Genomic DNA, 55321 nt, shown 5'->3' with positions numbered 1-55321 from the left:
CACAAAAGTCGTGATCGGCACATCCCTGTTTCAGATCATATTTGTGGCTGGGTTCACGACGATGATACATGCCTCGACAAACTACAGCGTCGATGTGCTTCTTGCGGTTCTTCTTTTGATCGGGGGGGTTGTGGGCGCACAATTGGGCACCCAAATCGGCGCACGTTTGAAGGCCGAGCAATTACGCATTCTGTTGGCTCTTTTGGTCATTGCAGTTGCTGCAAAAATCGGGTTTGACCTGCTCCTGACGCCGCCTGACTATTTTTCTCTCTCAGAACCCGGAGGAGTTTAGCCGTGTTGCAAGCTCTGCCCGCAAGCCACCCCGACCGCAAGAGAACGGGCCGGTCCAAGCCCGGTAACGCCAGTAATAACGTGACGGTATCATGCATATTTACCTGCCCATAGCCGAAGTCTCCGTAAACGCCTTCCTGTTGTTGGGTCTGGGCGGAATGGTCGGCATTTTGTCGGGGATGTTCGGCGTTGGGGGCGGTTTCCTGATGACCCCATTGCTGTTCTTTATCGGCATTCCACCCGCCGTGGCCGTTGCAACCGAAGCCAACCAAATTGTTGCCTCTTCATTCTCAGGGGTTCTGGCACATTTCAGACGCCGAACCGTTGATCTGAGAATGGGGACAGTCCTATTGGTTGGGGGGTTGGCAGGTGCTGCATTGGGCGTCGTCGTCTTTAACTATCTCAAAAGTCTTGGTCAGGTCGATCTGCTGGTCAAACTTTGCTACGTCGTCTTTCTGGGCATCATCGGCAGCCTGATGTTCGTCGAAAGCCTGAATGCAATACGCAAAACCCGAAAAGGCGGTACGCCTCCTCCGAAGCGGCGCCAGCGTGGATGGGTTCACGCCATGCCGTTCAAGATGCGATTCCGGACATCTGGCCTCTATATCTCGGTCATTCCACCAGTGATCGTTGGCCTGTTCGTCGGTGTCTTGTCAGCCATTATGGGGGTTGGCGGCGGGTTTATTATGGTGCCTGCGATGATCTACCTTTTGGGCATGCCAACCAAGGTGGTTGTAGGGACTTCCCTGTTTCAGATCATCTTCGTAACCGCCTTCACCACCATGCTGCATGCCACGACCAACTATACGGTTGACGTCGTGCTGGCCGTTCTGCTGCTGGTCGGTGGCGTGGTCGGAGCCCAGGTGGGAACTGTTATCGGGGCCCGGATGCCAGCCGAGCAGCTGCGAGTTCTGCTTGCCGCGCTTGTGCTTGTCGTCTGCGGCAAGCTGGCACTTGATTTGTTGCTACAACCTTCCGAGCTGTACTCGCTCGGCACGGATGGAGGACACTAAGATGTTGCGTTTGATTGTCCTTCTATCTCTGATTTGTCTGCCCGCTTTTGCCGCCGAAGAACAAGTTGTTCTGGGATTAAGCCAGGATCGCGTATCAATCACGGCAAATTTCGACGGCTCCGAGATTCTGGTATTCGGAGCTGTAAAACGCGAAGCCCCCATACCGGAAGGCCCCCCGCTTGAGGTTGTTGTCGCTGTCGCTGGTCCATCCGAACCCGTAACCGTTCGGCGCAAGGAAAAGCGATTTGGCATCTGGGTAAACACCGATAGCCTGGTTGTTGATCTGGCCCCTAGTTTTTATGCCGTAGCCACGAGCGCCCCGTTCGGTGAAGTACTGACTCAAACCGAAGATCTGCGGTACAAGGTTTCAATCGAACGCGCCATCCGCTCGGTGGGTGCCGATATGAATATTCAGGGCGCTCAGGACTTTTCCGAAGCCGTCATTCGCATCCGAGAGGATGAAGGTTTGTATTCCATCCGTGAAGACACTGTGGCGGTTGACGAACAAACTCTGTTCCGAACTTCGATCGAAATGCCGTCAGACCTTACAGAAGGTAGCTATGCCGCCCGTATTTTCCTGACGCGGGGTGGTATGGTTGTCTCAACTTTCGAAACATCTATTGATGTACGCAAGGTTGGGCTGGAAAGGTTCCTCTACAGCATGTCCCGCGAACAGCCGATCTGGTACGGGCTTATGTCGCTGGCGATAGCGATTGCAGCAGGGTGGGGTGCATCGACCGCTTTCCGACTGTTGCGCGAAAACTAGGCTCAGCCGCGGCCGATATAGGGCATCTTTGTCGCCATCACGGTCATGAACTGCACATTTGCTTCTAGCGGTAGCTGGGCCATATGCAGCACAGACCGGGCGGCATCGCCAACAGCCATCGTTGGATCGGGCTGACGACCATCAGCGATGGCGTTCTCGACCAGCTCTTGCACCATGGGCGTGCGGGCGTTGCCGATATCAATCTGCCCACAGGCAATTCCAAAATCCCGCCCATCCAGCGACAAGCTCCGTGTCAGGCCCGTGATCGCATGTTTTGTTGCCGAGTAGTGTACCGAATTCGGGCGCGGTACATGGGCCGCGATTGATCCATTGTTGATGATCCGCCCGCCCTGTGGCTTCTGCGATCGCATCGTGGCAAACGCGGCGCGCGCGCAATGGAACATCCCGTTCAGATTCACATTGACCGAGTTGTACCAATCCTCAAGCGCGATCTCATCAATCGTGCCACCCGGCGCAAAAATGCCAGCGTTGTTGAACAGCGCATCCAGACGGCCGGTTTGTTTTACAAAGTTGGTGAAAGCTTGAGTGACCGCTTCTGCATCGGTCACATCGGCAACCAAAGGGATCGCCTTGTCGCTGCCCTGCGCCATTGCTTCAAGTGTGTCGGCGCTGCGGGCCAATAGACCAACTGTCCAACCTTCTACCAGAAACAACTCGGCGGTCGCGCGACCAATGCCCGAACTTGCGCCAGTTACGATGATTGTCTTCATGTCACTTCCGACTCCAATGTCAGCGACGGCGCCGCGACGGCCCGCAGGTCATCTACCCTTAAGGGATGTGTTGGCTTTGACAATCTGTTCCGCACCACCCAGATCAATCGCTCCTGCGCACGGGTAATAGCCACATAGGCAAGACGCTTCCAAAGCGGCTGCCCCGCCTCGGTCCGTCCCATACGCGCGGCGGCATAAATATCCGGTGCAAACACCTGCACGGTGTCCCATTGAGAGCCCTGCGCCTTGTGAATTGTCACCGCAGCACCGTGCAGAAACGTCGCCCCCATCCGCGCGGCAAAGGGAATGAACGGCTCTTCCTCATCAGGCTTTTCAATTTGCACAATTGATGCAGCCGAGACCTGCGGGTCCTCAGCTCCCATAACATGTAAGCGCGAAAACCCGGGTTTGCGACCAGGGCCAAGGTAGATAACCTGTGCCCCTTTGATTAGCCCGCGCGCTTCAAGATCCAGCCGTTTCTTGCGGTGCTTCAATGGCAATTCAATGCCGTCACAGATCAGTGGTTCACCTTCCAGCAGCTCAGTTTCCGGCGCACCATGCACGCTGCGGAACGCCTGTATCAAACGGATGCGGGTCGCGTTGCGCCAAACCAGAACAGGGCTGCGCGCCATCAGATCGACTTCGACCCGTTGACCCCAGACAACGCGATCATCCTCGCGGGCGGTGTCCTCAATCAGACGCTCAAAATCCTCAAAGCCCATGGCGGGATCGGATAGAGCGTGGGCTAGATCAAGTATTGGGTTATCAGCCGTCTGCCTATGTACACGATGCAAGATCTGCTTACGCGGCTCTGGCAACCCGTCAAAAACCATCGAACCCGATTGATTGACTGGTGCCAACTGCGCCGGATCACCAAACAGCAACAGCGTCGGGAAGATTTCTTTCAGATCTTCAAATTGCCGGTCATCCAGCATCGAGGCTTCGTCCACAAAGCCAATATCGAGGGGTTCATCGCGGCGTTTCCAGCCAGTGATAAAGTCAGATCCACGCAGACCAGCAGCGGCCAGAGCGCCGGGAATGGATTTGTTATTGGCATAAAACGCCGCCGCCCGGTCCAGCGCTTCGTCGGTCAACCCTTCAATCTCGGGTCGTTCGTCATTGCCCGCCAGCCATTCGGCAATCCTCTCATATTCCGGGTCATAAACGGGTGTATAAAGGATACGGTGGATTGTCGTTGCAGGCACTCCACGCAATCTTAAAACACTGGCTGCCTTGTTCGTCGGAGCAAGGATCGCAAGGCTGCGTTTGTCGCGGGACTTGCGGCTTTCAAAATCGCCCGAGATCAGGTTGACTCCAGTTTCGGCCAGAGCCTTGTAAAGTTCCGCCAGCAAAAGGGTTTTACCAGATCCCGCCTTGCCAACCACGGCCATGACACCCGATTTCCCGTTTCCGGGAAGTTTCAACAAAGCGTCATCCTCAAGATCAACTCCGGCCGAGCGCAACATCTCGGCAATGTTGTCGAAAGCGGTGGCTTGATCATCGGAAAAGGTGACTTGAGGCAGAGACATGGCGCGACCCTACAAGGACGCGCCGTGCGCCACCAGAGGCGGAATACGATTTCCGCGCTGTCAGGCAGAGAGAGCGAACCGATGCTGCTTCCCCTTCCCAAATGCGGTATTGAACCACAAGCGCGATAACTCTCTCGGGATGCCAGCACGGGCAGCGACTCGGTTGCAATCCTCTGCGGAATAAGGCCATAGGCCTACCGAAATCTGATCACGACCTTTGCCTTCTGATCCCAGAACCACGGGTGATGACCCAATCATTCGGTAAATCCGGATCATACGGGCATCAAACACGCCAGCGATATGGGTCAGTCCAAATCCCTCCATAACCTCGCCCCCACTTAGCATGATAGCCCTTGCGGTATGGGCGCTGGCAGTTCGAGAAAGGCAAAAGCGCGTGACCTCCCAAATAAGCGGGCTTCGGATCGGGCTGCCCCCGGTGAGATGGCCAAAAACGTCGTTCACCATAACCGGACCGGTCGTCGGCAATATCCGCATCGACCCTCCGTGACTGCCATCCGCTTCTTCCCAGATCACATAGAGCGGATTGAGGTCATCGTATTGATCCCGCTCTTCCCCCTTTTCGTTAACCTTTACATCCCAACCGATTCGGGTTTTGAACTGATCGGCGCGATCTCTGAATATTCCTTCGGCCAATGCCGGCAATTTATGCAGCTCATTAGCATAAATATTACGCAACATGATGTATTTCCCTTGTCGTCCATATCTGGAACAGAAGAGGTGCAAACACGTGGTTAATATTGGATGAGACCACCGTACGGTGGTTAAACGACTATTAATCCTCTGCTAAGCGCGGTGGCGATTGCATGAGTCGTATTCTGCGCTCCGAGTTTCGAACGCGCACTTTCGATATAGGCCCTGAGCGTATGCTCCGAGATCGAAAGCGAATGTGCCACTTGCGCCCTATTGTAACCCAGCGCCAGCAGTGTCATCGCATCTATCTCGCGAGGTGAAAGCCCGCGCGTCGTTTCCGGTTGTCGATTTTTGGCAAATTCCAGTGCTTTTCGGTTAAGAAAATGCGCCACTAAGATCAGATCGCGACCATGGGCGTCTTTGAACGTCTGCCAGGCCGCATCGTCGCACGTGTTATTCACGGTGAACAATGCGAACTGCCCGCTGGGTCCGCGCAATGGGATCGAGTATCCCTGATTGCCAACACCATGATCCTGCGCGTCTTCCAAAAAAGCTCTGACGGCTTTGCCCGACCAATGCAATTGTTTCCAATCCACCGCATGGAAGCGCTGAAAACAACCAAGAATAACCGGATCAATCCGGTGGTAGTTTTTATCGCGATACTGCTTGTCCCAGGCATCTGAATATGTCGTAAACCCATATTGGTCACCGGCACCATCGACCCAGTGATAGGTTACATGGTCGATGCGCAGCGTGTCACGCAGCTGGATGAGTATAGTCGCAAGCTCTTCAAGCGTGCTGGTGCTTTCCAAATCCTCGAGGATCTGACTCAAATCGAACTTTGTTCCCATTCGCGGGCGCGCAAGCCTCATCCTTTGAGGACGCAATCTCGGCCGCTGCGATTAGCCTTGTATCATCAAGCTGCTCGGCAAGTGCGCTCAACCCATTTGCCACCGCAAAGGCGTTGAGATCCGACAATACGTCCAATATCCACTCATTCTGCGCCATTAGGGTGTCTCCGAAATAGTTAACGAAGGGTTAACACAACCATAACATGTGCAGTCTATTTCGGCCTATTCACTGCTTTCTACTCCCCAGAAATAGTGGGGGCTAGATTTCTAACGTATTGAAAAAAATTGATAACCGGGAATCGCAAATCACCCGCAAGGACGAAGCTATGCCTTGCGGGTGATGAAGCTGAAAAAAACTGAGACCGTTAGTCGCGGGCGGCTAATACTTCCTCAAGGGTGCGCATACCCGTATACGGAGCCTGAACTAACACCGACATATTGCCCGGCTTGTGTTCATTTCGCATCATCTTCATATGCGCCTCGGGCAGCTCCTTCCAGGTAAACACCTCGGACATGCAAGGATCCAATCGGCGTTCTACCATCAGCTTATTCGCTGCGGCGGCTTGCTTGAGATGAGCGAAGTGCGAGCCCTGCAAACGTTTCTGATGCATCCACATATAGCGCACGTCGAAGGTCAGATTATAGCCAGTGGTCCCGGCACAAATCACGACCATGCCGCCTTTTTTCACCACAAAGGTCGATACCGGGAATGTGCTTTCACCCGGATGCTCGAACACCATGTCGACGTTCACACCTTTGCCGGTGATATCCCAGATGGCCTTGCCGAACTTGCGGGCCTCTTTGAACCATTCGGCATATTCAGGCGTATTGACCGTGGGCAACTGGCCCCAGCAGTTGAAGTCCTTGCGGTTCAGAACGCCTTTGGCACCCAGCCCCATAACAAAGTCACGTTTGCTTTCGTCCGAGATCACGCCGATCGCGTTAGCTCCCGCCGTATTGATCAGCTGGATTGCGTAAGAGCCCAGACCGCCCGACGCGCCCCAGACCAGTACGTTCTGGCCAGGTTTCAAGTCATGCGGTTCGTGACCGAACAGCATCCGATAAGCCGTTGCCAGGGTCAAAGTGTAGCAGGCGCTTTCTTCCCAAGTCAGGTGCTTGGGGCGCGGCATCAGCTGCTGTGCCTGTACATTTGTAAACTGCGCGAACGACCCATCTGGTGTCTCATATCCCCAGATGCGCTGGCTGTCCGAGTACATCGGATCGCCGCCGTTACAGTGCTCATCATCACCATCATCCTGGTTGCAATGAATGACCACTTCGTCGCCAACCTTCCAGCGTGTGACTTTCTCACCCACGGCCCAGACGATGCCCGAAGCATCCGAGCCCGCAATATGGTAAGGGGCTTTGTGTCCGTCAAACGGGCTGATGGGTTTGCCAAGCGATGCCCAGACGCCGTTGTAGTTCACACCCGCCGCCATAACGAGAACCAGAACTTCGTGGCTGTCCAGCTTGGGGACATCAACCACCTCGAGCTGCATTGCCGTGTCTGGCTCGCCATGACGCTCTTTCCGGATGGCCCAAGCATACATTTGCTTGGGTACATACCCCATCGGAGGGATTTCACCCATTTCATAGAGGTCCTTTTCCGGTGCCTCATACGACGCGATACCGCTATCGACATCCAAAGCCATGTTGGCCTCCTTTGTTCTTATCTATTGCCGCGCCGCAGAATCGCGGCTTTCCTCAGATGGAATATTGATCCCTGAGTAATATTGCAACCGTTTTTGATGTATTTTTGTAATTTTATGACCCAGCGGTCGCAGAATTACTTTCTGCAGCTGCATCATGTCCTGCGCGATCAACAGGCTCGGACGCAGCCGCATAATATGCAAGCAACTCGCCCCGCTCGCCTGAAGGGCGCAGCACTCCATTTTCTCGCCGCAATATCCGGCGCTCAACTAATTGGTTGATCGCATCATCAATTGCCTCACCTTCGCCGTTGGCGACGGCTTTACCACCCATTTCCAGCAATCGAGATTTCAGGTCCTCTTCTGACATCTGCCCTTCGTCCTGCAGCAGCCGACAAGCAGCGGGGACCGGCACAAAGGGTATCGCAGCGCCGATTCTACGCATGAGCTCGCGCGCCAAATCAGTCGTCAAATCCCGCTCATGCGAAGCGCGAAATTCCTTTAAGGATATCGGCGTTGCATATTGGACTGATGCAATCCCAAACTTTTTGTAACGCCCAACAAGACGCCGCCAGATTTGCTTTAGTGTCCAGCGCGTGATGACCCCAATACGTGCACGAAACCGGCGTTCACTGTCCTGCGCCGCAGCCGTCAGGACTGTATCTTCCAAAACGCGATCGTAATTCAGGGCGACAGGTACGAATACAACATCCCGCCCCTTCGGATCCACGCCATCGATGATGTATTTGAGCAAACCCAGCTTAGGGCGGCCCAGTTTACCTGTCAGGCTCAACCCGCCCTCTGGGAACATGGCCTGTGTAACACCCGCTTCGGTCGCGTGACGCACATAGCTTGCCAGCACCTGACGATACAAATCGCTGCCCGATTTACGTCGAATGAAGTAGGCCCCCATTGCACGTATCAAACGACTCAGCGGCCAAACACGGGCCCATTCGCCCACAGCGTAGGAAAGTGTCGAATGATCCGCCGCCAGATAGGTAACAAGCACATAGTCCATATTGCTGCGGTGGTTCATGACGTAAACGACTGTCGCTTCGGGATCGATATTGTCTAGGGCCGACTTGTCCTCATACCCCAACTGGACCTTGTAGAACGCGTTGCTGAGCATTCGCGCAAATCGAATGGCTATGCTGAAATACGCAACTGTTGAAAAAGACGGGGCGATCTCTCGTGCATAGCGTTGGGCCTGTTCCGAGGCGACGGCATCGGGCACACCCTCCTCTTTGGCATGCTTCTGTACGGCCTTGCTGACTTGAGGGTCATAGATAAGCCTCTGAATCATATCGTGGCGCCCGGCCAGTTTGAACGGCTGGATCGGACGCTGCAGGCGTTTGTTCAGCCGCGCAACAGCACGTTCAAGGCGGCGGCGGAAAAACCACCGCACTGAAGGAAATAAGAAATGCGAGGCAAAGGTGACCGTGGCAAACAGCACAATCAGTACAAACAACCAAATCGGTATTTCCACAGTCTGCATCATTTGGGCACAGTGCCATCAATCGCAAACACCCACAATCTGAAGAAACTTGCAATGCCGCAACGCAGCGAATTGACATATACTGAAAATTGCGATTTATGCCTATAGAACGTAATTTTGTTACCCACCGATCCGCGAGGCCCGACCCATGACGCAGTTGCAGAAAGACCGCCCCTGGCTCATCCGTACCTATGCCGGTCACTCGACGGCCAAAGCGTCAAACGCGCTTTATCGTGCAAACCTGGCTAAAGGCCAGACCGGACTATCTGTGGCTTTCGATCTGCCAACCCAAACCGGATATGACAGCGACCATACGTTGGCGCGTGGAGAGGTTGGTAAGGTCGGTGTGCCGATCTGCCATCTGGGGGATATGCGGAATCTGTTCGATCAAATCCCGCTGGAACAGATGAACACCTCGATGACGATCAACGCCACAGCCCCATGGCTTTTGGCGCTTTATATCGCGGTGGCCGAGGAACAGGGTGCTGATGTCTCTAAACTGCAGGGCACAGTCCAGAACGATCTGATCAAGGAATATCTGAGCCGCGGCACCTATGTATGCCCGCCCAAGCCATCCCTGAAGATGATCGCGGACGTGGCCGAGTATTGCTACGAAAACGTGCCCAAATGGAACCCGATGAACGTGTGTTCCTACCATTTGCAAGAGGCAGGCGCGACGCCCGAGCAAGAGCTGGCCTATGCGCTAGCCACCGCCATCGCGGTTCTGGACGAGCTGCGTCCGCGCGTTCCGGCGGAAGACTTCCCCGCACTCTGCGGACGGATTTCGTTTTTTGTGAATGCGGGCATCCGGTTTGTCACCGAAATGTGCAAAATGCGCGCATTTGTGGATCTTTGGGATGAGATTCTGCAGCGACGCTATGGTGTCGAAGACCCCAAGTTCCGCCGCTTTCGCTACGGCGTTCAGGTGAACTCGCTGGGGTTGACTGAACAGCAGCCGGAAAACAATGTCTATCGCATTCTGATCGAAATGCTGGCGGTCACCCTGTCAAAACGCGCCCGCGCCCGTGCGGTTCAATTGCCCGCCTGGAATGAAGCGCTGGGTCTGCCGCGCCCTTGGGATCAGCAATGGTCGATGCGGATGCAACAGATTCTCGCCTATGAAACCGACCTGCTGGAGTATGGTGATCTGTTTGATGGCAACCCGGTAATCGATGCCAAAGTCGAAGAACTCAAGAATGGTGCGCGGGCCGAATTGGCCAACCTCGAGTCGATGGGTGGCGCTGTTGCGTCGATCGAATACATGAAATCCCGCCTGGTCGAATCCAACGCCGAACGCCTGAACCGGATCGAACGCAACGAGACCGTTGTTGTTGGGGTCAATAAATGGATCGAGGGTGAAGCCTCACCCCTGCAAACTGAAGATGGCGGCATCATGGTTGTCGACCCGGCGGTTGAACAGGAACAGATCGGGCGGCTCAATGACTGGCGGACAGTGCGGGATAACGCCGCGGTTAGCGCGGCGCTGCAGGCCTTACGCGAAGCGGCGCAATCAGGTGCTAATGTGATGGAACCTTCAATCGCCGCGGCCAAGGCCGGGGTTACAACCGGTGAATGGGCCGAAGAGATGCGCAAAGCATACGGCACCTATCGTGGGCCGACAGGTGTTTCCGGTTCGGTTTCGAACAAAACCGAAGGGTTGGAGGATTTGCGCGCCGCCGTTGATGCAGTCAGCGACCGTCTTGGACGCCGCTTGAAGTTCCTTGTCGGCAAGCCCGGGTTGGACGGCCACTCGAACGGAGCTGAACAGATTGCTTTCCGCGCACGCGATTGTGGAATGGATATCAGTTATGAAGGTATTCGCCTGACACCCGAAGAAATCGTGTCAGCGGCCCAGGAAAACGGTGCGCATGTGATCGGATTATCCATCCTCTCGGGTAGCCATCTACCGCTTGTCAGAGACGTAATGACGCGTCTGACCGAAGCGGGTCTGAGCGACATACCTGTAATCGTAGGCGGCATTATTCCCGATGAAGATGCAGAGCAATTACGTTACATGGGCGTGGCTAAAATCTATACCCCAAAGAACTTCGAATTAAATTTGATCATGGGTGATATTGTGACCTTGGTCGACCCGAAGGAAATCGCGGCTGAGTAAAAATAAAAAATGAATTTCCAATTCTAATTCCCAATCGGATGGAATAGAGATATTCGGATGAATTGAATTCCCATTGCGTTTTGCAACGGAATAACCGGATTGGAGAGATAAATGGCAATCGATCTAGAGAAAATGTCGCGCAAAGAATTGCTCAAATTGCGCGATCAGGTCGAAAAGGCACTCAAAAGCGCTGAAACGCGAGAGCGAAAAGCGGCGTTGAAGGCGGCCCAAGAGGCTGCAGCCGAGTTTGGCTTCTCGCTATCTGAATTGTCGGGCGATGGTTCAAAGCCGGCGAAAGGCTCAAAGGCCAAGCCAAGGTACCAAAACCCTAACGACCCAACACAAACCTGGACAGGGCGCGGTCGTAAACCGCAATGGGTTCACGACGCTCTGAATGCAGGCATCGATATTTCTGACCTCGAGATCTGAGTTGAGGAAATGCCAAAATGACAATTCATATTGGAGCCAAAATAGGAGATATCGCCGAAACTGTTCTTTTGCCCGGCGATCCCTATCGCGCAAAATGGGCGGCCGAGACGTTTCTCGACGATGTTAAACTGGTCAATGAAGTCCGTGGCATGCTGGGTTTCACCGGCACCTGGAAAGGAAACCGTGTTACGATTCAAGGCAGCGGCATGGGGATGCCGTCCCTTTCAATCTATGTGAACGAACTGATCCGCGACTATGGTGCAAAAACACTGATCCGGATCGGTTCTTGTGGTGGCATGCAGGAAAGCGTGAATGTGCGTGATGTCATTCTGGCGATGACCTCAACCACGCTCAGCACGCCGTCGCGCGGCATCATGAAAGAGATGAACTTCGCCCCTTGCGCCGATTGGGGATTGCTGCAGGCCGCGGCGCAAGCGGCGCAGTCCAAAAGTTCACCGACTCATGTGGGAGGCATCTATTCGTCAGATGTTTTCTACGATGAGCGTCCAGACCTGAACGAACAAATGGTTCGCCACGGCATTTTAGGGGTCGAGATGGAAGCGGCTGAGCTTTATATCCTCGCTGCACGTCACAAATGCCGGGCGTTGGCGGTGCTCACAGTTTCAGACCACTTGCTGACCGGCGAAGCCCTGCCCTCCTCGGATCGGGAAAGCAGCTTTGGCGAGATGGTTGAGATTGCGCTTCAAGCAGCGTTTCCAGACGGTTGAACAATACCGGAGCTTAGCGCCCATGCGTGCCATCATATCCGTTGCGCGAAGGGCTGCTCCATCCTTCCAAGGCACCCTCGGTCGGGGCGAATGTCTCCACCAACAAGGGATAACACGCCGCCGTATCCGATGAGTGCTCCGACGAGCAATCGCCGCCGGGGCACGCGCTGAGATTTCCAAGCAAGTCGATCTCGGCAAAAAACTCAAGATAATCACCAGGTCGCACGGGTGACGCCTTCATGAAGTATTGACCCGTGTCCCGCGTGAACCCGGTGCACATGAACACATTCAACACATCATGCACGGCGGGCTCAGCTTCGGCCAACGAGATGCCTAAATGATCCGCCAACGCGCGTGTAAGGTTTGAATGACAACAGTGATGGTACTGCGTTCCGGATAGAAGATTGCCGGTGTAGGGGTCGCAACGCGTCCCGATCACATCATGGACCGATCCGCCAAATTCATCGATTCCATACCAGCCCAGCGTATCGGCAATGATGGTCGCCATTGGCCGCATATGTGGAAAGCTCGACCACATTCGCTCACCCGTTGTGAGGTGCGTACCGTGCAGCGCTCGCGTCTTGCCAGAGTAAAACCGTTCCGACAGATCAGTGAGGCTCCACATGTTGAGATCACCTACCTGAGACCCCTCGACAGACGTGATCCGAAAGAAATGTCCGGCAGGCACCTCAAAGCATCGTGCGTCGCGCGGTAGAACCAAAACCTCACCTGTTTTCTGAGCACCTGCGCGGGCATTTTGATAAAGCTCAAGATTAGGTTGGGGCAGCCCTTCGTTTGGGTAGCAAATCACTGGCGCAATCGCGCGGCGGGCATCTGCATCAGCGGGAGGTCGGGGAGTGGTCTGGGATTCTGTCATGGGCCGAGACTGGCTCAGTTCATCCAGGCGGGAAACCCCAAACTTTTATCATTGCCCTTTCTGGCATTGTTTCGGTTCGGCATCAGATTGCGAAACCGCGCCGCAAAAGGCACAACGCCAATTGCCCTCGCTTCGGTGCTGCCGCCATCTGCAGTCTCGCGACAGTGAAGACGTGCGGGACCGCCAAAGGAAATAGGCGAACACACCAGCGGCAAGCAGAAGCAGGAGAATAGGCATGTCTCTGCTTTGCCGATTGCACCAAAGTTTTCAAGCCCGTGTAAGACGGTCAGGCCGCGTTTGCGTACTCAAACAGTTCGGGAGTTTCGTTTTTGTTCGGAACGACCGGTTCGCGGGCGAATAATAGGCCCAAGCCTGTTCCAATAACCTGAGCGCTTCGGCTGCATCGCATTTTTGGGTTTGTTTGCTCATTGGAGTGACCTCTATTCGATTTATCACTCCTCCCTATGCGAAACTTAAATCCGCTCAGCGGCAAACGCATCGCATAGTTTTGCAGAGGCGTCATGCACTTGCCGCAAACCGGCAAGTGCTTTGGTATGTTGCGCGATCAGACCGCGCGATCGATCATCATCTTCTTGATTTCAGCAATCGCCTTGGCCGGATTCAGCCCCTTGGGGCAGGTCTTGGCACAGTTCATGATGGTGTGGCAGCGATACAGCTTGAACGGATCTTCCAGCTCATCCAATCGCTCACCCGTTGCCTCATCCCGGCTGTCGATGATCCAGCGATAAGCGTGCAGCAACGCGGCGGGGCCAAGGTAACGATCACCGTTCCACCAGTAGCTGGGGCACGAGGTCGAGCAGCTGGCGCACATCACACATTCGTAGAGACCATCCAGCTTTTTGCGATCCTCAATCGACTGCTTCCATTCCTTCGCAGGACGGTTGGTTTTGGTTTCCAACCACGGCATGATCGAGGCATGCTGGGCATAGAAATGCGTGAGATCCGGGATCAGATCCTTGACTACCGGCATATGCGGCAGTGGATAGATTTTCACGTCGCCCTTGATCTCATCCATGCCATAGATACAGGCCAGCGTGTTGATACCATCGATATTCATCGCGCAGGAGCCACAGATGCCCTCGCGGCAGGACCGACGGAAAGTCAGGGTCGGGTCGATCTCGTTCTTGATCTTGATCAGCGCGTCCAGAACCATCGGGCCGCAAGTGTCCATGTCGACGAAATAGGTATCGACACGCGGGTTTTGGCCGTCATCCGGGTTCCAGCGATAGATCTGGAACTTGCGCACATTGGTCGCGCCATCGGGCTTGGGCCAGGTTTTGCCGGTGGTGATCCGGGAATTCTTGGGGAGGGTCAATTGTACCATGGGTTCCTCTCCTTAGAACGTCCGCGCTTTGGGCGCGATTTTCTTCAGGCTGATGCCGCCTTCGGCCTCGGTGCTCAGCGGGTCGACGATCACTGGGCGATAACTGAGATCGACCTGCGTTCCGTCGACGCGAGACACCGTGTGAACGCGCCAGTTTTCATCGTCACGCTCTGAAAAGTCTTCGTGTGCGTGGGCTCCACGGCTTTCCTTGCGCGCCTCAGCGCCAACGATAGTGGCCAGAGCGTTGGGCATAAGGTTCGCCAGTTCCAGCGTTTCCATCAGGTCGCTGTTCCAAACCAGCGAACGGTCGGTGACTTGCAGATCATCCATCTTGGCAGCGATCGCCGTCATCTTTTCAACGCCTTCGGCCATCGTCTTCGCGGTGCGGAAAACAGCCGCGTCCGCCTGCATGGTTTTTTGCATCTCAAGCCGCAAATCAGCAGTTGGGATCGCACCGCTGGCGTTACGCGCCGCATCGAAGCGGTCAAACGCCTTGTCGACCGATGCTTGGTTCAGCACCGGGTTCGGAGTCTCTGCATCCACGACCTTACCCGCGCGGATAGCTGCCGCACGACCAAAGACAACGAGGTCGATCAGAGAGTTTGAGCCCAACCGGTTTGCGCCGTGCACCGAGGCACAACCGGCCTCACCCACAGCCATCAGACCCGGCACAACGGCGGTCGGATCATCAGCAGTTGGGTTCAGAACCTCGCCCCAATAGTTCGTCGGGATACCGCCCATGTTGTAGTGCACGGTGGGCAGAACCGGGATCGGCTCTTTGGTGACGTCCACGCCTGCGAAAATCTTGGCCGATTCCGAAATGCCCGGCAGTCGTTCCGCCAGAGCTTCAGCGGGCAAGTGGCTCAGGTTCAGGTGGATGTGATCCCCTTCGCCACCAACGCCGCGTCCTTCGCGGATTTCCATGGTCATCGAACGGCTGACATAGTCGCGCGGTGCAAGGTCTTTGTACTGGGGCGCATAGCGCTCCATGAACCGCTCGCCTTCCGAGTTGGTCAGATAACCGCCCTCGCCGCGCGCACCTTCGGTGATCAGGCAACCCGAACCATAGATACCGGTCGGGTGAAACTGCACAAACTCCATATCCTGAAGCGCCAGCCCTGCGCGGGCCACCATGCCCCCGCCGTCGCCAGTGCAGGTGTGTGCCGAGGTCGCGCTGAAATATGCTCGACCATAACCACCGGTCGCCAGCACCACCATCTTGGCGTTGAACACGTGCATGGTGCCATCGTCCAGCTTCCAGCAGACGACGCCCTGACATTGACCGTCTTCGGACATGATCAAGTCGATTGCGAAATACTCGATGTAGAACTCGGCATTGTTCTTTAGCGACTGACCATAAAGCGTATGCAGGATCGCATGGCCTGTCCGGTCGGCGGCAGCACAAGTCCGTTGCACGGCGGGGCCTTCGCCAAATTCGGTGGTGTGGCCACCAAAGGGACGCTGATAGATTTTGCCTTCTTCGGTCCGGCTGAATGGCACACCATAATGTTCCAGCTCATAGACGGCCTTTGGAGCCTCGCGCGCGAGATATTCCATCGCATCCGTATCGCCCAGCCAATCCGAGCCTTTGACGGTGTCATACATATGCCACTGCCAATGGTCTGGCCCCATATTCGACAAGGACGCCGCGATGCCGCCCTGCGCCGCCACGGTGTGTGAACGGGTCGGGAATACCTTCGTCACACAAGCGGTGCGCAGACCCTGTTCCGCCATGCCCAAAGTCGCGCGCAAACCCGCGCCGCCGGCACCAACAACAACCACGTCATATTCGTGGGTTTCGTATTCATATGCTGCTGTCATTGTTCTTGTTCCTTACTGCGCATAACCGAGGGCAAGCCGTGCGAGAGCAAAAAGACCCGCAGCAATCAGTGTGTAGGCAAACGCCCGTGCGGCCATCAGCGCCAGCTTTTCTGCAACGCCGTGCACGTAGTCCTCAATCGCCTCCTGCGCTTCGCGCAGCAGATGCGGGACGACAACAACCAATGTCAGACCCATGACAATCGCCGGGAATGGTCGGCTGTAATACGCCAGAGCTTCTTCGTAGGTGCCACCCAACGCGCGCCCGAAGGTGAATACAAACAGCGGAACAAGAATGACCAGCGCCGCTGAGCTGAGCATCATCTGCCAATGATGATGTGTACCTGCGCGTCCGGCTCCCATGCCCTGTGCGCGTTTACGATCTGTTAGAAACTGCATACCAGCCTCCCTCTAAAGCGCCACGGCTGTGATCAAGGCGAGAACCGTCGCCAGAACAAACATGCCAATGCCCATCTTCTCGGACACTTCGACATTCACGCAATATCCGAGATCCCAGATGACATGCCGCAAACGGCCCAGCATGTGATAGAAAATTGCCCACGCTGCGCCGAACATGACCAGATCACCCAGGAAACTGGTCATCAGACCATTGATCAGGTCATAGGCGCCTGCCGATGTGGCTGCCGCCAGCAACCACCAAACGACCAACAAAGCCAAACCAAAGGACGCTAGACCCGTGATGCGCACCATAATCGAAGAAATGGACGTCATCTGCGGACGATAGATCGTCAAATGCGGAGAGAGCGGGCGGTTGCCCCGATTTACATCGGCCATGTTGGCTCCTTTTCGGTTGGCTACCGAACGTTTTACTGTTTTTTACGACTCTGTCACGCGCTGCAGGTGCAAAATCCAGTAAATTTGACGCAAAATCGCTTATAAGCAGTATTTGTGATCACACAAAATAATCTCGTGATCACAAAATACATTCGATACCACCAATGTTAGCGTTTTCAACGGAAAAGCAATGTGATCACGAATCTATGGTTGAGTTTGAGACAGCCCTGCAGTCTGCTGCGTCACCTCGCGCAAAAGCTTTTTGCGAATACGCTCAGGGTAATCAGCAAAGCCCGCGGCAGAGACGACAAAGGCCCCCTCACCCACGATAACATTCTCGAAGAAATAGGCTGTCAGGTCCGGTTCGCTTTCTTCTATAGCAATCGCGTTCACTGTGATTCCACTCTCACGCAATTTGGCGTGGATCGTCGAAGGTTCGATACCTTCATTCGAAATTCCGTCACCTGAAAGATCAATCAGATGTCTTTTGCAATCGCGCACCTCGTCGAAGCTTGTCACGGTCATCTCAAGCGCTTCACCAATTGCTGTAGAGAAATTACGCCAGACACGCGGATCAGCAGCAACCTGTTCGGTAAAATCGTCCAAAGTGGCAAAGCTGTCGATCCGGGTCCATGGAATCGTGATCCTTTGGCGCGAACTACCAGTCCATTGAACCAGCATAAGTCGGGCCTGCCCGCGCACCAACGCCTCGGATACGATGGGATCACGCAGCCCTGCGGCAAGACCGTCCATCTGGATGCGATATTCCTCGGAATCCACCGAGCCTGACACATCGACGGCCAGAGCAAGAGCAAGATCACAGGCAAATGCTTGCGGTGCCAGAAACAAACTGACCAAGAGTGCGCGTAACATCGTCATACGCCGAGCCTAGCACGGATTTCACCGACCGCGATCACTTCAATGTCAGCAAACGGGCAGCCCGATTTACATGGGCATCAAGGCCCAGTAATCCAGATCCAATAGCACGTTGGGCAGGTACTTCCCATCCTCATTGCGCAGCTCAAATGGCTCCCCGCCCTTGGTCGCCACAAGCCGCAATCGTAGTGCACCGATTCCCGGTGTTCCGGTCTCGGCCTTGTCCAGAATCTCGGACCAGACCTTGATCGTGTCGCCCGCAAAACAGGGGTTGGCGTGAGCGCCGCCGTTCAGGCCGACGATCATCTGCGCATTCGCCAAACCGTTGAACGACAACGCGCGCGCCATCGAGATCACGTGGCCGCCGTAGATAAGCCGACCGTCGGGGCGGAAGGTGAGATCGAAATGCACTTTGGCCGTGTTCTGCCACAAGCGCGTAGCCAGCATGTGCTCGGCCTCTTCGACGGTCACGCCATCGACATGATCTATCGTTTCTCCCGTGTTGTACGCATCCCAGCGGTGGTTTTCGCCGGATTGTACAAAATCGTATTTCGAGAAATCGAGGCCCTGCGGCACGACCAGATCGCCAACATCCAGCACCTTCTTCAGGTCGGGCACAACGGTCTCAGGCGCGGGCGCATCTAGGTTAGATTTGCGCACCATCACCCAGCGCACATATTCGATCACCACTTCGTCGCGCTGGTTCAAACCGAGCGTACGCACCCAAACCACTCCGGTTTTGCCGTTTGAGTTCTGCTTAAGGCCAATCACCTCAGATTCAGCGCGCAGCGTATCGCCGGGATAGACCGGTCGCAGCCAGCGGCCCTCGGCATAGCCCAGATTGGCCACGGCGTTCAGCGAGATATCGGGAACCGTTTTGCCGAACACCACATGAAACGCAGCCAGATCGTCTATCGGGCTTTGCGGCAGGCCGCAATTCCGGGCGAATTCATCCGAGGAATAGAGCGCATGGCGCGCCGGGTAGAGCGCGTGATACAGCGCGCGTTCACCATCTGTCACAGTGCGGGGCACTGCGTGATGCAGCACCTGCCCGACGGAATAATCCTCGAAAAAGTTACCCGGATTGGTTTTTGCCATTATTGCTGTCCCAGTTTCATGTCGGGGGAATAGTCGGCGTCGACTTCTTTCGTCACGGCCTGCGCGCAGCGCATCACGTTGTTGGCTGCGTCAAAGGCGTAAGAGGGATCGCCATACAGCTCCCACCCTTTCGCCAGCGCGTCCGAGACCTTGTGGCAGAAGGCTGACGTGTCTTCCTCGGTCAACAAACGATAAAGTTTCGCCATTGATTTGGTCCCTTAGCCACCGAACGGAGATGGGCCAACCAGCCCGTGAATATAGCCAACAATGCCCAACAGCACGATGGATCCCACAAAAAACATCACGTCTTTGCCATAGGTGCCGGGTTCACCCGGGGTCCAGTCTGGCTCGGACTTGTTGATCACGATGACTTCGACGATCGCCCAGGCCAGCAGGCCACCAAACAGCACGATCGAGGCCAGATCGCCATTTACCAGCAAATGCGCAAAGGCCCAAAGCTTGAAGCCGCCCAGCATCGGGTGGCGCACTCTATTCAGAAGACGGCCTTTCTGTCCTGCCGGGCTCATCAAGTAGAACGCAATCAACACCAGCAGGTTGTTAATGTGGATCAAGAAGGTCGGCGGCGCCCAGACATAGATGAAATCGGTCATGCGATAGCCGAAAATCATCAGAAGGATCGCACCCGCCAAAGCCAGCGCCACGACGCCCTTGCCCGCATCGCCCATGGCGGCACGGCGTTCCGGCATCACGCGCTTGAAGAGATGTGCGGCCCACCACAACGCCACACCAAGAATCAGAAGAACAAAGCCCATGCTGGCTTACCCCGCTTGCAAAGCTACTATCGCCTCTGCTTTTGCCAGAGTTTCGCGGGCAGTTACAACGTGTAGGTTTTCGACAATCTTGCCATCGACAACAGCGACCCCTTGACCTTGTGCCTCGGTCTCTTCAAAGGCTGCGATCTGGCGGCGGGCTAATTCTATCTCGGTGTCCGAAGGCGCAAAGGCAGTATTCGCAATCTCGACCTGCGCGGGGTGGATCAGAGTCTTGCCATCGAAGCCCATATCGCGGCCCTGGGCACATTCGGCTGCCAGACCGTCAGTGTCCTTGAACGCATTATAGACGCCATCCACGATGATCAGCCCTTCGGCCTTTGCGGCCAGCAGGCACAGGCCCAGCGAGGTCATCATCGGCAGTCGGTCGGGGCGGAAACGCGTCTGCAGCTCTTTCGCCAGATCGTTGGTCCCCATGACGAAGCCCGCCATCAGCGGATGTGCGGCAATTTCGGCCGCGTTCAACATGCCGCGCGGGGTTTCCATCATGGCCCAGATCGGCAGATCACCGGTGATCGCCGCCAGCGCATCCACATCCGCAGCCGAGTTTACCTTGGGCAGAAGAACGGCGTCCGCATCCATCTCACGCACAGCTTGGGCATCGGCGCGACCCCATTTGGTATCCAAACTGTTGATCCGCACGATCTTGACCCGCGCGCCGTACCCGCCGGCGGCCAACGCTTCCTTGAGCGTTTCGCGCGCGTTCTCTTTCTCATCAGCTGCAACCGCGTCTTCAAGATCAAAGATGATGGCATCCACCGGCAGCGTGCGCGCTTTATCCAGCGCCCGATCACGCGAGCCGGGGATATAAAGAACAGAACGATAAGGGCGCTGGCGCGGATCCACGGGACTCTCCCATTGAAATAATGTTGCGCGGAATGGGGCATTTTTTGACGGAAAGTTCAAGCACAAAATCGCCGCAACGCAGCATTCTGGCATCGTGACGCAACGCTCGTTGCCTTAACGCGATTTCTTTCAGCCTGCAGCACGCTGTTTTCAAGAAGGAATCGAAAGGGGTGACTGATGAAGACGATATTGCTGAATTTGACGATCGGGTTGGGCATCATGGTGTTGGCTGCGCAACAGGTCAGCGCTCAGAACTGCGCGCCGCGCGAGGATGTGATCAAGCGTTTGGCAAAGACCTATGGCGAAACCCGGCGCGGCATCGGGATTGCGCGTCAAGGGGTGGTGATGGAGGTTTTTGCCTCGGATCGAACCGGCAGTTGGACCATTGTTGTGACCTTGCCCGAGGGAGTGACCTGCCTGATCGCCTCGGGCCAATCCTTTGAGGTGCTAGCTGAGGCATTGCCGCCCAACGCTTAGACCAATGCGTCCCAGATCAATTTACTGCCAGTCAGTGTTAGCAGGACATAGGCGATGCCAAAGAACAGGCGTTCGGACAGCATGAAATGTGCCCGGACGCCGAGCCAGGCCCCGAGGATCGCAAACGGGGTTAGCAACAGATCGGCTAGTGCCGTGTGCCATGTGAATAGACCCAGATAGGCGAACGGTACGAATTTCACAGCATTGATCACCCAGAAGACCAGTACGGTTGAGGCCTGAAATTCGGTTTTCGTCAGGCGTTGGGACAGCAGATAGACAGCGGCGGGCGGACCGCCTGCATGGCTGACAAAGCTGGTGAACCCGGCAACCAGCCCGGCAAACAATCCTGCCGAAGGCGGCAGGCGGTTGGCAAAGCCGCGTACCCAGCCACTTGTCTGGGCAACATGCCAGATCACAAAGCCGACCGATATCCCACCAATCAGCAGACGCAGCAGATCGTCATCGGTGACACGATAGAGCCACGCGCCCAACGCAATGCCGGGCACTGCACCCAGAATCAGCAGACGCGAATCCGGCCAGCTCCAGCGTTTCCAGTAGGGCTTTAACGTGGCGACATCGATCACCATGAGGATCGGAAGCATCAACGCCAACGCCTGCCCAGGCGTCAGGATCAGCGCCAGAATCGACGAGGACGCAAAGGCCACGCCCGAGCCGAACCCACCTTTCGAGATACCCGCGAAGATCACTGCCGGGATCGCCACGGCAAAAAACATCAGGTTCATCTCGAACATCTGGCGCCCCGGAAATATGCATGAGTCACAGGCGGTTTAGCGCAATCAGCACATGACATGCAAACGGTATGCGGTGGCATGCCGCGTCGCAGGAGGCTTGCGCGACGCCGCATTTACGACTAGCAAAACCGCGATTTCAAAACCCATCGGAGATATTCCAAATGGCCAGACCCAAGATCGCGCTGATCGGCGCAGGTCAGATCGGCGGCACGCTCGCCCACCTCGCTGCAATGAAGGAACTCGGTGACGTTGTCCTGTTCGACATCGCCGAAGGCACCCCGGAAGGCAAGGCGCTGGATATCGCCGAATCCGGCCCCTCGGAAGGCTTTGATGCCAAGCTGAAAGGCACCCAGTCCTATGAAGATATCGCAGGCGCAGACGTTTGCATCGTGACCGCTGGTGTGCCACGCAAACCGGGCATGAGCCGCGATGATCTGCTGGGCATCAACCTGAAAGTCATGAAATCGGTTGGCGAAGGCATCGCCGCCAATGCGCCTGACGCGTTCGTCATCTGCATCACCAACCCGCTGGACGCGATGGTCTGGGCCTTACGTGAATTCTCGGGCCTGCCGCATAACAAGGTTTGCGGCATGGCGGGCGTTCTGGATTCGGGCCGTTTTGCGCACTTCCTTTCGGAAGAGTTCAACGTCTCGATGCGCGACGTCACAGCGTTTGTTCTGGGTGGCCACGGCGACACCATGGTGCCGTCGGTTCGTTACTCGACCGTCGCCGGTATCCCGCTGCCTGATCTGGTTGAGATGGGCTGGACCACACAAGAGAAACTGGACGCCATCGTTCAGCGCACCCGTGACGGCGGTGCTGAAATCGTCGGCCTGTTGAAAACCGGTTCAGCCTTCTACGCGCCCGCCACTTCAGCGATTGAAATGGCCGAGGCCTATCTGAAAGACCAGAAACGTGTTCTGCCTTGCGCCGCTTATTGCGATGGCGAGCTTGGAGTAGAAGGCATGTATGTCGGCGTTCCTACCGTGATCGGTGCCGGCGGCGTCGAACGGGTCGTCAACATCAAGCTGAACGAAGAAGAGCAGGCAGGTTTCGACAACTCGGTGAATGCTGTGAAGGGTTTGATCGAAGCTTGCAAAGGCATCGATAACTCGCTGGCCTAATCGTCAGCAGTGAAGAATTTGAAACCGGCTCTTGGTGGGCCGGTTTTCTTTTATGCCATACATCATGAGTCAGAGATGTTGGCGCAAACGCCGAAAGTCACATGTATGAATGTGTTTTCTTCGCGCGAACCTGCATCATCGAATCAAGCTTACGCTTTGCTCAAACTTTGTGATCACACCCCAAAAACCTGTGATCACAAATCCTGAAAATCTTTGACAATTTCCCGTGACACGTCAAAAAACTCTTTAATTTTGGCGCTTAGACACGCCTATAACAGGGTAATCGCAGTCAGACGGGACAATTTCGATGAACATTCACGAATATCAGGCCAAAGCTCTTTTGCGCAGCTATGGCGCTCCGGTCTCCGACGGTCGCGCGGTTTTGCGCGCCGAGGAAGCCAAAACCGCAGCCGGTGAACTGGATGGCCCTTTGTGGGTTGTAAAAGCACAAATCCACGCAGGTGGGCGCGGTAAAGGCAGCTTCAAAGAAGCCGACGCCGGTGAAAAGGGCGGTGTCCGTCTGACCAAGTCGGTGGAAGAGGCCGCCGAAGAAGCCAAAAAGATGCTAGGCCGCACGCTGGTCACACATCAGACCGGCCCCGCGGGCAAACAGGTCAACCGCATCTATATCGAGGCCGGGTCCGGCATAGAACGCGAGCTGTATCTGGCCCTGCTGGTGGATCGCCAGACTAGCCGCATCTCGTTTGTCTGCTCGACCGAAGGCGGCATGGACATTGAAGAAGTGGCCGCAGCGACGCCCGAGAAAATCCTGTCCTTCTCGGTCGATCCTGCCACCGGCTATCAGCCCTATCACGGCCGCCGTATCGCGTTCTCGCTGGGCCTGCAAGGCGCACAGGTTAAGCAATGCGTTAAGCTGATGAGCCAGCTTTACGCCGCCTTCGTTGAGAAAGACATGGAGATGCTGGAGATCAACCCGCTGATCGTCTCGGACAGCGGCGATCTGAAAGTGCTGGACGCCAAGGTCGGCTTTGACGGCAACGCGGTTTATCGTCACCCGGATATTGCCGAGCTGCGCGACACGACTGAGGAAGACCCCAAGGAACTGGAGGCCTCGAAATACGACCTGAACTACATCGCTTTGGATGGTGAGATCGGGTGCATGGTCAACGGTGCCGGTCTGGCGATGGCAACGATGGACATCATCAAGCTCTATGGGGCCGAGCCCGCCAACTTCCTCGACGTGGGCGGCGGTGCCACCAAAGAGAAAGTGACCGAGGCGTTCAAGATCATCACCTCGGACCCGCAGGTCAAAGGCATTCTGGTCAACATCTTCGGCGGCATCATGCGCTGTGACGTCATCGCCGAAGGCGTAGTCGCAGCGGTGAAAGAGGTCGGCCTGCAGGTGCCGCTAGTCGTGCGTCTGGAAGGCACAAACGTTGAGAAAGGCAAAGAGATCATCAACACCTCTGGCCTGGACGTGATCGCGGCGGACAACCTGAAAGACGGTGCCGAGAAGATTGTGAAGGCCGTCAAAGGCTGAGTGTCATCCCGTAGGGTGGGCTTCAGCCCACCTTTCCCAAGATTTTGGCGGGCTGAAGCCCGCCCTACATAGGAGAACGCCAGATGGCAGTCCTCATCGACGAAAATACCAAAGTGATCTGTCAGGGCTTTACCGGCTCGCAGGGCACATTCCACTCTGAACAAGCCATTGCTTATGGCACCAAGATGGTAGGCGGCGTGACGCCCGGCAAAGGCGGGATGACACATCTTGACCTGCCCGTGTTCAACTCGGTCCACGAGGCCAAGCATGTGACCGAAGCCAACGCCTCGGTGATCTATGTTCCGCCGCCGTTTGCGGCTGACTCGATCCTTGAGGCGATTGATGCCGAGATGGAGGTGATTGTCTGCATCACCGAAGGCATTCCGGTTCTGGACATGATGAAGGTGAAGCGCGCGCTGGAAGGCTCGAACTCGCGCCTGATCGGGCCGAACTGCCCCGGTGTCATCACGCCGGATGCCTGCAAGATCGGTATTATGCCCGGCCACATTCACAAGCGCGGCTCGGTCGGAGTTGTGTCGCGTTCGGGCACCCTGACCTATGAGGCCGTCAAGCAGACCACCGATGTGGGTCTGGGCCAGTCCACCTGCGTGGGCATCGGCGGAGACCCGATCAAGGGCACCGAGCATATCGACGTGCTGGAATGGTTCCTGGCCGATGACGAAACCGAGTCGATCATCATGATCGGTGAGATCGGTGGCTCGGCCGAGGAAGAAGCCGCGCAGTTCCTGGCGGATGAGGCCAAGAAGGGCCGCAAAAAGCCGACCGCCGGTTTCATCGCAGGCCGCACAGCCCCTCCGGGCCGCCGCATGGGCCACGCGGGCGCGATTGTTGCCGGCGGCAAAGGTGGTGCCGAGGACAAGATCGAAGCCATGCGCTCGGCCGGTATCGTCGTGGCCGAAAGCCCGGCGCAGCTGGGTGAGGCTGTGCTGGAAGCCATCGGTTGACCAGAATTTGACTGCTTTGGGAGGAGCGGTAAACATGACTTTCGGCGAAGCCATTAAATCCTGTTTCTCCAAGTTTTTCACCTTTTCGGGCCGTGCCTCGCGGCCCGAATACTGGTTTTTTTTCCTGTTCATCGTGATCTGGAGCATTATTGCCGGGATCATTGACTGGCAGTTCTTCACTCAGGTCGCAGTGACCGAAACGGAGACTACCAAATCCGTCACGGCCACTTCGACAGGCCCGGTCCAAAGCATCGTCAGCCTTATTGTCTTCTTCCCGCATCTGGCTGTCGCGTGGCGGCGGATGCATGATACTGGGCGCAGCGGGCTTTATGCCTTGTTGCCGATCTTGCTGATCCTCGGTGCGCTGGCTGTTCTGATCTTTGGCATCGGCCTTGCCAGCCAATTCCATGGCGGCACGTTGGATATCCTGTTCACCCGCGCAACTCTTCTTATCGTCATACCGACACTTCTTGTCCTGTTTGTGTCGCCCCTCCTGGTTCTGTGGTGGCTGACCCGCCCAAGCGAACCAGGCACCAACCAATACGGTCCCAACCCATATGAGGTAGCCCAATGACCGAACACTCGCCCAACTCAGCCTTTCATGCCTCCAGCTTCATGCAGGGGCATAATGCCGAATATCTGGAGCAGCTTTATGCCCAGTACACCAAGAACCCCGGCGCGGTAGACGCCGCCTGGGTCGAATTTTTCAAGGCCATGGGCGATGACGCGCCGGATGTGCAGCGCGAGGCCGAGGGGCCATCGTGGGCGCGCAGTGATTGGCCTCCGATGCCAGCGGATGATCTGACGGGTGCGTTGACTGGGGAATGGGCCGAGATCGATGCCAAGGCGGCGGGCAAGAAGATCAAGGACAAGGCCGCGGCCAAGGGCGTTGAGGTCAGCGAAGACCAGATCAAGCGCGCGGTGCTGGACAGTTTGCGGGCGCTGATGCTGATCCGGGCCTATCGCATCCGGGGCCACCTGGCTGCGGATCTGGATCCGCTGGGGATGCGCGCCGCAAGTACCCATCCTGAACTGGATCCAAAGACCTACGGCTTCACCGATGCGGATATGGACCGCCCGATCTTTATCGACAACGTCCTGGGCCTGCAGATGGCCAGCATGCGCCAGATCGTTGAGATTGTGAAACGGACTTACTGTGGCACCTTCGCGCTGCAATATATGCACATCTCGAACCCGGAAGAGGCCGCTTGGCTGAAGGAAAGGATCGAAGGGTACGGCAAGGAAATCGCCTTCACCAAAGAGGGCCGCAAGGCGATCCTGAATAAGATGGTCCAGGCCGAAGGCTTCGAGAAATTTCTGCATGTCAAGTACATGGGCACCAAGCGGTTCGGTTTAGACGGTGGCGAAAGCTTGATCCCTGCAATGGAACAGATTATCAAGCGCGGCGGTGCCCTGGGATTGCAGGACATCGTCATCGGGATGCCGCACCGGGGGCGTCTGAATATTTTGGCCAATGTGATGGGCAAGCCCTATCGCGCCATATTCAACGAATTCCAGGGCGGCAGCTTCAAGCCTGAGGATGTGGATGGATCGGGTGACGTAAAGTATCACCTCGGTGCATCCAGTGACCGGGAGTTTGACGGCAACTCAGTGCACCTATCGCTGACCGCCAACCCCTCGCACCTTGAGGCGGTGAACCCGGTGGTGCTGGGCAAGGTTCGCGCCAAGCAGGATCAGCTGAACGACGAAGACCGCACCAAGGTGATGGGCATTCTGCTGCACGGCGATGCGGCCTTTGCCGGACAAGGTGTGGTGGCTGAAGGGTTCGGCCTGTCGGGTCTGAAAGGGCACAAGACCGGTGGCACTATGCATATTGTGGTGAATAACCAGATCGGCTTTACCACCGCGCCGCATTTCAGCCGCTCCAGCCCCTATCCAACGGATATCGCGCTGATGGTCGAAGCGCCGATCTTCCATGTGAACGGCGACGACCCCGAGGCGGTGGTGCATGCCGCCAAGGTGGCAACCGAATTTCGTCAGAAGTTCCACAAGGACGTGGTGCTGGATATCTTCTGCTATCGCCGGTTCGGCCATAACGAGGGCGATGAGCCCATGTTCACCAACCCGATCATGTACAAGAAGATCAAGACTCATAAGACTACGCTGTCGCTGTACACGGAACGTCTGGTCAAAGACGGCCTGATCCCCGAAGGCGAGATCGAGGATATGAAGGCCGCCTTTCAGGCCCATCTGAACGAAGAGTTCGACGCCGGGAGGGACTATAAGCCCAACAAAGCCGATTGGCTGGATGGGCGCTGGTCGCATCTGGACAAGAACAAAGAAGAATACATGCGCGGCGAAACCGCGATCTCAGGGGATACGCTGGCCGAGATCGGGACCGCCCTGACCACAGCACCCGAAGGATTTGCGATGCATAAAACCGTCGGACGATTGCTGGAACACAAGAAACAGATGTTCGAAAACGGGACCGGCTTTGACTGGGCAACTGGCGAGGCTCTGGCGTTTGGCTCGCTGCTGACCGAGGGCTACCCAGTGCGACTGGCCGGACAGGACGCGACGCGAGGTACATTCAGCCAACGCCATTCCGGATTTGTCCATCAGGAAACCGAAGAGCGCTACTACCCGCTGAACAACATCCGCAAGGGCCAATCTCATTATGACGTGATTGACTCAATGCTCAGCGAATATGCGGTCTTGGGATTCGAATACGGATATTCTCTGGCCGAGCCTAACGCTCTGGTCCTTTGGGAAGCACAGTTCGGTGATTTCGCCAACGGCGCGCAGATCATGTTCGACCAGTTCATCAGCTCGGGTGAAAGCAAGTGGCTGCGGATGTCCGGTCTGGTCACGTTGCTGCCGCACGGGTTCGAAGGGCAAGGCCCGGAACACTCATCCGCGCGCCTGGAAAGGTTCCTGCAGATGTGCGGTCAGGACAACTGGATCGTGGCGAACTGTACAACACCTGCGAACTATTTCCACATCCTGCGCCGTCAGCTGCACCGGACTTTCCGCAAGCCTCTGATCCTGGTGACGCCAAAGTCGCTGCTGCGTCATAAACTGTCGGTCAGCACGGCGGATGACTTCACCACAGGCTCCAGCTTCCACCGGGTGCTGTGGGATGACGCGCAGAAGGGCAACTCTGACACCAAGCTGGTGGCGGACGACAAGATCAAACGCGTCGTCATGTGTTCTGGCAAAGTCTATTTCGACCTTCTGGAAGAGCGCGATGCGCGCGGCATCGATGACATCTACCTGATGCGGATCGAGCAATACTATCCCTTCCCTGCGCATTCGCTGATCAACGAACTTGAGCGTTTCAAAGGTGCCGAGATGGTCTGGTGTCAGGAAGAGCCCAAAAACCAGGGAGCCTGGACCTTTATCGAACCCAATATCGAATGGGTCCTGACCCGCATTGGCGCAAAACACACCCGTCCGGCCTATGCCGGTCGCGCAACCTCGGCCTCGCCTGCAACGGGTCTGGCCAGCCAACACAAAGCCCAACAAGAAGCGCTGGTGAACGAAGCGCTGAGCATTGAAGGAAAGTAAACGATGACGATTGAAGTTCGTGTTCCCACGCTGGGCGAGTCTGTCACCGAAGCCACCGTTGCGACATGGTTCAAGAAACCCGGCGACGCCGTTGCAGTTGATGAAATGCTGTGTGAGCTGGAAACTGACAAGGTGACGGTCGAAGTGCCCTCGCCTACCGCAGGTGTGATGGGCGAGATTGTCGCTGCCGAAGGTGAGACGGTGGGTGTCGATGCATTGCTGGCCACCATCACCGCTAGCGAAGGGGCAGCGCCTGGTCCGGCAGCGGCAGCCCCGGCCCCAACTGCAGCAGCGCCGGCTGCGGCAGGTGGCAGCGTGGACGTCATGGTGCCGACGCTGGGCGAATCCGTGACCGAGGCAACCGTTTCGACATGGTTTAAACAGGTTGGTGACAACGTCGCACAGGATGAGATGCTGTGCGAATTGGAAACCGACAAGGTCTCGGTCGAAGTTCCGGCCCCGGCGGCAGGCGTTCTAGCTGAGATCGTTGCGCTCGAAGGCAGCACGGTCGATGCCTCTGCAAAGCTGGCGGTGATCTCGGGCTCGGCCGCAGGTGTGGCAAGCGCTCCGGTTGCGGCCGCTGCTGCTCCGACTGCAGCTAGCACAGGTAAAGACGTGTCCAACGCACCATCAGCTGAGAAAGCGATGGCCGAGGCCGGTTTGTCCGCGGATCAGGTCACCGGCACCGGTCGCGATGGGCGTATCATGAAAGAAGACGTGGCAGAGGCAGTTGCTGCAGCAGCTACGGCCCCAGCGCCTGCGGCGGCTGCCCCCGCTCCCGCTGCCCAAGCTCCACGCGCTCCTGTGGCTGCCGAGGATGCAAGCCGCGAAGAGCGCGTGCGCATGACCCGTCTGCGCCAGACCATCGCCAAGCGCCTGAAGGATGCGCAAAATACAGCGGCCATCCTGACCACCTATAACGAGGTGGACATGACCGAGGTGATGGCCCTGCGTAATCAATACAAAGACCAGTTCGAGAAAAAGCACGGCGTGCGTCTGGGCTTTATGTCCTTCTTCACCAAGGCCTGCTGTCACGCGCTGAAAGAAGTGCCCGAGGTGAATGCCGAGATCGACGGCACTGACATTGTCTATAAGAACTTTGTGCATATGGGCGTCGCCGCTGGTACGCCTCAGGGACTGGTGGTTCCGGTGATCCGCGACGCCGACAGCATGTCCTTCGCAGCGATCGAGAAAGCAATTGCTGAAAAGGGCAAGCGCGCCCGCGACGGCAAGCTTTCGATGGCTGAAATGCAGGGCGGTACGTTCACGATCTCGAACGGTGGCGTCTATGGCTCGTTGATGTCTTCACCGATCCTGAACCCGCCGCAATCAGGTATTCTGGGAATGCACAAGATTCAGGACCGCCCGATGGTCATCAATGGCGAGATCAAGATCCGCCCGATGATGTATCTGGCTCTGTCCTATGACCACCGTATTGTTGACGGCAAGGGTGCGGTCACCTTCCTGGTTCGCGTGAAAGAAGCGCTTGAAGACCCACGCCGCCTGTTGATGGATCTATAAGATGGCAACACATGTACTCTGGCAGGCCGATGTGGCCGATTTCGACGCCTGGCTAAAAGTGTTCCGCGAGGATATGCCGATGCGTAAGGCCGCGGGTATCCGCGACCTGCATGTCTGGCGTGATCCCGATCAGAAGGACCATGCGATTGCAATGTTCGAGGTCGTAAACCTAGACAAGGCCCGCGCCTTTTTCGGGTCCGAGGAACTGGCGATGCATCACGAGCGTGGTGGGATTGCGCATATCTCGATCAAGCTGCTGGAACCCGTTTGACAAAAGATATTTCTGACCCACGAAATGGGGTCGGGGAAGTGCCGGGCGACCGGTCGATTTAGGAGAATGTAATGGCAAATTATGACGTCATCGTAATCGGCGCCGGGCCCGGCGGCTATGTCTGCGCAATTCGCTGCGCTCAACTGGGTCTGAAGACCGCTGTGGTCGAAGGGCGCGAGACGCTGGGCGGGACATGCCTGAACGTGGGCTGCATCCCCTCGAAAGCTTTGCTGCATGCCAGTCACCAGTTGCACGAAGCTGAACATAACTTTGCCAAGATGGGTCTGAAAGGCAAAAGCCCTTCGGTCGATTGGAAGCAGATGCAGGCCTATAAGGATGAAGTCATCGATGGCAACACCAAGGGCATCGAGTTCTTGTTCAAGAAGAACAAGATCGATTGGCTGAAAGGTTGGGGCTCGATCCCCGCTGCGGGCAAGGTCAAGGTTGGCGATGAGGTACATGAGGCCAAGAACATCATCATCGCGTCAGGCTCTGAGCCGTCGGCGCTGCCCGGCGTCGAGGTTGACGAAAAGGTCGTAGTGACTTCGACCGGAGCGCTGTCTCTGGGCAAAGTTCCCAAGAAAATGATTGTGATTGGTGCCGGTGTGATTGGGCTTGAGCTGGGTTCGGTCTACAGCCGTTTGGGCGCCGAGGTGACGGTGATCGAATTCCTCAAGGAAATCACGCCGGGCATGGACCCGGAGGTGCAGAAGACCTTTCAGCGTATTCTTAAGAAACAGGGTTTGAAATTCGTCATGGGCGCTGCGGTGCAAAAGACCGAGGCGACCAAGACCAAAGCCAAGGTGACGTACAAGCTGCTGAAGGATGACAGCGAGCATGTAATCGACGCCGATACCGTGCTGGTGGCAACCGGGCGCAAGCCGTACTCGGATGGTCTGGGGCTGGACGCTCTGGGCATCGAGATGACCCCGCGCGGCCAGATCAAGGTCGGTAGTGATTGGCAGACCAATGTGCCGGGCATCTACGCCATCGGCGACGTGACCGAAGGCCCGATGCTGGCACACAAGGCTGAAGACGAGGGCATGGCCGCAGCCGAACAGGTCGCTGGCAAACACGGTCACGTAAACTATGGCGTCATTCCGGGGGTCATCTACACCTGGCCCGAGGTGGCTAATGTGGGTGAGACCGAAGCGACACTCAAGGAACAGGGCCGCGCCTACAAGGTCGGCAAGTTCATGTTCATGGGCAATGGCCGAGCCAAGGCAAATTTTGCGGCCGACGGATTCGTCAAGATTCTGGCAGACAAAGATACTGATCGCATTCTGGGCGCACATATCATCGGCCCTGCGGCCGGCGACCTGATCCACGAGGTCTGCTTGGCGATGGAGTTCGGTGCCTCGGCCGAAGATCTAGCCCTGACCTGCCATGCGCACCCGACCTATTCCGAAGCGGTGCGCGAGGCAGCGCTGGCCTGTGGTGACGGACCAATTCATAGCTGAATAAACGACCCCGGTGGTTATCTCGCCGGGGTCAACCACGCCTCAAGATAAACCTTAAGCCTTTCGCTGAAGCTTGTTGAGGCATGCAGCGCACAAAACTTTAGCGACATGGCCTGAATTGCAAATGCCTGCACTCCTTCGGCCAAAAGCTCCGAAGGAACGTCCTGGCGAACATCCGCATCTTCGAGCCACATCATCACAACGCGAAAATATCGTTCAAAGAAATATGCGATTGGACCAATCTCGGCTATTGCCGTTGCACCGGAATACCTGATGAGCAGGTCGAATACATAGCGTTCAACCGTCATGAAACTGTGCACGGATTCTAGGGCCGCGATGATTTGTGGCACTGATTTGGGGGGCTTTCCGGCCTCTGCCTGATCAAGGCAGGCATTCAGTTTTTCCGCCAGCAGGATTTCCATCAGTGCATCCTTGTCGCGAAAATGCGCAAAGAATGTTCCCTTGGCCACGCCTGCAGCCTGAACCACCTCTTCCACGCGCAGAGCTTCGTACCCGCTCTTCTGAATCACGTCCTCGGCGGCTGAGGTCAGGCGTGCTCGGGTTTTAAGAGTTCGTTTTTGAATTGGTCTCTGCATAGTGCTTGCTTGCATATTTTTTGACCGTGGTCAAATTTATTATTGACCGCGGTCATTTTTTACGCTTACAAAGTGACCATGGTCAATTTTAGGAGATTCGCAATGCCAGCTAAGAAGATACTCGTCCTCAATGGGCACCCTGCCGAAAGCAGCCTGTCGCGCACCTTTGCACAGACCTACGCAGACGCAGCCATTGCCAAAGGTCACGAGGTTCGCATGGTGCATCTGAGTGATCTGCAGTTCGATCACGACTTTGGTCAGGGAAATTATGAAGATTTCAAACCGCTTGAGCCCGTGCTTGAACAGGTATTGCAGGACATCGAGTGGAGCGAGCACCTAGTCCTGACGACACCGATGTGGTGGGGCGGTCTGCCAGCCAAGCTGAAGGGCCTGATCGACCGGACATTCATCCCAGGACGGACGTTCGATACGCGGAACACAACAAAGATCGGTTTGCCAGCACCGATGCTGAGCGGACGCACCGCAAGGGTGATCCTGACGTCAGATACGCCAGGCTGGTTCATGCGTTTAATCTATCGGCAGGCGCTGCTGCGGCAGCTTCGCGATCAGGTTCTAGGATTTGTTGGGTTCAAGCCTACCCGCTTTACCTATTTTGCCAGCGCAAGCTATCCGAAACCCGGAAGCGTTGAACGTTGGATCGGCAAAGTGGCCAGAATGGGAGCCGCCGCGCTTTGAAGTTACTATGCGGCAAAGCTGCTACCACATAGTCTTTGCGGCGCGGGCACCCCATTCCTGATCATATTGTGCGCCGCCCTCTTCACCCGATGTCATTTCAGACAGAATCTCGCCAACACTCGGAAGGCCATCGGTTTCATCACGACCGCTCCAGGTTCCGGCTCGGATCAGGGCGCGGGCGCATTGGGTGTAGACCTCGGATAACTCAATCAAAATCACGGTCGCAGGGCGCTTTCCGTTTTTCTCGAAACGGGCGCGCAGGTCGTCGTCATCGGTCAACTGAGCATTCCCATTTACCCGAACCACGTTGTTCGAGCCGGGCACCAAAAACATCAGCGACACTCGGGGATCCTGAACGATGTTTCGCAGTGAATCCAGGCGGTTGTTTCCTCGCCAATCCGGCAGGGCCAAAGTGCCCGGATTCAGTTCCAATACGACTGATCCGTCGTCTCCGCGCGGGCTGCCATCGACACCTTCGGGGCCGACGGTGCTAAGAATGCACAGGCGCGAGGCCATGATCCACTTGCGATAGAGCGGAGTAAGTTGCCGCGCCACCTTGCGTATAGATGGCGCACCGGGCGTCCCGTAGAGCGCCTCGAGCGTAGCGATGTCCTTAATGAACTCCATCCGGATCAAATCCCACTTCCTGCATCAATTCGTTCGACCGAGTCTCGATCACGTTTTCCAGCCGCTCAAGAAAGTCATTTCGTGCGACGCCGGGCTCGATTGGATTAAGGAAATCGACAATCGCGTTGCCCGGCTTGCGCATGACACCGGTTCTGGGCCAGAAGACGCCCGCATTGGTGGCAACGGGCACGCACGGGAACCCGAGGCCTTCATACAGAACCGCCGTTCCGACCTTGTAGGGCTTGTGCACACCCGGCGCGACGCGCGTTCCCTGCGGGTAGATCACCAACTGTCCGGGTTCGCTGAACTCGCGCGCAACATCTTTGACCATCTTGGCCACCGCCGCCCCTCGTTTGCCGCGATTGACCGGGATACAGCCCAGACGGCGCGCATACATGCCGATGACCGGCGTCCACAAAAGCTCGCGCTTCATGATGAATTTGCCGTGCGGGATGGCGTCGAAGATTATGATGATGTCCAGAAACGACTGGTGCTTGGCGCCGATCACAACCTCACCATGAGGCACCTCTCCGCGCACTTCACAACGAATGCCAACCATCCAGCGGGCCAACCATTTGGTCGTCCGCGCATAGGTCTTACAGGCGCGCAAAGCGCCACTTTTGGCAAACAGCGCATAGGGGGCAAAGATGATCCCGAGGACCAGCATCCAGGCGTAGATAGTGATCATGAAGATCAGCGACCGGACCCATTGAATGGCCATGAACATCACGAAAGCTCCTTTAACTTGCGCTGTGCTGCCGACCATGTGGCCAGAAATGCAACGGCGGCCCCCAACACTGGTATCAGCACCGGCAGTAGCCATCCAATCCCTTGAAACCCAAGCCCTGTAAGAAATCCACCAGTATCCGAGGCCTCGGGTAGCAGTAAAACACCAGACATACCTAACAGGGTTCCAACCGCCGCCCCGAAAAGCGCGCGGAAGGTAAAGCGCCGCACAAAAGCTCTGGCGATGAACCGATCCCGCGCGCCGACCTGACGCAGTACCTCGATAATCTGCGCGTTGGCGGCAAGTGAGGCGTTGGCGGCAAGGGTGATCATGGCGGCGGTCGCGCCACCGATCAGCAGGATCGAAATCCAGCCCAGACGCCGCAGTGAATTGGCCGCATCAACCAATGGCTCGCGCCAGCGGGTGTGATCATCCAGCACCGCGCCCGGCACTTCTGCCCCCAATCTCAGGCGCAGACCAGCCGCATCCAGGCCGGGCTCCCCTTCGATAATCTCGATCAGCTGCGGGATTGGCAATGTGCCCAGAGGCAAGTCCGGTCCGAACCAGGGCGACAGCAGTGTGGCCTGTTCTTCGCTCGTCAACGCGCGGGCCGAAGCGACCCCCGGCGTCTGCTGGAGAACGTTCAAAGCTGCCTCAGTTTGCGCCGCACGTTGATCTGCAGGGGCATTGATCCGCAAGGTCGCAGCCCCTGCCAGTTCCGAGGCCCAGCGATCCGCCACACGGCCCGACGCCAGCGACAGGGCCAGTGCAAATACTGCGAGAAATGCCATCGCGCCCGAGACAAACAGGGTCAGCTGAGCAGTGAAACCAGTGGGTGGCACAACGCGATCAGCGCGAGTGTCGCGGCGCAGCAAATTTCGGATCGTACCCTTGCTCATAAATCCGCCCCCGCAAGTTGCACCCGGCGCTGCGCGATGCGCAGAACACGGGCCTGAACCTGGCTTTTCGCGGCGCGGATCAGGCTTAGGTCATGGGTGGCGATCAGCACGGTTTTACCCATCCGGTTCAGTTCGATCAGCAGGCGCAGCAGACGTTGAGACATCTCCCAATCCACGTTGCCGGTGGGCTCATCCGCAAGCACCACGTCAGGCGACAAAATGACCGCGCGGGCCAAAGCGGCACGCTGGCGTTCCCCACCCGACAATTCGGGTGGGTGTGCTTCGAGTCTGCTTCCAAGTCCGACCCAGCTCAGCAGCTCGGTCAGGTCGTCCTGCTGCCCATTCTCAGAGCGCCCCGAGACCATAAGCGGCAGCGCAACATTTTCGGCCAGCGTCATGTGATCCAGAAAGCGGCAATCCTGATGCACCACGCCGATCCGACGGCGCAGCAGCGCCATCTGATCACGATCCATGCTGGCGATATCTTCGCCAAAGGCCATCAACCTTCCCGAGGTTGGCAGCAACGCGCCATAGCAGAGTTTCAGCAATGTGGTTTTGCCCGCACCAGATGGGCCGGTCAGAAAGTGGAACGAACCCGGCTGCAACTGCAGCGAAACATCGCTCAGCAATTCGCCGCCGCCGTAGGTATAGCTGATATTGTCCAGCTCGATCACGCCTGCCCCCATTGTTCTGCTTACCTCTTGCCCGAGCGCAGCGCTGGATTCAATGCCTCGGGCGGGGCCAATTGGCGACACTTGGCCCGCGAAACCGAAAACACGCTTTGCTGTTGGGTCTTAACGGAATATCATCCCTGAAAAAACTATTATCAGGCCAGCCTTGAAGGCCAGGAGGCAGAATGCGTTTAACGTGTCCGAATTGCAGCGCCCAGTACGAAGTCCCGGACGAGGTGATCCCAGAAGACGGGCGCGAAGTGCAATGCTCCAATTGCGAAAAGACCTGGTTTCAGGAAAAACACCCTGCCGCCGGCGAAACAGAGCCAGAGGCCGAGGCAACGCAGGAAATAGACTCGCCAGATCCTGAAGAGGTCAAAACAGCGGCCGAAGCGTCTCATGATGAGAGTGCCAGCAACATAGATCCCGCGGTTTCTAACATCCTAAAGGAAGAAGCCGCGCGCGAGGCTGATCTGCGAAAGCGTGAAGGCAGTAGTCTAGAAAGCCAGCCTGATCTGGCCCTTGACCCACCCGAAGAGCCAAAGGTCAAACACAATAGACCTTCCGCCACTGAGTCAGCAGCCGATGCAGGTCAGCGCGATGAGCTACCTGATGTTGAGGCAATCAATTCCGGCCTGCGCAGCGATCTCAGCTCGGACGAGGCTGAAACAGATGCACCAACTCGCAAATCCGGTGGATTTCTACGTGGATTCGCGCTGATACTAATCATCGGCGTTATTCTGTTTCTGATCTATGGCAATGCTAGCCAGATCAGCGAAGCGGTACCGCAAGCTGATCCGGTGCTGAAATCTTATGTATCAATGGTCGATCAGGCGCGTCTGTGGTTAGAATCACAGACCGGTGGCGCAGGGCAAAACTAAAACCTTTCGAGCAAGCGCTTGAGGTACTCCAACTCAATCTGAGGCCGATCCTGTTCGCCAGTGCGGCGACGGATTTCGTCCAATAGCTCGCGCGCCCGGCGATAGACGTCTTCGCCTTGCAACAGATTATCATCGGTCGAGATCGACCCTGCCGATCCCGGCGCGCGGCCCAGCGGGTCGCGGTTGTTGGCTTGCATATCACCCGCTTCCGTACCCTGCCCCGGCTGGTTTTGCTGGTTCTGCGCCATGGCCTCACCCAGTGATCGCATCCCCTCGCGCAGCGCTTCCATCGCTTCGGACTGCCGGTCGATCGCCTCGGCCAGATCATCGCTGCGCAAGGCGTCTTCGGCCTCGTCCATCGCTCGCCCTGCACGGCCCAGCGCCTCACGTGCGGCATCACCTTCAGGCGTGCCGCCACCCGGCAGGCTTTGTTCCTGCCGACCCAGTTCATCTCGCAGCGCTTGCTGACGATCCGCCAGAGATCCCTGACCCTGCTGCCCCTCACCTGCCTGATCCTGACCCTGGCCCTGTCCGCCCTGACCTTCGTGGCTTTGTCCACGCCCGAGCCCGCCGCTGCTGCCTTCATTGCCCTGACTTTCGCCGGATTGAGCCCCCGGATTGAACTGTTCCTGAAGATCTCGGAAGGCCTGATCGCTCAACCCTTGCTGTTCCCGCAGAGTTTCCGCCAGCCCCTCCATGGCCTGCTGACCTTCAGATTGGCCACCCTGACCTTGCCCTTGTGTGACGCGCATGTTTTCCATCATCTGCTGGAACTCTTCCAGCGCCTGCTGCGCTTCGGCCATGCGGCCCTGTTCCATCAGCTCCTGAATGCGATCCATCATCCGCTGCAGGTCATCTTGCGTCATCTGCAGCGTTTCGCCGTTCTGGCCTTGTTGGTTCTGACCATCTTCGCCGTTTTCTTGGGCGAGACGCTGAAGCTGTCGCATATAATCCTGCGTTGCTTCGCGCAGCTCTTGCATCAACTCAGCGATTTCCTCATCGCTGGCACCGTTCTGCATTGCTTCGGTCAAACGCTCTTGCGCGCGGCGCATCCGCTCTAAAGCGTCAGCCAGTGTTCCGTCCTCGATCAGAACAGCGAGATCCCATAGCGCCTGCGCGATCTCTTCCTGCTGTTTGAGGTTTAGCGCACCGTGCCGATCAAAGGTTTCCAACCGACGCAAGATCACCCTCAGGCGCAAGTAGGCGGTGTCCGAGCGGAACAAATCTTCGGGCAGATGCGAGACGGCACGCAACAATTGTGCAACGCGCAGTGAATTGTCGCGCGACCAGAGTAAATCGCGCCGTTGTTCAGCGACCGCAGCAGCCAGTGGATCAAAGAAACGCCGGGCAGGCAGATCGGCAAAATAAGGTTCGGCCACCGATTCCTGATCTGCCGCATCAACGGCCAAGAGGGTAATTTTCACCGGCAAATGCGCCCAGGGGTGCTGCGAGAAATCTTCGATCAGGTCTTCGGTAAAATCCGTCCTGTCGCCGGTGATCGGCATCGGAAGCTCAACCGTGATGATCTCGCGCGGCTCCGGTTCAGTTGCCAGGCCAAATTCGCGATTCACAGCAGGCAGATTCAACTCGATCCGAGCCGTGCCTGAAATGATGCCATAGTCGTCGGACGCCGCGAACGGTAGTTTCATCTGTCCGCCAGCTTCGGCCTCAGCAGCGCCCGCCACCTCGATCTGTGGTTTTGTGTCCGCGAGTATGTCCAGCGCCCAATCGCGTCCAGCCGGACCTTCGATCCGCAACTGGCCCGAGCGATCGGCAACAAAGTCCTGCTCTGGTTCGGTTGCGGCCTCGGTTCCAAGCGGCGTCGTCGTCTCGGTAAGGCTGTGTGCACCAATCTCCCCGTAGAACCGCAGCGTGATGCGGCTGCCTTTGGGCACCGTAAGTGTTGGATCAGTTTGATCAGCAAGGTAAAGTGTCGGCAAGCCCGTATAACGTGGCGGTTCAACCCAGCCTTCCCAGGTCGGGCCCTGCCCCGCCTGAACGGTCCCCGGCGTCATGTCCGCCACCGAGCCAATCCGCCAGAACGAACCAAACAGAGCTGCAACGACGAGCGCCAACAATGCAGCATAGCGAAGCGCATAGGGATCGCGAGAGGCCAGCCGCAAATCGGGTTTCACCGGATCGGCATTTGAAGCACGGTCTGCCATGCGCGCCTGGTGTGCTTGCCACAGTGCCACCGAATCCGCATCCATCGCACCGATTGCCTGATCATCCATCAACGCCTGAATTGGGCGACCGGGCAGGGTCTCATCCAGCCGAACCAACGCCTCGGACCGGGTTGGCAAGTGAAACCGCCTGATCCCCAAGATCGCGGCCGCAATCAACGCAATCAATCCGACAGCCGCAGAAATCCAAACAGTTTCGATGCGCACAAGATCGTGCAGCCCCAGCATCAGGGCGGCCAGCAGCGCCATGAGAATAGAAAAGAGCGGCCAGAAGGCGCGCATCACTTGCTCGGCCAGCATGCCCCCATGCGTCAGCCACAGGGACAGTCTTGGAATCGGCAGGGTCTGGTTCTCGCGCAAGGCGGGCCTCCTGATCCGGCCCGCGCGCCTATCGCGTCAGAGCCACTCTGGTATGGTATCGCGGTTTATGATTTCGTCAAAGCTTGGGCGTTCACGAATTACGGCAAATTGATCCCCGTTCACCAGAACTTCAGGGATCAGGGGGCGCGTATTGTACTCGCTGGACATGACCGCGCCATAGGCCCCCGCGCTGCGGAAAGCGATCAGATCACCCGATCTCAGGGGAGGCATATTGCGCTGCTTGGCAAATGTATCACCGGATTCGCAAACAGGACCGACAATGTCATAGGGCCTTTGTTCGACCCCGGCAGCGGGTTCGTCGACGGCGACTATGTCATGATGCGCTTCATACATAGCGGGGCGGATCAGGTCGTTCATCGCCCCGTCAAGGATCAGGAAATCGCGGTCCTCACCGGATTTGACGTAGATGACCTTGGACACCATCAGACCCGCATTACCCGCAATCAGTCGGCCGGGCTCGATCTCGATCTCACAGCCCAGATGGCCCAGCGTTTTCTTGATCATCGCGCCATATTCAACTGGCAAGGGCGGCGCGTCATTGGAACGCGTATAGGGAATGCCCAATCCACCCCCAAGATCAAGGCGCCGAATATTGTGCCCTTCGGAGCGCAAACGCTCAGTGAGTTCCGCGACCTTGTTATAGGCCAGCTCAAACGGCTCCAATTCGGTCAGTTGCGAGCCGATATGGACGTCGATCCCGATCACTTCGAGCCCCGGCAGGCTTGCAGCCAACGCATAAACCTCGGAAGCGCGCGAGATCGGGATGCCAAACTTATTCTCGGACTTTCCAGTAGCAATCTTGGCATGGGTCTTGGCATCGACATCCGGGTTCACCCGAACGGTGATCGGCGCATTCACGCCCAATTCTAGCGCGACCGCATTGATCACCTGCATTTCAGGCTCGGATTCGACGTTGAATTGCCGAATTCCGCCAGTCAATGCCGTGCGAATCTCATCTGCAGTTTTGCCAACGCCCGAGAAGACAATCTTGTCGCCGGGCACGCCTGCAGCCTTGGCACGCAGGTACTCTCCACCAGAAACCACATCCATCCCCGCACCTGCCTGAGCCAGCGTCTTCAGGATTGCCTGATTGCTGGCCGCTTTCATCGCGTAGCAGACAAGGTGGTCGGTGCCCTCAAGCGCGTCATCAAACAGCTTGAAATGCCGCAGCAAAGTAGCCGTCGAATAAACATAAAACGGGGTTCCGACCGCTGCAGCGATTTCGGAGATTGGCACATCCTCGGCGAAAAGCGCGCCGTCGCGGTAGAGAAAATGATCCATACCGCGCGCTTAGACCAAAAGAGGCATGTGGATCAAATGATTCCAGCCATCTGCAGAAATCCCATCGCTATCTAGAAGGTCTTCGATGCACCGATCCGCGCATATCCAGATACCGAAATTCCTGTCGAGCGGGCTTCGGGCTCAGGTTTGGGTTGTGGTTTGTATGCCGGGTCGCAAGCTGCAAGAATGACAAGTGCCAAGATCAGGCCAAAGAATTTCATGTTGCCACCTTACGTCCAGATGAGCAGCGTGCAGCCGGTTGTTCTGCTCACATGGGGATAACAAATACAAATGGCAATGCCTCAGAGCCCCAGAAATACGCCCAGACCACCGCGGCGCACACCAACCCCGACACCGCCATACGTGCCGCTGCTGCCAACACCAACACTTGCGCTCATGGTGGGTTGGATGGGTTCGCCGTCAGCGCCGCATCCGGCCAGAGCCGTTGCAACCGCAATCAAATGCACCACGCGTCGTATATGCATTACACCAGCGCCCTCCATCGCTTGATCTGGGCTCGCACCTGATCCGGTGCGGTGCCTCCATAGGACTGGCGCGAGTTTACCGAATTATCGACCGTAAGAACAGAATAGACATCATCAGTGATGTCAGCATGAACCGACTGCATGTCCTCAAGCGTCAAGTCAGGCAGGTCGCAGCCTTTGCTCTCGGCCATGGAAACCAGCGAACCGGTTACATGGTGCGCATCGCGGAACGGCAGGCCAAGCACACGGACAAGCCAGTCGGCCAGATCGGTTGCAGTTGAGAAACCGGACCCTGCAGCAGCTGCAAGGCTGTCGCGGTTGGCGGTCATGTCCATGACCATCCCTTCCATTGCGGCAAGCGCCAGCATCCAGTTGTCGGCGGCATCAAAGACCTGTTCCTTGTCTTCCTGCATGTCCTTGGAATAGGCCAGCGGCAAGCCCTTCATCACCATCATCAACGCTGTATTGGCGCCGTAAATGCGACCCACTTTGGCGCGGATCAATTCCGCGGCATCGGGGTTCTTTTTCTGCGGCATGATTGACGAGCCGGTCGAGAACCGATCGGACAACGTGACAAAACGGAATTGGGCCGAAGACCAGATCACCAGTTCCTCGGCGAAGCGCGACAGGTGGACCGCACAGATCGAAGCTGTCGACAGTAACTCCAGCGCAAAATCGCGGTCGCTGACGGCATCCAGCGAGTTGGCTGCGGGGCGATCAAAGCCCAGCGCTTCGGCGGTCATGTGTCGATCAATTGGGAAAGAGGTCCCTGCTAGCGCAGCAGCGCCCAAGGGGGATTCGTTCATCCGTGCACGCGCATCGCGGACGCGGGATAGGTCGCGGCCAAACATCTCGACATAGGCCATCATATGGTGGCCCCAGGTCACTGGCTGCGCGGTTTGAAGATGGGTAAAGCCCGGCATGACCCAATCGGCACCAGCTTCGGCCTGCGCCAAAAGCGCGCGGATCAGGGCCAGCAGGCCAGTTTCCGCTGCGTCCAGTTGGTCACGGACCCAAAGTTTGAAATCGGTCGCGACCTGATCATTCCGGCTACGACCCGTGTGTAAACGACCTGCTGGCTCTCCAATCACCTCCTTCAACCGCGCCTCGACATTCATATGAATGTCTTCCAGCGCGGTCGAAAACTGAAACGTACCGTTCTGGATTTCTGACAAAACGGTGAGCAGCCCTTCCCGAATAGCCTGCGCATCACTATCAGTTATAACGCCTGTGGCAGCCAACATGGCGGCATGGGCGCGCGAGCCTGCGATGTCTTGGGCTGCCATCCGCTGATCGAACCCGATCGAGGCATTGATTGCCTCCATGATCGCGTCTGGACCGGCGGCAAAGCGGCCGCCCCACATCTGGTTCGAAGATTGATCGGTCATGTAAGAAAACCCGGAGTTGATATGCGCCTATTTCGTCTGATCCCCCTTTATATGGCCCTTGCGCTGGGTGCAAACGCCGCTTTGGCAACGGATGCCGAGACTCTGGGCCCGCTGCGCGAGGGCACGTTGAAACGGCTGATCCTGCATAAGGAACCAAAACCCGCCAAGACCATCGAGTTTCAGTTGGAAGACGATGGCGGTGTCGGCACGCTGGAAGACTATGTTGGCAAATACGTGTTGGTGAACTTCTGGGCCACATGGTGCGCCCCCTGCCGCAAGGAAATGCCGCAGATTGCCGAGCTTCAGGAAGAATTTGGCGGCGACAAGTTCCAGGTGCTGACCTTGGCCACTGGCCGTAACACGCCTGCCGGGATCAAGAAGTTCTTTGACGAGAACGGCATCGACAACCTGCCACGCCATCAGGACCCCAACTCTGCCGCCGCACGCGAATTCGGTGTCATCGCTCTGCCGATTACCGTCATTCTGAACCCCGAAGGGCAGGAAATTGCGCGCCTGATCGGCGATGCGGAATGGAACTCGGAAAGCGCGAAGTCAATCATATCGACTCTGGTTGAGGCCAATAGCTAAAGCCGCCCGCTTCATTTTGTGTTAGAGTGAAACTGGCCCCGTTGGGCCGGTTTTCGTTTGTGATCAGCGAAATGGAGGCCATATGAAGCCAGTAGTATTACTGATCGGCCGTTTGCCGAATGTAATCGGTGACGTTGCACGGCAGTTGGATCATTTGCCTATCCAATGGCTGGGCGCACATGATCAGAATGAGGTCCGGCGACAACTGGACACCGAACCCCGCATCGCCTGCGCCATCATGGGTGCCGGTCTGGACGACAACATACGCGGTGAAATGGTCGGCATCATTGCCGCGCGCCGCCCCGATATCTGCATCCATCTAAAAGATCGCACATCGGGCCCCGAGGGTTTGGTGCCCTTTGTCGAACGGGTGGTGCAACACGAAGTTCTGGACGGCCTAGAGCACGGCTGACGCCACGCCACCTTTGACAGGCAATTCGACCTCTTGCAGTTTGTCAGCAGGAGGATCGAATGCCGCTGGAAATTCTGTTGGGACTTGTCGTCGGCGGCATTGCCGGGATCGCGCTATTGTTGCATCTGACGGGTAGATCTCGTTTGCGCCTACTGACGCCTGAAACCGCACAAATCCAATGGCTTCGACACTTCCCTGATGACACAGTCATTGATGTCACGGTCGCCCATGACAGTCATGCCGCCCTTGTACGAACCGAGACAGGCGCCGGGTTGCTGTGGTCCTTCGGGGCTGACACCGTAGCCCGGCATCTGCTGGATTTCGACAGGATCGACCATCCCGATGGGTTTGAGGTTCAATTTCACGATTTCAGCACTCCGCGCGTACTCATCCATCTCGACGAAACCGAGTGCCGCCACTGGCGACATCTGATGGAACCCGCATGACTGATCACGTAAGCTTTCCCGACGCGGTGCAATGGGCCGTACCGTTTTTCATCGCCGCCATTCTGGCGGAATTTCTATGGATCGCCGTCAAAGGTCAGGGCGGTCGGTATGAGACGCGCGATGCCGTGACTTCGTTGATCATGGGGGCGGGCAACATTGCCTCAGGCTTTTTGCTGGGCTTCATCGCGTATGCGTTTTTCATGTGGCTGTGGCAAATCACGCCGCTGAACCTGGGCACTTCGATCCCGGTCATCATCCTCTGCTTTGTGCTGGATGATCTGCGCTATTATTGGGTCCACCGGTTCGGGCACCGTATCCGCTGGGTCTGGGCCAGCCACGTGAACCACCACAGCTCGCAACATTACAACCTTACAACAGCGCTGCGGCAAACCTGGACCTATACGTTCACCTTCATGATGGTGGTGCGTGCGCCGTTGATCCTGCTGGGCTTTCATCCCGCAATGGTGCTGTTTGTCGGCGGCTTGAACCTGATCTATCAGTTCTGGATTCACACCGAAGCCATTGGCAAAATGCCCCGCTGGTTCGAGGCCTTGATGAACACCCCCAGCCACCACCGTGCCCATCACGGACGCAATGCACGCTATCTGGATTGCAATTATGCCGGTGTGTTCATCATCTGGGACAGGCTGTTTGGCACATTTGTTCCCGAGCAAGCAGATGACAAGGTCGACTATGGCCTCGTACACAATATCGGCACCTTCAATCCACTGCGCGTGGCGTTTCATGAATGGGTCGGAATTTGGAAGGATGCCACCCAGCCTGGGCTGACATTGCGCCAGCGATTAGCGTATTGTTTTGCTCCTCCGGGCTACAGCCATGATGGTAGCCGAGACAATTCCGAGCAGATCAAGGCCAAACATCTTGTCCGCCATCCGGAAGATAGCGGAACACCGGGGTTTGAGCAATTCGACCCGCAGGCGTCCGCCACCGCGCCAAAGCGGGCCTAAGTCTCAAAAAGACCTTTTCTCTGCTTGATTTTTGGCACAGCTGCTCCATATCCGATAGGTGATTTAAGTAAGCATTCTCCGGAGACCCGCATGTCAAAATTGCTGAGAATTTCTACCGTTACTGGTTTGCTGGGTCTTGTCATCACCATGGCCGCCGCGCTCAACGGAACTGTCCCGACTATTTTGGGTCTCGGATTTGTTATGGCCGCGCTTGGACTGTTCGGAGCACTGGTTGGCGCGGCGGCTTCGCTGCGGCATGCCCGGCAGTCCACACACTGATCACCGGCCCAACACCTGCAGATAAATACACGCTCATTAACTCCGGTTTTACCTGTCTTGCCTGAAACTGTTGTCCGGACCGTAATCGTCGGGATCAGAGGAATGGTAGAAAATGGGAAACAGGAAGCGCGCGGACCTGCCTGAAGGGTCGGACAACCCGTTGAGCGCCGCCGTCACCTCTCGGGACCAATCCGTCGTTCAGATGGCCACTGAAGCGGTAAAGCACAAGAAATGCAGGCTGGCGTTTCAACCCGTTATTCAGGCTCACCCCCCGCAAGGGATCGCCTTTTACGAAGGGTTCATCCGCGTATTGGATGAAACCGGTCGCGTCATACCCGCACGCGAGTTCATGCCACAGGTAGAAAACACGCCTATCGGTCGTGATCTGGATTGCATAGCGCTCGACATGGGATTGCGCACCCTGATCCGAAATCCCGGCATTCGCTTGTCCATCAACATGTCCGCCCGATCCATCGGTTATTCCAACTGGTCGCGTGTACTGGATAGGTTCCTGAAAAAAGACGCAAGCCTGGGCGAGAGGTTGATTCTGGAAATCTCCGAAGCGTCAGCCATGCAGTTGCCCGAGCTGGTGGTTGACTTCATGGATCAGCAACAAGCCCGCGGGATCGCCTTCGCGCTGGATGACTTCGGAGCCAGCAACTTCAGCTTTCGCCATTTTCGCGAGTTTCTGTTCGACGCCGCCAAGATCGACGGGCAGTTCATACGTGGCGTCAGTAAGAACTCTGACAATCAGGCGCTGGTGCGCGCGCTGATCGCCGTGGCACGTGAATTTGAAATTCTCGTGACCGCCGAATCGGTCGAGATCGCTGAAGATGCTGCTTTTCTGATCGAAAATGGGGTCGATTGCCTGCAGGGCTTCTTGTACGGCGCACCTTCGGTCTCCTCACCTTGGGTCAAAGAAAAATCCTCAAAAACAGGCAGTTGATAGAAAGAAGCCGCGCAAAGATACACCGCAGTCAACTCTGAGACAAGCTGCCCGTTGCTGCAGATGCAGCATTGCGGTATTGCAGAAGGTGCTGGAGCGGGGAACCCGAGGCGCTCTTGTATCCGGAGAAAGCCTCTCCACGACCTGCGCCGTCAGATTTCCCACAAGACCATGACGGTAAAGGATTGACTGTATGACCAACGTAGTAATCGCATCCGCCGCACGTACGGGCGTCGGTAGCTTTAGCGGTTCGTTTGCGAACACCCCCGCACATGATTTGGGCGCTGCCGTCCTGGAGGCCGTTGTCGAGCGCGCCGGGGTCGACAAGGGTGAGGTAAGCGAAACCATCATGGGTCAGGTCCTGACCGCCGCACAAGGGCAGAATCCCGCCCGTCAGGCGCATATCAATGCAGGTCTGCCGCAGGAAAGCGCGGCATGGGGCATCAATCAGGTTTGCGGTTCGGGTCTGCGCGCTGTCGCTCTGGGCGCTCAGCACATCCAGTTGGGCGACGCCGAGATCGTGGCTGCAGGTGGACAAGAGAACATGACCCTATCACCCCACGCCGCCGCCCTACGCGCCGGTCACAAGATGGGTGACATGAAATACATCGACACTATGATCCGCGATGGTCTGTGGGATGCCTTCAACGGCTATCACATGGGTCAGACCGCCGAAAACGTGGCCGAGAAATGGCAGATCAGCCGCGACATGCAGGACGAATTCGCTGTTGCTTCGCAGAACAAGGCCGAAGCAGCCCAAAACGCTGGAAAATTCGCCGACGAGATCGTGCCCTTCACCATCAAGACCCGCAGGGGCGACATCGTGATGGATAAGGACGAATACATCCGCCATGGCGCGACCATGGAGGCGATGGCCAAACTGCGCCCGGCTTTCACCAAGGATGGCTCGGTCACGGCGGCAAATGCTTCGGGCCTGAACGATGGTGCCGCAGCCACCCTGCTGATGTCGGCCGAGAATGCCGAAAAGCGCGGAATTGAGCCTCTGGCCCGTATCGCCTCATACGCGACCGCCGGCCTGGACCCGTCAATCATGGGTGTCGGCCCGATCTACGCTTCGCGCAAAGCGCTGGAAAAAGCGGGCTGGTCGGTTGACGATCTGGATCTGGTCGAGGCCAACGAAGCATTTGCTGCACAGGCCTGCGCCGTGAACAAAGACATGGGCTGGGATCCGTCGATTGTGAACGTCAACGGCGGTGCAATTGCTATCGGTCACCCGATTGGGGCCTCGGGCTGTCGGGTTCTGAACACCCTGCTATTCGAAATGAAACGCCGCGACGCGAAGAAGGGTCTTGCGACCCTTTGCATTGGTGGTGGCATGGGCGTCGCATTGTGCGTGGAGCGCGACTAATTGCGCTGAAAACTAATTACAAAAGGGCGTCCACAGGACGCCCTTTTTTGTTACAATCGGATCATATCCCTAAACTGCGACAATATCGCCGGACAGAAAGATTAATTCGATCGCGAAACGATATTGCGCAACCTCAACTCTCAGAGTAACAGAATTACCAAGACGACTAAATTTGGAGGAGTCCTAAATGGCACGTACAGCACTCGTAACCGGCGGTTCCCGCGGCATCGGCGCAGCAATTTCCAAGGCGTTGAAGGCCGAAGGATATAATGTTGCCGCCACTTATGCAGGCAATGACGAAGCCGCCGCAAAGTTCACCGAAGAAACCGGTATCAACACCTATAAATGGAATGTTGCGGATTACGACGAATCCAAAGCGGGCATCGAAAAAGTCGAGGCCGAGGTCGGCCCGATCGACATTGTGGTCGCCAACGCAGGTATCACCCGCGATGCGCCGTTCCACAAGATGACGCCTGAGCAATGGCATCAGGTGATCGACACGAACCTGACGGGTGTCTTCAACACCGTTCACCCGGTATGGCCGGGCATGCGCGAGCGTAAGTTCGGCCGGATCATCGTGATCAGCTCAATCAACGGCCAGAAAGGTCAGTTCGCCCAGGTGAATTATGCCGCAACAAAAGCAGGTGATCTGGGTATTGTAAAATCGCTGGCACAGGAAGGTGCGCGGGCCGGTATCACCGCCAATGCAATCTGCCCCGGCTATATCGCGACCGAAATGGTCATGGCAGTACCTGAGAAGGTACGCGAATCGATCATTGGCCAGATCCCTGCAGGTCGCCTGGGTGAGCCGGAAGAGATTGCGCGTTGCGTCGCCTTTCTTGCCTCGGACGATTCGCAATTCATCAACGGCTCGACCATTTCGGCCAACGGTGCACAGTTCTTCGTCTGAACCAACGGCATTGGAACGAAAACGGGCAGGTCCATCAAGGACCGGCCCTTCTTTTATCCCGTAAGTCCGCGCGCGCTGCGGTCAGCGGGAACCAAAAATCATTCGCCAGATGCTCCTGACCGCTTTACCGCGTTCGCAATGCGCCTTTTGAAAGGCACGCTGAACCGAAGGATGGGTTGTCATCTCAATCATGTTTGCCTCTTTCTCAGATCAGTTTCATTTGACTTGCTCCGATGATGAGGCATATTTATCTGACCTACAAACGAGCTTTTTCGTATAGTCAGTTAAGGATATTTTAACTGGATGAGCGACCGCCTGCCACCATTGACCGCATTGCGTGCCTTTGATGCCGCCGCGCGGCACATGTCTTTTGCCAAGGCCGCGGAAGAGTTACACGTCACCCCCGCAGCACTATCCTTTCAGATCAAATCGCTTGAGGAGCACCTCGGGCAACCGCTGTTTCGCCGCCTGAACCGCGCCGTTGAACTAACCGAGGCCGGACGCACATTAGCACCCGGCGCAGCAGAGGGATTTACGACACTACAGACAGCATGGGCTGCAACACGAAGGTTGCAGAGCAGCGGGACGCTGACTCTCACTGCCGGACCAGCCTTGACCGCAAAGTGGTTGGCCCCCCGCTTGTTCGAGTTTGCTCGACTCCATCCGGACATCGAACTGCGGCTATCCGCATCACTAAAGGTTGTCGATTTGCGGCGGGATGATGTGGATGCGGCGATCCGATTTGGAATATCTGACGACGCAGACCTGGCTTCCTACGCCGCAAGACCAGATTGGGTGACGCCTATTATGACACCTGAATTGCATGAGAGGTTCCAAACACCCGAATCGCTGCGTGACGCACCGCTGATATTTGATGATTCCCTCTTCAAGGTCGCCCCTGGTTGCGATTGGCAGTCCTGGTTTCGCGCCGTTGGTATGTCGTATTCACCTGCAACGGGCACCCATTTTTCTCAACCTGATCACGCGATTGATGCAGCCTGCGCCGGGTTGGGGGTTGCACTGGGGCGGCGGCCTTTGATCATCAAGGATGTGAGCGAGGGCCGACTTGTCGCCCCGTTCAAAGTGGCGGTGCAGACCGAAGCGCGGTTCCGATTCATTTGCCTGCCCGAAGCCAAAGACCGCCCACAAATAGCAGCTTTCCGAGAATGGTTCTTTGCAGAGATCGAAAAAACCGCGCATATGTGGGACGACTTTGAGATCATCCCAGAAAAGGAACTTGGACGCCCATGACTCGTTCCCGTGCGACCGCAATCGGCTTTGTCGCCGTCTTGCTGTGGTCTCTGCTGGCCTTGTTTACCGTGGGCTCAGCCCCCACACCACCTCTGTTGCTGAACGCAATTTGTTTTACGATCGGTGGAACTTTGGGCCTGATCTGGACTATAGCAAATGGAGCCCTGAGGCAGTTGGGCCAGATCGCATGGACCACGTATCTGTTCGGTGCAATTGGGCTTTTCGGATATCACGCTTTGTATTTCTCAGCCCTGCGCATGGCACCCGCCGCTGAGGCGGGGCTGATCGCTTATCTCTGGCCTTTGCTCATTGTTTTGCTGTCCGGCTTGCTCCCCGGCGAACACCTGAAGCCTGGCCACCTGATCGGTGCTAGCCTTGGCTTTGCCGGGGCTGCAGTGATCATTACTGGTGGCAGCAGTGCAGGGTTTCAGGCGCAACATCTGCCCGGTTATGGGCTGGCCCTTTTGTGTGCGCTGACTTGGTCAGGCTATTCGGTTCTGTCGCGAAGGTTGGGCGATGTACCGACAAGTTCGGTTGCGGTGTTCTGCATCATCACAGCAACAGCCTCTTGGGCGCTGCATTTTGCAATTGAAGAAACAGTCTGGCCGAAGGGCGCAATAGGCTGGGCCTCAACCCTCGCCTTGGGTTTAGGTCCGGTCGGGCTGGCGTTCTATGTTTGGGATATTGGGGTCAAACGCGGGGACATTCAAATCCTCGGCACCGCCTCATACGCGGCACCTTTGCTATCGACGCTTGTATTGGTTCTGGCCGGGATCGCCGCCCTGTCGTGGGGATTGGCGATCGCGGCCTTGCTTGTCACCGGTGGCGCTGCAATCGCTGCCCGCGCCAGCCTGAAGGCTTAGGCCGACAGGCGCTCGATCTCTTCTTTCAGCTTCAGTTTCTGCTTCTTGAGCTGTGCAATATGGAGATCGTCAATACCAGGTGAGCGTTGAGCTTCTTCTACTTCAAGACCGAGAATTTCGTGTTTTTTCTTCAACTCCGTCAGATGCGCGCTCACGCTCATGGCGGTCCTCCTTCTCTGGTTTGGTAAGTATGACGTAAGAAGTTGATCACATCATTTCCAGACTGTCACGCTGCAGACGCACAGAATCTGTAATAAATCCGACAAATTCGGCTGGTCATTGCCGATCTGAACCGAATCCGGCCAATGCGGCGCCATCGCGCAGCACCGCCGAAACCTCGGGAGTATAGCTTTCACCATCATTGAGGTGCCGATCCCCCTGATGCATTATCAGCGGAGATTGTAACCGAAAGCTGGCGCGACCTCCCTTACGAACTCGTAGAATCACCAACTCGGCCGGGCGGCCCACGCGTGCAGAAAGAGGCAACACTTCGGCCGACCCCAAGCGGCCACTGCATGCAGCCAGCATGTCTGGCAAGCGATCCGCTTTCTGGATCATGTGCAAGTATCCTCGTGGTGCTAACCGCCGGGCCGCAACATCTATCCACGCTGTGAGCGGGGTATTTTCCCCCAAAGCAATCTGCCGCCCCGGATCGGTCGATGGGCTATGGGCACCTGGCCTGTAATAAGGCGGGTTAGCGATGACATGATCGAACTGCGCTTGTTTCAGGTCGCTGGGTAGCGCGCTCAGATCAGCCTCGACCACCGACAGGTCCATAGAGTTCTGAGTGGCATTTTGACGCGCCAGTTCCGCATAAGCGGATTGCAATTCGACCCCTGTCGCCTGCAATTGCGGAACACGTGCCAACAAACACAAAATAGCGGCTCCCGCGCCACATCCGAGCTCTAACACTGACTGACCCTTGAGGGCAGGAACCGAAGCCGCCAGCAAGACAGGATCAACGCCCGCGCGATACCCAGTCTTTGGTTGCCATAATCGCACACGACCACCCAGAAATTCATTCAGCGTCAACTCATTGTCGGAAAACAAGCTCATCGCCCCAGCGGTATCTCGTTATCACGCATAACGCGCTCGGCGCGGGTCAGGTCATCGGCGCGCACCATCAAGCGACGAGGGAAAATTCCTATACCCCCTTCGAGGATGCTCATATTTACGTCCATCTGAAAGCAGTCTATATCCTCGCCCTCAAGGAGAGCCGTTGCAAAAGCCAGGATTGTCGGATCGGTGCTGCGCAATAGTTCTTTCATGGGGATGGATGTAAGGGCAAGGTGACTGGGATGTCGAGCCTTGTATCAGGAGTGTGATGAGCGTCAGCACGATCTCGAAACCGCATGAGCGTCTGGCTGAGATGTTGGCGGGTGAAATGGCAGCGGTGAATACGCTGATTCGGACCCGAATGGCGTCGGAACATGCCCCACGCATCCCCGAAGTGACTGCACATCTGGTTGAGGCAGGTGGCAAACGCCTGCGCCCAATGCTGACGCTGGCTGCTGCACAGTTATTTGGCTATTCCGGCGACCATCACGTTAAGCTGGCCGCGACTGTCGAATTCATCCACACCGCGACCCTTTTGCACGACGACGTCGTGGACGAAAGCGGACAGCGGCGTGGGCGGCCCACCGCAAACTTGCTATGGGACAATAAATCCAGCGTTCTGGTTGGCGACTATCTGTTTTCCCGCAGTTTCCAGCTGATGGTTGAAACGGGCTCGCTACGGGTTCTGGATATTCTGGCTAACGCGTCGGCCACGATCGCGGAAGGTGAAGTGCTGCAGATGACAGCAGCCACCGATCTGGGTACGGATGAGGGTGTCTATCTGCAAGTCGTGCGCGGGAAGACTGCCGCGCTTTTCTCGGCTGCAACCGAGGTTGGTGGTGTCATTGCCGGCGCAAACGATGCTCAAGTCAAAGCGCTTTACGATTATGGTGATGCGCTTGGGGTTGCCTTCCAGATCGCTGATGATCTTTTGGATTATCAAGGTGATAGCGCGGTCACCGGCAAGAATGTCGGTGATGACTTCCGCGAGCGAAAGCTAACACTGCCCGTCATTAAAGCTGTGGCGCAAGCCACCGCTGATGAACATGCTTTCTGGGAACGCACGATAGGGCGCGGACGTCAGGAAGAAGGCGATCTGGACTACGCCCTATCGCTGATGGCCAAATACCGCACGCTGGAAGCTACCCGCGCAGATGCGTTCGGCTGGGCAGCCAAGGCGAAGGCGTCATTGGAAGCCGTTCCTGACCACGAATTCCGCACATTGCTAGGCGATCTGGCGGACTATGTTGTTTCGCGCCTCAACTAAGCATCGTCGCGCGGCACCACCAGTTGGGTTGGGCGGCTCCGATCTCGTAGGCGGCGAAATGGGCCGCTTTCAGGGTTGGATAGAGCGCGATACAGGTAGAGCCTGAACCTGACATGCGGGTCAGTAACACGCCGCGCGTATCGCTCAGTGCATCAAGGACAGCTGCAATTCCCGGCGCTACCGTCATCGCTGGCGCTTCAAGGTCATTGCGCTGATCCCTTAGCCACGCCGCGCAATCTTCTGGTGTTTTGAACGTAGGAATTCTCGCTGGCATAGGCGTGTTCTCTCGACTTTGAAGCGCAGAGAACACCGGCCCGGTTGGAACTGCGATCCCCGGATTAACAAGAAGAGCTGGCAATGGCGGCAAATTAATCGGTTCGATCTGCTCACCAATACCTCGCATTCGCGCCGCGGCAGCGTATAGGCATGCCGGGACATCTGCCCCCAGCGACAACGCAATATCATTGGCGTTTTTGAACCCCTGAGCGGTCGCCGTGCGCAGGAACGCGGCTGCGTCCGAAGACCCGCCTCCGATACCGCCGCCATGGGGCAGTTGCTTGTCTAGAAGAATGCTGCCGGCCCAGCCTGCCGCCTCCGCAGCCTGCCAGACCAGATTGCTATGGTTGATTGGCACACCGCTCGAGAACTCGCCTTCTACCGACAACGCCAGCTTGGGTCCCGAAGAAAAGCTAAGTCGATCCCCGACATCTGCGAAGGCAACCATCGAATCCAGCAGATGATAGCCATCATCTCGCTGGCCGATTACATGCAGGGTCAGGTTGATTTTGGCGGGGGCAAATGCCTCAGCCTTCATTGGCGACCTTCAATGGCTCAGCGCCCTCTTCGTGCAAGACAGTATCCAGCCCAACCTCAATCTTACGACGAATACGCTCAGGATCGGCCTCTCCATCGGTGTCTTCGGGGTCGATGAAGGACAGGGCACGTTTCCACTGAAACTCCGCCTCGCGAGCACGACCGACAGCCCAATAAACATCGCCCAGATGATCATTCACCACCGGATCGACAGGCATCAGCTCAACAGCCCGCTCCATATGATCAACCGCCTCGTCATAGCGGCCAAGGCGGAATAGCACCCACCCAAGACTGTCGACAATATAGCCGCTGTCCGGTCGCGCAGCGACGGCGCGTTCAATCATCTCAAGCGCTTCATCCAGCTTCTCTTTTCGTTCAACCAACGAATACCCCAAGTAATTCAGCACCTGCGGTTGATCCGGATTTAACTCAAGCGCGCGTCGGAAATCGGCCTCGGCCATCTCCCAGTTCTTGAGACGTTCATGGGATATCCCGCGTGCATAGTGCAGGAACCAGTTGCTGCCCGCGCCTTCCTCGGTCAGAGCAATGGCCTTGTCATATGACGTAACTGCCGCCGCATAATTTTCCTGCTGACGCCGAAGATCTGCCAAAGCCACATGTACACCCGGCAAATCGGGGCTCTGCGCTGCGAGGTTTTGCAACACTTCAGCGGCCGCATCTTTGCGATCGGAACGGCTGAGCACTTCGGCGCGCCCCAACTCGGCAGCTTGATAGTCGCTGCTTGTCGGTGGTACCTGCCGATAGACATCGACGGCGAGATCATATTGCTCCAGCCCGTCCAGCAGCTCCGCGCTCAACAGGATCGCGTCGATGTGGTCTGAGCGCAGGAACGTCGCGGCCCTAATATAGAGAAGTACATAGTCGGGCGCGGCCTCGGCGCTCAGTGCCGCACCCACTGAATAGAACACTTCGGCCATGCCATCCTGTGCAGATCGCACATGTGTAAACGGCAACGTTTCGCCATTAGTCAGGCGACTTACATACCCTTCAATGGTTGGGTCACTTCCTGCAGCGAACACATCT

At 56.8% G+C, this 55321-nt stretch carries 60 protein-coding genes (2 of these 60 only partly in view); 28 read left to right on the top strand and 32 right to left on the bottom strand.

What is annotated here, in order from left to right; all coding sequences use genetic code 11:
* The 3 genes from ACR0KN_RS08635 to ACR0KN_RS08625 all read left to right on the top strand — a co-directional run.
* Positions 1 to 292, top strand: partial view of a sulfite exporter TauE/SafE family protein gene (locus ACR0KN_RS08635; protein ID WP_170771918.1) — the final stretch only. Its footprint begins 632 nt before the window's first position; only the last 292 of its 924 coding nucleotides appear in the window; its start codon lies off the left edge, out of view; the stop codon is at positions 290 to 292.
* Positions 293 to 383: 91 nt separating this feature from the next.
* Complete coding sequence (locus ACR0KN_RS08630; protein WP_170474303.1) at positions 384 to 1304, top strand: sulfite exporter TauE/SafE family protein; 921 nt, start codon at positions 384 to 386, stop codon at positions 1302 to 1304.
* Between the two features lies 1 nt (position 1305).
* Positions 1306 to 2070: a TIGR02186 family protein gene (locus tag ACR0KN_RS08625; protein WP_170544560.1), complete on the top strand. Its 765-nt coding sequence runs from the start codon at positions 1306 to 1308 to the stop codon at positions 2068 to 2070.
* Between the two features lie 2 nt (positions 2071 to 2072).
* Here ACR0KN_RS08625 and ACR0KN_RS08620 read toward each other — a convergent pair whose 3' ends face one another.
* From ACR0KN_RS08620 to ACR0KN_RS08595, 6 genes are all read right to left on the bottom strand, one after another.
* Positions 2073 to 2801 (bottom strand): SDR family oxidoreductase, encoded by a 729-nt coding sequence (locus ACR0KN_RS08620; RefSeq protein WP_480652817.1) that lies wholly within the window; start codon positions 2799 to 2801, stop codon positions 2073 to 2075.
* Positions 2798 to 4330: an ATP-dependent DNA helicase gene (locus tag ACR0KN_RS08615; protein WP_480652815.1), complete on the bottom strand. Its 1533-nt coding sequence runs from the start codon at positions 4328 to 4330 to the stop codon at positions 2798 to 2800. Before ACR0KN_RS08615 ends, ACR0KN_RS08620 begins: the two co-directional genes overlap by 4 nt.
* Positions 4331 to 4390: 60 nt before the next feature.
* Positions 4391 to 5029 (bottom strand): acyl-homoserine-lactone synthase, encoded by a 639-nt coding sequence (locus ACR0KN_RS08610; protein WP_480652814.1) that lies wholly within the window; start codon positions 5027 to 5029, stop codon positions 4391 to 4393.
* Positions 5030 to 5112: 83 nt separating this feature from the next.
* The gene (locus ACR0KN_RS08605; protein WP_480652812.1) at positions 5113 to 5832 is read right to left on the bottom strand and encodes a helix-turn-helix transcriptional regulator; all 720 of its coding nucleotides are present in this window, start codon (positions 5830 to 5832) and stop codon (positions 5113 to 5115) included.
* Between the two features lie 365 nt (positions 5833 to 6197).
* The gene (gene ccrA / locus ACR0KN_RS08600; protein WP_010442845.1) at positions 6198 to 7484 is read right to left on the bottom strand and encodes a crotonyl-CoA carboxylase/reductase; all 1287 of its coding nucleotides are present in this window, start codon (positions 7482 to 7484) and stop codon (positions 6198 to 6200) included.
* 112 nt (positions 7485 to 7596) lie between these two features.
* Positions 7597 to 8979 (bottom strand): 1-acyl-sn-glycerol-3-phosphate acyltransferase, encoded by a 1383-nt coding sequence (locus tag ACR0KN_RS08595; RefSeq protein ID WP_480652810.1) that lies wholly within the window; start codon positions 8977 to 8979, stop codon positions 7597 to 7599.
* 145 nt (positions 8980 to 9124) lie between these two features.
* Between ACR0KN_RS08595 and ACR0KN_RS08590 the strand changes: the two genes are divergently transcribed.
* The 3 genes from ACR0KN_RS08590 to deoD all read left to right on the top strand — a co-directional run bounded on the left by ACR0KN_RS08590 (position 9125) and on the right by deoD (position 12249).
* Positions 9125 to 11092: a methylmalonyl-CoA mutase family protein gene (locus ACR0KN_RS08590; protein WP_480652808.1), complete on the top strand. Its 1968-nt coding sequence runs from the start codon at positions 9125 to 9127 to the stop codon at positions 11090 to 11092.
* 111 nt (positions 11093 to 11203) lie between these two features.
* On the top strand, positions 11204 to 11521 hold the full coding sequence (locus ACR0KN_RS08585; protein WP_480652806.1) for an H-NS histone family protein: 318 nt from the start codon (positions 11204 to 11206) through the stop codon (positions 11519 to 11521).
* A 17-nt stretch (positions 11522 to 11538) separates the two neighbouring features.
* Positions 11539 to 12249, top strand: a complete 711-nt coding sequence (gene deoD / locus ACR0KN_RS08580; RefSeq protein WP_480652804.1) for a purine-nucleoside phosphorylase — start codon at positions 11539 to 11541, stop codon at positions 12247 to 12249.
* 13 nt (positions 12250 to 12262) lie between these two features.
* Here the strand turns inward: deoD and ACR0KN_RS08575 are convergent, their stop codons facing one another.
* The 10 genes from ACR0KN_RS08575 to ACR0KN_RS08530 all read right to left on the bottom strand — a co-directional run bounded on the left by ACR0KN_RS08575 (position 12263) and on the right by ACR0KN_RS08530 (position 20695).
* Entirely contained in the window at positions 12263 to 13126 is an 864-nt protein-coding gene (locus ACR0KN_RS08575; protein WP_480652802.1) for an urea carboxylase-associated family protein, read from the bottom strand.
* Between the two features lie 565 nt (positions 13127 to 13691).
* On the bottom strand, positions 13692 to 14471 hold the full coding sequence (locus ACR0KN_RS08570) for a succinate dehydrogenase iron-sulfur subunit (RefSeq protein WP_010442838.1): 780 nt from the start codon (positions 14469 to 14471) through the stop codon (positions 13692 to 13694).
* A gap of 12 nt (positions 14472 to 14483) precedes the next feature.
* The gene (gene sdhA / locus ACR0KN_RS08565) at positions 14484 to 16292 is read right to left on the bottom strand and encodes a succinate dehydrogenase flavoprotein subunit (RefSeq protein ID WP_480652800.1); all 1809 of its coding nucleotides are present in this window, start codon (positions 16290 to 16292) and stop codon (positions 14484 to 14486) included.
* 12 nt (positions 16293 to 16304) lie between these two features.
* Positions 16305 to 16688, bottom strand: a complete 384-nt coding sequence (locus ACR0KN_RS08560) for a succinate dehydrogenase, hydrophobic membrane anchor protein (RefSeq protein ID WP_170474256.1) — start codon at positions 16686 to 16688, stop codon at positions 16305 to 16307.
* 12 nt (positions 16689 to 16700) lie between these two features.
* A complete protein-coding gene (gene sdhC / locus ACR0KN_RS08555) occupies positions 16701 to 17084 on the bottom strand; it encodes a succinate dehydrogenase, cytochrome b556 subunit (protein ID WP_010442835.1) in 384 nt (127 codons plus the stop codon).
* 204 nt (positions 17085 to 17288) lie between these two features.
* Positions 17289 to 17963: a DUF1194 domain-containing protein gene (locus ACR0KN_RS08550; RefSeq protein ID WP_480652797.1), complete on the bottom strand. Its 675-nt coding sequence runs from the start codon at positions 17961 to 17963 to the stop codon at positions 17289 to 17291.
* Between the two features lie 66 nt (positions 17964 to 18029).
* A complete protein-coding gene (locus tag ACR0KN_RS08545; RefSeq protein WP_480652795.1) occupies positions 18030 to 19058 on the bottom strand; it encodes a MaoC family dehydratase in 1029 nt (342 codons plus the stop codon).
* Positions 19058 to 19264 (bottom strand): DUF1737 domain-containing protein, encoded by a 207-nt coding sequence (locus tag ACR0KN_RS08540; RefSeq protein WP_010442832.1) that lies wholly within the window; start codon positions 19262 to 19264, stop codon positions 19058 to 19060. Before ACR0KN_RS08540 ends, ACR0KN_RS08545 begins: the two co-directional genes overlap by 1 nt.
* Before the next feature lie 12 nt (positions 19265 to 19276).
* Positions 19277 to 19831: an NnrU family protein gene (locus ACR0KN_RS08535; RefSeq protein WP_010442831.1), complete on the bottom strand. Its 555-nt coding sequence runs from the start codon at positions 19829 to 19831 to the stop codon at positions 19277 to 19279.
* A gap of 6 nt (positions 19832 to 19837) precedes the next feature.
* Positions 19838 to 20695, bottom strand: a complete 858-nt coding sequence (locus tag ACR0KN_RS08530) for an HpcH/HpaI aldolase/citrate lyase family protein (RefSeq protein ID WP_480652793.1) — start codon at positions 20693 to 20695, stop codon at positions 19838 to 19840.
* Positions 20696 to 20872: 177 nt separating this feature from the next.
* Here ACR0KN_RS08530 and ACR0KN_RS08525 point away from each other — a divergent pair, with 177 nt between their 5' ends.
* A complete protein-coding gene (locus tag ACR0KN_RS08525) occupies positions 20873 to 21172 on the top strand; it encodes a hypothetical protein (RefSeq protein ID WP_480652791.1) in 300 nt (99 codons plus the stop codon).
* Here ACR0KN_RS08525 and ACR0KN_RS08520 read toward each other — a convergent pair.
* Positions 21169 to 21924, bottom strand: coding sequence for a sulfite exporter TauE/SafE family protein (locus ACR0KN_RS08520; RefSeq protein ID WP_480652789.1), 756 nt, complete (start codon positions 21922 to 21924; stop codon positions 21169 to 21171). The genes ACR0KN_RS08525 and ACR0KN_RS08520 overlap by 4 nt on opposite strands.
* 161 nt (positions 21925 to 22085) lie before the next feature.
* Between ACR0KN_RS08520 and mdh the strand changes: the two genes are divergently transcribed.
* From mdh to lpdA, 8 genes are all read left to right on the top strand, one after another.
* Positions 22086 to 23048, top strand: a complete 963-nt coding sequence (gene mdh, locus ACR0KN_RS08515) for a malate dehydrogenase (RefSeq protein WP_480456177.1) — start codon at positions 22086 to 22088, stop codon at positions 23046 to 23048.
* Between the two features lie 307 nt (positions 23049 to 23355).
* On the top strand, positions 23356 to 24549 hold the full coding sequence (gene sucC / locus ACR0KN_RS08510) for an ADP-forming succinate--CoA ligase subunit beta (RefSeq protein WP_120981256.1): 1194 nt from the start codon (positions 23356 to 23358) through the stop codon (positions 24547 to 24549).
* An 83-nt stretch (positions 24550 to 24632) separates the two neighbouring features.
* Positions 24633 to 25514 (top strand): succinate--CoA ligase subunit alpha, encoded by an 882-nt coding sequence (sucD, locus tag ACR0KN_RS08505; protein ID WP_010443702.1) that lies wholly within the window; start codon positions 24633 to 24635, stop codon positions 25512 to 25514.
* Positions 25515 to 25548: 34 nt separating this feature from the next.
* Entirely contained in the window at positions 25549 to 26088 is a 540-nt protein-coding gene (locus tag ACR0KN_RS08500) for a DUF805 domain-containing protein (protein ID WP_480652786.1), read from the top strand.
* The gene (locus ACR0KN_RS08495; protein ID WP_480652783.1) at positions 26085 to 29042 is read left to right on the top strand and encodes a 2-oxoglutarate dehydrogenase E1 component; all 2958 of its coding nucleotides are present in this window, start codon (positions 26085 to 26087) and stop codon (positions 29040 to 29042) included. Before ACR0KN_RS08500 ends, ACR0KN_RS08495 begins: the two co-directional genes overlap by 4 nt.
* Before the next feature lie 3 nt (positions 29043 to 29045).
* Entirely contained in the window at positions 29046 to 30563 is a 1518-nt protein-coding gene (gene odhB, locus ACR0KN_RS08490; protein ID WP_480652781.1) for a 2-oxoglutarate dehydrogenase complex dihydrolipoyllysine-residue succinyltransferase, read from the top strand.
* Position 30564: 1 nt separating this feature from the next.
* Positions 30565 to 30834 (top strand): hypothetical protein, encoded by a 270-nt coding sequence (locus ACR0KN_RS08485; RefSeq protein ID WP_010443693.1) that lies wholly within the window; start codon positions 30565 to 30567, stop codon positions 30832 to 30834.
* Positions 30835 to 30905: 71 nt separating this feature from the next.
* Positions 30906 to 32294, top strand: a complete 1389-nt coding sequence (gene lpdA / locus ACR0KN_RS08480) for a dihydrolipoyl dehydrogenase (protein ID WP_480652779.1) — start codon at positions 30906 to 30908, stop codon at positions 32292 to 32294.
* A gap of 17 nt (positions 32295 to 32311) precedes the next feature.
* Here lpdA and ACR0KN_RS08475 read toward each other — a convergent pair whose 3' ends face one another.
* The gene (locus tag ACR0KN_RS08475) at positions 32312 to 32890 is read right to left on the bottom strand and encodes a TetR/AcrR family transcriptional regulator (protein WP_480652778.1); all 579 of its coding nucleotides are present in this window, start codon (positions 32888 to 32890) and stop codon (positions 32312 to 32314) included.
* Between the two features lie 102 nt (positions 32891 to 32992).
* On the opposite strand from ACR0KN_RS08475, the gene ACR0KN_RS08470 reads away from it, so the two are divergent.
* Positions 32993 to 33586, top strand: a complete 594-nt coding sequence (locus ACR0KN_RS08470) for an NAD(P)H-dependent oxidoreductase (RefSeq protein WP_170474215.1) — start codon at positions 32993 to 32995, stop codon at positions 33584 to 33586.
* 21 nt (positions 33587 to 33607) lie between these two features.
* Here ACR0KN_RS08470 and ACR0KN_RS08465 read toward each other — a convergent pair whose 3' ends face one another.
* From ACR0KN_RS08465 to ACR0KN_RS08450, 4 genes are read right to left on the bottom strand one after another with little or no spacing between them, the layout of a single operon-like run.
* Entirely contained in the window at positions 33608 to 34213 is a 606-nt protein-coding gene (locus ACR0KN_RS08465; RefSeq protein ID WP_170544636.1) for a pyridoxamine 5'-phosphate oxidase family protein, read from the bottom strand.
* Complete coding sequence (locus tag ACR0KN_RS08460) at positions 34200 to 34940, bottom strand: lysophospholipid acyltransferase family protein (RefSeq protein ID WP_010443682.1); 741 nt, start codon at positions 34938 to 34940, stop codon at positions 34200 to 34202. Before ACR0KN_RS08460 ends, ACR0KN_RS08465 begins: the two co-directional genes overlap by 14 nt.
* On the bottom strand, positions 34940 to 35839 hold the full coding sequence (locus tag ACR0KN_RS08455; protein WP_480652775.1) for a cell division protein FtsX: 900 nt from the start codon (positions 35837 to 35839) through the stop codon (positions 34940 to 34942). The genes ACR0KN_RS08460 and ACR0KN_RS08455 overlap by 1 nt, the downstream gene beginning before the upstream one ends.
* A complete protein-coding gene (locus tag ACR0KN_RS08450) occupies positions 35836 to 36513 on the bottom strand; it encodes a cell division ATP-binding protein FtsE (protein WP_170544904.1) in 678 nt (225 codons plus the stop codon). Before ACR0KN_RS08450 ends, ACR0KN_RS08455 begins: the two co-directional genes overlap by 4 nt.
* 182 nt (positions 36514 to 36695) lie before the next feature.
* Here ACR0KN_RS08450 and ACR0KN_RS08445 point away from each other — a divergent pair, with 182 nt between their 5' ends.
* A complete protein-coding gene (locus ACR0KN_RS08445) occupies positions 36696 to 37391 on the top strand; it encodes a zinc-ribbon domain-containing protein (protein ID WP_480652773.1) in 696 nt (231 codons plus the stop codon).
* On the opposite strand, the gene ACR0KN_RS08440 is transcribed toward ACR0KN_RS08445, so the two are convergent.
* The 5 genes from ACR0KN_RS08440 to argH form a co-directional block, all read right to left on the bottom strand.
* The gene (locus ACR0KN_RS08440; protein ID WP_480652975.1) at positions 37388 to 39874 is read right to left on the bottom strand and encodes a TIGR02302 family protein; all 2487 of its coding nucleotides are present in this window, start codon (positions 39872 to 39874) and stop codon (positions 37388 to 37390) included. The genes ACR0KN_RS08445 and ACR0KN_RS08440 overlap by 4 nt on opposite strands.
* Before the next feature lie 96 nt (positions 39875 to 39970).
* Positions 39971 to 41236: a diaminopimelate decarboxylase gene (gene lysA / locus ACR0KN_RS08435; protein ID WP_480652771.1), complete on the bottom strand. Its 1266-nt coding sequence runs from the start codon at positions 41234 to 41236 to the stop codon at positions 39971 to 39973.
* A gap of 71 nt (positions 41237 to 41307) precedes the next feature.
* Positions 41308 to 41457 carry a hypothetical protein gene (locus tag ACR0KN_RS08430; protein WP_170474195.1) on the bottom strand — a complete coding sequence of 50 codons (150 nt, stop codon included), beginning with the start codon at positions 41455 to 41457 and terminating at the stop codon, positions 41308 to 41310.
* A gap of 81 nt (positions 41458 to 41538) precedes the next feature.
* Positions 41539 to 41721 carry an argininosuccinate lyase gene (locus ACR0KN_RS08425; protein ID WP_480652769.1) on the bottom strand — a complete coding sequence of 61 codons (183 nt, stop codon included), beginning with the start codon at positions 41719 to 41721 and terminating at the stop codon, positions 41539 to 41541.
* Positions 41721 to 43109: an argininosuccinate lyase gene (gene argH / locus ACR0KN_RS08420; RefSeq protein ID WP_480652767.1), complete on the bottom strand. Its 1389-nt coding sequence runs from the start codon at positions 43107 to 43109 to the stop codon at positions 41721 to 41723. Before argH ends, ACR0KN_RS08425 begins: the two co-directional genes overlap by 1 nt.
* A gap of 21 nt (positions 43110 to 43130) precedes the next feature.
* On the opposite strand from argH, the gene ACR0KN_RS08415 reads away from it, so the two are divergent.
* The 10 genes from ACR0KN_RS08415 (at position 43131) to yddG (ending at position 51141) form a co-directional block, all read left to right on the top strand.
* Complete coding sequence (locus tag ACR0KN_RS08415) at positions 43131 to 43697, top strand: TlpA disulfide reductase family protein (RefSeq protein WP_480652765.1); 567 nt, start codon at positions 43131 to 43133, stop codon at positions 43695 to 43697.
* An 82-nt stretch (positions 43698 to 43779) separates the two neighbouring features.
* Entirely contained in the window at positions 43780 to 44109 is a 330-nt protein-coding gene (locus tag ACR0KN_RS08410) for a hypothetical protein (RefSeq protein ID WP_170474183.1), read from the top strand.
* 59 nt (positions 44110 to 44168) lie between these two features.
* Positions 44169 to 44555 carry a hypothetical protein gene (locus ACR0KN_RS08405; RefSeq protein WP_480652763.1) on the top strand — a complete coding sequence of 129 codons (387 nt, stop codon included), beginning with the start codon at positions 44169 to 44171 and terminating at the stop codon, positions 44553 to 44555.
* Positions 44552 to 45523 carry a sterol desaturase family protein gene (locus ACR0KN_RS08400; RefSeq protein ID WP_170544659.1) on the top strand — a complete coding sequence of 324 codons (972 nt, stop codon included), beginning with the start codon at positions 44552 to 44554 and terminating at the stop codon, positions 45521 to 45523. Before ACR0KN_RS08405 ends, ACR0KN_RS08400 begins: the two co-directional genes overlap by 4 nt.
* 90 nt (positions 45524 to 45613) lie before the next feature.
* Positions 45614 to 45802: a hypothetical protein gene (locus ACR0KN_RS08395; protein ID WP_170544662.1), complete on the top strand. Its 189-nt coding sequence runs from the start codon at positions 45614 to 45616 to the stop codon at positions 45800 to 45802.
* 112 nt (positions 45803 to 45914) lie between these two features.
* Positions 45915 to 46748 (top strand): EAL domain-containing protein, encoded by an 834-nt coding sequence (locus ACR0KN_RS08390; RefSeq protein ID WP_480652760.1) that lies wholly within the window; start codon positions 45915 to 45917, stop codon positions 46746 to 46748.
* A 193-nt stretch (positions 46749 to 46941) separates the two neighbouring features.
* Entirely contained in the window at positions 46942 to 48117 is a 1176-nt protein-coding gene (locus ACR0KN_RS08385) for an acetyl-CoA C-acetyltransferase (RefSeq protein ID WP_480652759.1), read from the top strand.
* Positions 48118 to 48304: 187 nt separating this feature from the next.
* On the top strand, positions 48305 to 49027 hold the full coding sequence (phbB, locus tag ACR0KN_RS08380; RefSeq protein ID WP_010443651.1) for an acetoacetyl-CoA reductase: 723 nt from the start codon (positions 48305 to 48307) through the stop codon (positions 49025 to 49027).
* Positions 49028 to 49330: 303 nt separating this feature from the next.
* Positions 49331 to 50278, top strand: coding sequence for a transcriptional regulator GcvA (locus ACR0KN_RS08375; RefSeq protein ID WP_480652757.1), 948 nt, complete (start codon positions 49331 to 49333; stop codon positions 50276 to 50278).
* On the top strand, positions 50275 to 51141 hold the full coding sequence (yddG, locus tag ACR0KN_RS08370) for an aromatic amino acid exporter YddG (RefSeq protein ID WP_480652755.1): 867 nt from the start codon (positions 50275 to 50277) through the stop codon (positions 51139 to 51141). The genes ACR0KN_RS08375 and yddG overlap by 4 nt, the downstream gene beginning before the upstream one ends.
* Here yddG and ACR0KN_RS08365 read toward each other — a convergent pair.
* From ACR0KN_RS08365 to ACR0KN_RS08355, 3 genes are all read right to left on the bottom strand, one after another.
* On the bottom strand, positions 51138 to 51302 hold the full coding sequence (locus tag ACR0KN_RS08365; protein WP_010443648.1) for a YdcH family protein: 165 nt from the start codon (positions 51300 to 51302) through the stop codon (positions 51138 to 51140). The two genes, yddG and ACR0KN_RS08365, sit on opposite strands and share 4 nt — an antisense overlap.
* Before the next feature lie 115 nt (positions 51303 to 51417).
* Entirely contained in the window at positions 51418 to 52197 is a 780-nt protein-coding gene (locus ACR0KN_RS08360) for a tRNA1(Val) (adenine(37)-N6)-methyltransferase (RefSeq protein ID WP_480652753.1), read from the bottom strand.
* Positions 52194 to 52409 carry a putative signal transducing protein gene (locus tag ACR0KN_RS08355; RefSeq protein WP_008755664.1) on the bottom strand — a complete coding sequence of 72 codons (216 nt, stop codon included), beginning with the start codon at positions 52407 to 52409 and terminating at the stop codon, positions 52194 to 52196. The genes ACR0KN_RS08360 and ACR0KN_RS08355 overlap by 4 nt, the downstream gene beginning before the upstream one ends.
* Positions 52410 to 52465: 56 nt before the next feature.
* Here ACR0KN_RS08355 and ACR0KN_RS08350 point away from each other — a divergent pair, with 56 nt between their 5' ends.
* Positions 52466 to 53464, top strand: coding sequence for a polyprenyl synthetase family protein (locus tag ACR0KN_RS08350; RefSeq protein ID WP_480652751.1), 999 nt, complete (start codon positions 52466 to 52468; stop codon positions 53462 to 53464).
* Here the strand turns inward: ACR0KN_RS08350 and ACR0KN_RS08345 are convergent.
* Positions 53457 to 54278 carry a 4-(cytidine 5'-diphospho)-2-C-methyl-D-erythritol kinase gene (locus ACR0KN_RS08345; protein WP_480652749.1) on the bottom strand — a complete coding sequence of 274 codons (822 nt, stop codon included), beginning with the start codon at positions 54276 to 54278 and terminating at the stop codon, positions 53457 to 53459. The genes ACR0KN_RS08350 and ACR0KN_RS08345 overlap by 8 nt on opposite strands.
* Positions 54268 to 55321, bottom strand: the 3' portion of a protein-coding gene (locus ACR0KN_RS08340) for a tetratricopeptide repeat protein (protein WP_480652747.1). Its footprint extends 659 nt past the window's final position; the window shows 1054 of its 1713 coding nt (coding positions 660-1713); its start codon lies off the right edge, out of view; its stop codon occupies positions 54268 to 54270. The genes ACR0KN_RS08345 and ACR0KN_RS08340 overlap by 11 nt, the downstream gene beginning before the upstream one ends.

It is taken from the genome of Ruegeria sp. AP7, from assembly GCF_056539905.1.
The sequence above is the reverse complement of the archived record's forward strand: the minus strand, read 5'-3'. Positions and strand labels throughout refer to the sequence as shown.

Bases quoted from the DNA above. Each gene is read 5' to 3' on its own strand.
- ACR0KN_RS08630 (WP_170474303.1), top strand. From the start codon at position 384: ATGCATATTTACCTGCCCATAGCCGAAGTCTCCGTAAACGCCTTCCTG.
- ACR0KN_RS08625 (WP_170544560.1), top strand. From the start codon at position 1,306: ATGTTGCGTTTGATTGTCCTTCTATCTCTGATTTGTCTGCCCGCTTTT.
- ACR0KN_RS08620 (WP_480652817.1), bottom strand. From the start codon at position 2,801: ATGAAGACAATCATCGTAACTGGCGCAAGTTCGGGCATTGGTCGCGCG.
- ACR0KN_RS08615 (WP_480652815.1), bottom strand. From the start codon at position 4,330: ATGTCTCTGCCTCAAGTCACCTTTTCCGATGATCAAGCCACCGCTTTC.
- ACR0KN_RS08610 (WP_480652814.1), bottom strand. From the start codon at position 5,029: ATGTTGCGTAATATTTATGCTAATGAGCTGCATAAATTGCCGGCATTG.
- ACR0KN_RS08605 (WP_480652812.1), bottom strand. From the start codon at position 5,832: ATGGGAACAAAGTTCGATTTGAGTCAGATCCTCGAGGATTTGGAAAGC.
- ccrA (WP_010442845.1), bottom strand. From the start codon at position 7,484: ATGGCTTTGGATGTCGATAGCGGTATCGCGTCGTATGAGGCACCGGAA.
- ACR0KN_RS08595 (WP_480652810.1), bottom strand. From the start codon at position 8,979: ATGATGCAGACTGTGGAAATACCGATTTGGTTGTTTGTACTGATTGTG.
- ACR0KN_RS08590 (WP_480652808.1), top strand. From the start codon at position 9,125: ATGACGCAGTTGCAGAAAGACCGCCCCTGGCTCATCCGTACCTATGCC.
- ACR0KN_RS08585 (WP_480652806.1), top strand. From the start codon at position 11,204: ATGGCAATCGATCTAGAGAAAATGTCGCGCAAAGAATTGCTCAAATTG.
- deoD (WP_480652804.1), top strand. From the start codon at position 11,539: ATGACAATTCATATTGGAGCCAAAATAGGAGATATCGCCGAAACTGTT.
- ACR0KN_RS08575 (WP_480652802.1), bottom strand. From the start codon at position 13,126: ATGACAGAATCCCAGACCACTCCCCGACCTCCCGCTGATGCAGATGCC.
- ACR0KN_RS08570 (WP_010442838.1), bottom strand. From the start codon at position 14,471: ATGGTACAATTGACCCTCCCCAAGAATTCCCGGATCACCACCGGCAAA.
- sdhA (WP_480652800.1), bottom strand. From the start codon at position 16,292: ATGACAGCAGCATATGAATACGAAACCCACGAATATGACGTGGTTGTT.
- ACR0KN_RS08560 (WP_170474256.1), bottom strand. From the start codon at position 16,688: ATGCAGTTTCTAACAGATCGTAAACGCGCACAGGGCATGGGAGCCGGA.
- sdhC (WP_010442835.1), bottom strand. From the start codon at position 17,084: ATGGCCGATGTAAATCGGGGCAACCGCCCGCTCTCTCCGCATTTGACG.
- ACR0KN_RS08550 (WP_480652797.1), bottom strand. From the start codon at position 17,963: ATGACGATGTTACGCGCACTCTTGGTCAGTTTGTTTCTGGCACCGCAA.
- ACR0KN_RS08545 (WP_480652795.1), bottom strand. From the start codon at position 19,058: ATGGCAAAAACCAATCCGGGTAACTTTTTCGAGGATTATTCCGTCGGG.
- ACR0KN_RS08540 (WP_010442832.1), bottom strand. From the start codon at position 19,264: ATGGCGAAACTTTATCGTTTGTTGACCGAGGAAGACACGTCAGCCTTC.
- ACR0KN_RS08535 (WP_010442831.1), bottom strand. From the start codon at position 19,831: ATGGGCTTTGTTCTTCTGATTCTTGGTGTGGCGTTGTGGTGGGCCGCA.
- ACR0KN_RS08525 (WP_480652791.1), top strand. From the start codon at position 20,873: ATGAAGACGATATTGCTGAATTTGACGATCGGGTTGGGCATCATGGTG.
- ACR0KN_RS08520 (WP_480652789.1), bottom strand. From the start codon at position 21,924: ATGTTCGAGATGAACCTGATGTTTTTTGCCGTGGCGATCCCGGCAGTG.
- mdh (WP_480456177.1), top strand. From the start codon at position 22,086: ATGGCCAGACCCAAGATCGCGCTGATCGGCGCAGGTCAGATCGGCGGC.
- sucC (WP_120981256.1), top strand. From the start codon at position 23,356: ATGAACATTCACGAATATCAGGCCAAAGCTCTTTTGCGCAGCTATGGC.
- sucD (WP_010443702.1), top strand. From the start codon at position 24,633: ATGGCAGTCCTCATCGACGAAAATACCAAAGTGATCTGTCAGGGCTTT.
- ACR0KN_RS08500 (WP_480652786.1), top strand. From the start codon at position 25,549: ATGACTTTCGGCGAAGCCATTAAATCCTGTTTCTCCAAGTTTTTCACC.
- ACR0KN_RS08495 (WP_480652783.1), top strand. From the start codon at position 26,085: ATGACCGAACACTCGCCCAACTCAGCCTTTCATGCCTCCAGCTTCATG.
- odhB (WP_480652781.1), top strand. From the start codon at position 29,046: ATGACGATTGAAGTTCGTGTTCCCACGCTGGGCGAGTCTGTCACCGAA.
- ACR0KN_RS08485 (WP_010443693.1), top strand. From the start codon at position 30,565: ATGGCAACACATGTACTCTGGCAGGCCGATGTGGCCGATTTCGACGCC.
- lpdA (WP_480652779.1), top strand. From the start codon at position 30,906: ATGGCAAATTATGACGTCATCGTAATCGGCGCCGGGCCCGGCGGCTAT.
- ACR0KN_RS08475 (WP_480652778.1), bottom strand. From the start codon at position 32,890: ATGCAGAGACCAATTCAAAAACGAACTCTTAAAACCCGAGCACGCCTG.
- ACR0KN_RS08470 (WP_170474215.1), top strand. From the start codon at position 32,993: ATGCCAGCTAAGAAGATACTCGTCCTCAATGGGCACCCTGCCGAAAGC.
- ACR0KN_RS08465 (WP_170544636.1), bottom strand. From the start codon at position 34,213: ATGGAGTTCATTAAGGACATCGCTACGCTCGAGGCGCTCTACGGGACG.
- ACR0KN_RS08460 (WP_010443682.1), bottom strand. From the start codon at position 34,940: ATGTTCATGGCCATTCAATGGGTCCGGTCGCTGATCTTCATGATCACT.
- ACR0KN_RS08455 (WP_480652775.1), bottom strand. From the start codon at position 35,839: ATGAGCAAGGGTACGATCCGAAATTTGCTGCGCCGCGACACTCGCGCT.
- ACR0KN_RS08445 (WP_480652773.1), top strand. From the start codon at position 36,696: ATGCGTTTAACGTGTCCGAATTGCAGCGCCCAGTACGAAGTCCCGGAC.
- ACR0KN_RS08440 (WP_480652975.1), bottom strand. From the start codon at position 39,874: ATGCTGGCCGAGCAAGTGATGCGCGCCTTCTGGCCGCTCTTTTCTATT.
- lysA (WP_480652771.1), bottom strand. From the start codon at position 41,236: ATGGATCATTTTCTCTACCGCGACGGCGCGCTTTTCGCCGAGGATGTG.
- ACR0KN_RS08430 (WP_170474195.1), bottom strand. From the start codon at position 41,457: ATGAAATTCTTTGGCCTGATCTTGGCACTTGTCATTCTTGCAGCTTGC.
- ACR0KN_RS08425 (WP_480652769.1), bottom strand. From the start codon at position 41,721: ATGCATATACGACGCGTGGTGCATTTGATTGCGGTTGCAACGGCTCTG.
- argH (WP_480652767.1), bottom strand. From the start codon at position 43,109: ATGACCGATCAATCTTCGAACCAGATGTGGGGCGGCCGCTTTGCCGCC.
- ACR0KN_RS08415 (WP_480652765.1), top strand. From the start codon at position 43,131: ATGCGCCTATTTCGTCTGATCCCCCTTTATATGGCCCTTGCGCTGGGT.
- ACR0KN_RS08410 (WP_170474183.1), top strand. From the start codon at position 43,780: ATGAAGCCAGTAGTATTACTGATCGGCCGTTTGCCGAATGTAATCGGT.
- ACR0KN_RS08405 (WP_480652763.1), top strand. From the start codon at position 44,169: ATGCCGCTGGAAATTCTGTTGGGACTTGTCGTCGGCGGCATTGCCGGG.
- ACR0KN_RS08400 (WP_170544659.1), top strand. From the start codon at position 44,552: ATGACTGATCACGTAAGCTTTCCCGACGCGGTGCAATGGGCCGTACCG.
- ACR0KN_RS08395 (WP_170544662.1), top strand. From the start codon at position 45,614: ATGTCAAAATTGCTGAGAATTTCTACCGTTACTGGTTTGCTGGGTCTT.
- ACR0KN_RS08390 (WP_480652760.1), top strand. From the start codon at position 45,915: ATGGGAAACAGGAAGCGCGCGGACCTGCCTGAAGGGTCGGACAACCCG.
- ACR0KN_RS08385 (WP_480652759.1), top strand. From the start codon at position 46,942: ATGACCAACGTAGTAATCGCATCCGCCGCACGTACGGGCGTCGGTAGC.
- phbB (WP_010443651.1), top strand. From the start codon at position 48,305: ATGGCACGTACAGCACTCGTAACCGGCGGTTCCCGCGGCATCGGCGCA.
- ACR0KN_RS08375 (WP_480652757.1), top strand. From the start codon at position 49,331: ATGAGCGACCGCCTGCCACCATTGACCGCATTGCGTGCCTTTGATGCC.
- yddG (WP_480652755.1), top strand. From the start codon at position 50,275: ATGACTCGTTCCCGTGCGACCGCAATCGGCTTTGTCGCCGTCTTGCTG.
- ACR0KN_RS08365 (WP_010443648.1), bottom strand. From the start codon at position 51,302: ATGAGCGTGAGCGCGCATCTGACGGAGTTGAAGAAAAAACACGAAATT.
- ACR0KN_RS08360 (WP_480652753.1), bottom strand. From the start codon at position 52,197: ATGAGCTTGTTTTCCGACAATGAGTTGACGCTGAATGAATTTCTGGGT.
- ACR0KN_RS08355 (WP_008755664.1), bottom strand. From the start codon at position 52,409: ATGAAAGAACTATTGCGCAGCACCGATCCGACAATCCTGGCTTTTGCA.
- ACR0KN_RS08350 (WP_480652751.1), top strand. From the start codon at position 52,466: ATGAGCGTCAGCACGATCTCGAAACCGCATGAGCGTCTGGCTGAGATG.
- ACR0KN_RS08345 (WP_480652749.1), bottom strand. From the start codon at position 54,278: ATGAAGGCTGAGGCATTTGCCCCCGCCAAAATCAACCTGACCCTGCAT.